Source organism: Patulibacter medicamentivorans (assembly GCF_000240225.1).
Classification (GTDB): domain Bacteria; phylum Actinomycetota; class Thermoleophilia; order Solirubrobacterales; family Solirubrobacteraceae; genus Patulibacter; species Patulibacter medicamentivorans.
Map to the genome: position 1 here is coordinate 1 of NZ_AGUD01000019.1, position 56,612 is coordinate 56,612.

Consider the following 56,612-nt stretch of genomic DNA (forward strand, 5'->3'; position numbering starts at 1 on the left):
GGCGGCTGGCGGTCGCCCGTGCGGTCGCCCGCCACCCGCGGCTGGTGCTCGTCGACGAGCCGACCGCCAACCTCGACCACCTGGCGGCCGAGCAGGTCGTCTCCGCCCTCGGGCAGCTGGTGGTCGGCCGGACGGCGGTGATCGCCACCCACGACCCGCTGCCGCTGCGGCTCGCTGACGACCGGGTGGCGCTGCGCGCCGGTCGGCCGGTTGCCGTCGGCGATCCAGCCACGACCGTCGCCGCCGCGCTGCGGGTCGATGTCGCGGTGAGCGTGACGGGAGCCTCCGCATGAGCGCCGCCGACGCCACCTCCGCTCGCGGAGCCGTCGGCCTGGTCGGCCGCGCGCTGCGGCTGGCCACGCCCGGCGAGCGCCGCCGGATCGCCGTCGCGGCGGGGCTCGGCACGCTCGCCGGGGCCTCCGGCACGGCGCTGCTGGCGCTGTCGGGCTACCTGATCGCCCGCGCCGCCGAGCAGCCGCCGGTGCTGTCGCTGACGGTCGCGATCGTCTGCGTCCGGGCCCTCGGCCTGGTGCGTGCCGTCGCCCGCTACGGCGAGCGGCTGGTCGGCCACGACGCGGTCCTCGGGACGCTGGCGCGGCTGCGGGCCTCGGTCTTCGCGGGGCTCGCCGACCGGGTGCCGGGTGATCGCGGAAGCGCCGAGCTGCTCGACCGGACCGTGGCCGACGTCGACCGCGTCCAGGACGCGTTCCTGCGCTCGATCGCCCCGTTGACGGCGGCGGCCGCGGTCGCCGTCGGGGCGATCGTGGTCGCGCTGCTGCTGCTGCCGAGCGCCGCGCTCGCGCTGATCGCGACGACGCTCGTGGTCGGCGTGCTGCTGCCGGCGCTCGCCCAGTCGATCGGCCGCGACGCCGCCCGTGCCCGCGGCGTCCGGCGCAGCGCGCTGGTGCGTGAGCTGACGGCGACCCTCGACGCGGCCGAGGAGCTCGTGATGGCCGGGGCGGGGGAGCACCACCGCCAGGTCGTCGCCGAGCACGGCGCCGCGCTCTCCCGGGTCGAGGATCGCGAGGCGCGGCTGACCGCGCTGGTCGCCGCCGGCACCTCGCTCGCGTCCGGGCTGGGCGTGGTGGCGGTGCTGGCACTGGCGCTGGCCGCGGCCGCCGACGGCCAGCTGGCGCCGACCGTGACCAGCCTGCTGGCGCTGCTGGCGCTCGGCACCGGCGAGGTGCTCGGCGCCGTCCCGGCCGCCGCCCGCGAGCTGCACGGCACCGCCGACGCGGTCCTGCGCGTCGAGCAGCTGGTCGCCGAGCGCCCGCCCGGGCGCGACGCCAGCGCCCCGTCGGACGCCGCGGTTCGCCTGCGCGACCTGCGGGTCCGGCGCGGCGGACGGGTCGTCCTCGACGGGCTCGACCTCGACCTGGCGGTCGGCGAGCGGGTCGCGCTCGTCGGTCCCAGCGGCGTCGGCAAGAGCACGATCGGCGAGCTGCTCGTGGGCTTCCTGCCCGCCCACGAGATCGACGGCGAGGCGACGATCGGCGGCGTCGACCTGCGCACGGTCGACGGCGGGGCGCTCCGCCGGCTGGTCCTGCACGTGCCCCAGGATCCCTACCTGTTCGACGCCAGCCTGCGCGCCAACCTGGCGCTGGCTCGGCCCGACGCCGACGACCGCGAGCTGCTGGCGGCCCTGTGGGCGGTCGGTGCCGAGCCCTGGTTCCTGGCGCTGCGCGACGGGCTCGACACCCCGCTCGGCGAGCGCGGCGCGCACTGCTCCGGCGGCGAGCGTCAGCGGATCGGCCTGGCCCGTGCGATCCTGGCCCGCGGCCACGGGCTGGTGGTGCTCGACGAGCCCGCCAGCCACCTGCCGGCGGACGAGGCGGCGACGGTGCTGCGGGCGGTGCTCGACGCCGACCCGCGACGCTCGGCGCTGCTGATCGCCCACCGCCCGGAGGAGGCGGCGCTGGCGGCGCGGACGGTGGGCGTGCACGGACCTGCGACGCTGTCGCCCCGATGAGCAGCGACCTCTGGCTGGGCGTTCGCTGGCTGCACCTGATCGCGATGGCGTTCTTCGTCGGCGGGCAGCTGTTCCTGGTCGCCGCCGTGCTGCCGGTCGAACGGCGCGCGCCGGATCGGGAGCGGCTGCGCGCGGTCGCCCGGCGGTTCGGCTACGGGACGCTCGTCGCGATCGCGGTCCTGCTGGCGACCGGGGCGGCGATGGCCGATCGCTACGGCCTCTGGTCCGACGGCACGCTCCAGCTGAAGCTGGCGCTCGTGGCATCGGTCGCGCTGCTCGTGGTCTGGCACATGCGACGCCCGACGATGCACCTGCTCGAGGCGGCGGTCTTCGTCCTCTCGCTGGTGATCGTCTGGCTCGGCCTGAGCCTGGCCCACGGCGGGGCCTGACCCGCCGGTCGATCAGCGGCCGGCGACCGGCAGCCGCGCGACCAGGGTCGTGCCGCCGTCGGGGCCGGGAGTCAGGTCCATCGAGCCGCCCGCCAGCTGGACCCGCTCGCGCATGCCCGTGACCCCGAAGCCGCGGCGGCCGTCGAGGTCGTCCTCCGCGATGCCGACGCCGTCGTCGCGCACGGTCACGACGACGTGGCCGTCGTCGGCCAGGACCTGGACGACGGCGTGGTCGGCCGCCGCGTGCTTGACGACGTTGGTCAGGGCCTCCTGGACGATTCGGTAGATCCCGGTCTCCATCTCGGGGCCGAGGCGCGCCCCGGACGGCGCGGCGACCGCGTCGAGGTCGAGCGCGACGTCGATCGACAGCCCGGTGGTGGTGCCGACGTCGCGCGCGAGGCTCTCGATCGCCGGCGCCAGTCCGAGGTCGTCGAGCGCCGCCGGGCGCAGCTCGGTGATCAGGGTCCGCAGCTTCTGGATCTCGAGCGAGACCTGGTCGACGACCTCGCGGACCGCCGCTTCGAGCCCGCCCTCCTGCTTGCTGCGCAGCGCCGAGGAGAGCCGCACCTGCAGGCTCCCGAGGCCCTGGAGGGTCTCGTCGTGGAGCTCTCGGGCCCAGCGGCGGCGCTCCTGCTCGGAGCTGTCCAGCGCCTCGCGCAGCCGCTGCTGGTCGACCGACTGGGCGGTCGCCACGGCCGTCGCCGCGCTGGCCGCGACCGCGACCAGGGTCGACTCGTCATCGGCGCTGAAGTCGCCCTCGCCGTGACGGTCGAAGGCGACGAGGACGCCGAGCCCGGAGCCGTGGAACGTCATCGGGACCATCAGGACCGACGTCGCGTCGTGGACGCCGAAGCGGTCGGCGGGGACCCGCAGCTCGGCGGCGGGGAGCCGGTGCGGCTGGCCGCGCTCGAGCACCTCGCCGGCGGTCGATTCCTCGATCGAGATCGCGACGCCGAGCCGGTCGCGGTCGATCTCGCCGGCGACGGCGGCCGGGACGAGCATGCCCTCCTCGGCGAGCAGGATCATCATCGCCCGCGCGTCGACGAGCGCCCGGCCGCGCTTGACCACCAGCTCGAGCACGCGGTCGAGGCCGGTCTCGGTCCCGATCGCCCGCGCGATCGCGGTCGCCGTCGCCAGGCTCTGGTTGGCCCGCTCGAGCTCGTCGTGGCGGCGACGGACGCGGTCGTAGAGCTGCGCGTTCTCGACGGCGACGGCGGCCCAGTCGGCCAGGATCACCAGCGCCTCCTCGTCGGCGGCGGTGAACTCGCCCTCGTCCTTCTCCGTCAGGTAGAGGTTGCCCCAGGCCTCGCCGCGGACGACGATCGGCGTCCCCAGGAACGTCGTCATCTCGGGGTGGCCGGCCGGGAAGCCGTAGGAGTGGGGGTGGTGGTGCAGGTTCGGCAGCCGCAGCGGCTCGGGCTCGCGGATCAGCACGCCGAGCAGGCCGCGGCCATGCGGCAGGTCGCCGATCACGCGGCGGGCGTCCTCGTCGATGCCGTGGGTCAGGAAGCGCGCGAGCCGCTCGCGGCCGCCGTCGAGGATCCCGAGCGCGGCGTAGCGGGCGCCGGTCAACTCCTGGGCCGCGGACAGGATCTCGTCCAGCAGCGACTCGGGATCGAGCTCCTGGACGAAGGCACGGCCAACCGAGATCAATCGGCGAAGTCGGGATTCGTCGAGCGTGGGGTCGTCCATCTGCGGGTTCCGGGAGGGGGCTCCGGTGCCCATCTTGGCGACTCCGCGGCTCGCGTGCCACCGCCGATCCAGGCGACCTTGCGGTGTACGGCGGTACGGCAGTCGCCGCCGACTGCGGTGTACGGCAGTTCAGCTGCTGGGCGCCTCGACCAGCGGCACGGGGGCCTTCTCGGGGACGATCACGGTCGCGCAGCGGGTCCGCCGGACGACGCTGCTCGAGACGCTGCCGAGCAGCAGCCGCAGCAGCGGCCCGTTGTCACGGGAGCCGAGCACCAGCAGGTCGACGTCGCGGGCCAGGCTCAGGATCTCGTGGACCGGGTCGCCCTCGTGCAGCTGGCGCCGGATCGACGGCACGCCGTGCACCTGCGCGAGCGCGTCGGTGGTCAGGTCGCGGGCCTGCGACCTGAGGTCCCCGTAGCCGCCATCGGGTCCGAAGGTCGCGTAGACGTGGCGGGTGTCGACGACGGAGAGGACGGTCAGCGCGGCGCCTCGGTCGGCGGCGAGCGCGCCGGCGGCGGCGACCGCGCGGCGGCCGGCGGCGGTGCCGTCGAAGGCGACGCCGATCCTCGAGATCGAGTCGCCCGGCGCCGGCGGCGCCACGGCGACGGCGCACGGGGCTCCGTGGAGCGTGGCCTCGGCGTCGCTGCCGAGCAGCACCCGGCCGACGCCGCGGCGGCGGCTGGCCCCGATCACGATCAGGTCGCAGAGCGTCTCCCTCGCCACGCGGTGGAGGCCGGCGGCGACGCTGGTGGCGACCGGCGCGGTGTACTCGGTGTCCGGCCGCTCGCCGATCAGCGCGCGTGCGGCGTCGAGGGTCGCATCGCCGTCGTCGCGCAGGTAGGGCTCGATGTCGACGGTCGCGGCGCGGCCGACCCCGGGGTCGTAGAGGACGACGCTGGCGACGATCAGGGTCGCGTCGGGGGACGCGAGATGCTGTGCGAGCCGCAGCGCGCCGTGCGATGCGGGGGTCCCGTCGAAGCCGACGAGGATGCGGTGGAACATGGTCGGGCTCTCCTGACGCGAATGTGCTCCCTACGGTAGGCGCGGCCGTCGTGGCCGCCATCGGCGTCGGTCCGCAGGCCGAATCCGTAGCCCGCACGGACGGACCGCCGCATCCGTGGTTTCCCCGGATCGGATCCGCGGAGGTGCCGCTGGTCGACGGCCGCCGGTGGCGGTACCGTCACGCGGATGCCCGGTCCCGAGACCTCATCCAAGCCCGACGGGCCGCCGTCCGTGCGGATCGCCCTCGCCGACGATCACGTGATCGTCCGCAGCGGCCTCCGTCACGTGCTGGAGGCGGAGCCCGGCTTCGAGGTCGTCGCCGAGGCCGGCGACGTCGAGGCGGCGCTGCGCTCGGTCAAGGCCTACAAGCCGGACGTCCTGGTGCTGGACCTCAACATGCCGGGCGAGCCGAGCCTGCCCGCGATCCCGCGGATCCGCGAGCAGGCGCCGGACACCGCGATCGTGGTGCTGACGATGCAGCAGGACCCCGCGTTCGCGCGCGAGGCGCTGCGATCGGGCGCGATCGGCTACGTGCTCAAGGAGGCCGCGGACGACGAGCTGGTGCAGGCGGTCGCGCTGGCCAAGCGCGGCCAGACCTACCTGCACCCGTCGCTCGGCGCGCGGATCGCGGCCGAGCCGCCCCCGAGCGGCCCGCCCGACGACCTGACCCCGCGCGAGATCGAGGTCCTGCGGCTGATCGCCCTCGGGCACACCAACAGCGAGATCGGCGAGCAGCTGTACCTGAGCGTCCGCACGGTCGAGTCGCACCGCGCGCACATCCAGCAGAAGATCCGCCGCTCCACGCGCGCGGAACTGGTCCGCTACGCGCTCGATCACGGGCTCCTCGACACCGGCGCGGCCGACGGCGACTGAGGGGGAGGACCCCGCAGCGCGGCTGCGGGGGACTACCGAGCGACGGGGCGAGCGACTGCCGATGTCGCGCGGCGGCGGTCGCGGGAACGTGGACTGGCACGCATCGAGCCACCGAAGGGTCCCCGCCATGAAGGCCGCCGTCGTCCACAGCTTCACCGAGCCGCTCACGATCGAGGACGTTCCCGTCCCGACGCCCGGCCCGGAGCAGGTCCTCGTCCGGATCGAGGCCTCCGGCCTCTGCCACACCGACATCCACGCGGCCCGTGGCGAGTGGCCGGTCAAGCCCGAGCCGCCGTTCATCCCCGGCCACGAGGCCGTCGGCGTGATCGAGCAGGTCGGCGCCGGCAACGACCACGGCCTGAGCACCGGCATGCGGGTCGCGATCCCCTGGCTGGGATACGCCTGCGGCGACTGCGGCTTCTGCAACAGCGGCCGCGAGACGCTCTGCGAGCACCAGCAGAACACCGGCTACTCGATCAACGGCGGGTTCGCGGAGTACGCGGTCGGCTACGCCCGTCACGTGGTCGTGGTGCCCGACGGCATCGACCCGGCCGACGCCGCGCCGCTGACCTGCGCCGGCGTCACGACCTACAAGGCGGTCAAGGAGTCGGGCGCCCGCTCGGCCGACCTGGTGGCGGTCTTCGGCGCCGGCGGACTCGGCCACATGGCCGTCCAGTACGCGAAGGTCACCGGCGCCGAGGTCGTCGCCGTCGACATCAACCCCGAGCGCCTCGAGACCGCGCGCCGGCTCGGCGTCGACCACGTCGTGCACGCCGGCGAGCAGGATCCGGTCGCGGCGATCCAGCGGCTCGGCGGCGCCCAGGCGGCGATCTCGACGGCCGTCAACCCGATCGCGTTCGAGCAGGCGATGGGCTCGCTGGCCCGCGGCGGGACGCTGGTCTGCGTCGGGCTGCCGGCCGAGAACGCGATGAAGCTGCCGATCTTCGAGACCGTCCTCGGCGGCCTGACCCTGAAGGGCTCGATCGTCGGCACCCACCAGGACCTGGTCGAGGTCTTCGACCTGCACCGGCGCGGCAAGACGCAGGTCGAGCGCGCCGACGCGCGGCTGGAGGACGTCAACGAGTCGATCGCGGCGATCCTCGACGGCAGCGCCGGCGCGGCGCGGACCGTCTTCCGCCTGCAGGAGGCCCCGCTGCCGACCGGCGCGGCGCACCACGCCGTCGTCGCCGGCTGAGCCTCGCCGGACCCACTCGACCACGACCGGCGGCGCCACGCCGCCGGTCACCGACGCGGGAGCCCGCGTCGCCGATCTGCTCGCGGCCCGCCCGGTCCGCGCGGACACCGCTCGCCCGAGTCGCGGCGAGCCTCACGAAGGAGCATCACCATGGCCACCGTCCAGCAGCCCGCCGTCTTCGCGGCGCCGGGCACCCCCGACAGCCCCGTCGCCGTCGCCGAGCGCTACGGCAACTTCATCGGCGGCGCCTTCGTCGCGCCGGCCGACGGGCGCTACCGCGAGAACCGCACCCCGGTCACCGGCGAGGTGATCTGCGAGGTCCCGGTCTCCAGCGCCCACGACGTCGAGTGGGCGCTCGACGCCGCACACGCCGCCAAGGACGGCTGGGCGCGGCGCTCGCCCGCCGAGCGGTCCGCGGTCCTGAACGCCGTCGCCGACGCGATGGAGCGGCACCTCGAGGAGCTGGCGATCGCCGAGAGCTGGGACAACGGCAAGCCGGTCCGCGAGACCCTCGCCGCCGACCTGCCGCTGGCGATCGACCACTTCCGCTACTTCGCCGGCGTGATCCGCGGCGAGGAGGGGCGGATCTCCGAGATCGACGAGACGACCTACGCCTACCACTTCCAGGAGCCGCTGGGCGTGGTCGCCCAGATCATCCCGTTCAACTTCCCGCTGCTGATGGCGGCCTGGAAGATCGCCCCGGCGCTCGCCGCCGGCAACTGCACCGTCGTCAAGCCGGCGAGCCCGACCCCGTGGTCGATCCTCAAGTTCTGCGAGATCGTCGGCGACATCATCCCGCCCGGCGTCCTCAACGTGATCAACGGGCCCGGGGGCGAGATCGGCAAGGCACTGGCCACCAACCCGCGGATCGCCAAGGTCGCCTTCACCGGGTCGACCGAGGTCGGCCGCGAGATCATGCGCTACGCCGCCGACAGCCTGATCCCGTCGACGACCGAGCTCGGCGGCAAGTCGCCGAACGTCTTCTTCGCCGACATCATGGACGCCGACGACGCCCTGCTCGACAAGGCGATCGAGGGCCTGGTCCTCTACGCCTTCAACAAGGGCGAGGTCTGCACCTGCCCCTCGCGGGCGCTGATCCAGGCCTCGATCTACGACGCGTTCATGGAGCGGGTGCTGCCGCGGATCGCCGCGATCCGCCAGGGCCACTCGCTCGACCGGACGGTCCAGGTCGGCCCGCAGGTCTCGCTCGACCAGCGCGCGACGGCCGAGCGCTACGTCGAGATCGGGCTCAACGAGGGCGCCGAGCTGCTGATCGGCGGCCACCGCCCGGACCTGGGGGAGGCGCTCGCCGGCGGCTCCTACTACGCGCCGACGGTGATGCGCGGCGACAACGGGATGCGGATCTTCCAGGAGGAGATCTTCGGCCCGGTGCTGGCCGTCACGACCTTCGAGGACGAGGCCGACGCGATCCGGATCGCCAACGACACGACCTACGGGCTCGGCGCCGGCGTCTGGACCCGCGACGGCAGCCGCGCGTTCCGCGTCGGCCGCGCGATCCAGGCCGGCCGGGTCTGGACCAACTGCTACCACCTGTACCCGGCGCACGCGGCCTTCGGCGGCTACAAGAGCTCGGGCGTCGGCCGCGAGAACCACAAGCAGATGCTCGATCACTACACGCAGACCAAGTGCCTGCTGGTGAGCTACGACCCGGATCCGATGGGCTTCTTCTGATGGGGGCGGCCTGGCACGCTCGGACGCTCGACGACACCCTGGCCGCGCTCGGTACCTCGGCCGGCGGCCTGGCCGCCGCCGAGGCGCGCGCCCGTCGCGAGCGGTACGGCCCCAACGTCGTCGAGCGCCAGGCCGGGCCGTCGGCCGCCGCGATCCTGCTGCGGCAGTTCACCAGCCCGCTGATCTACGCGCTGCTCGCGTCGGCCGCCGTCGCGTTCGCGCTCGGCGAGCTGACCGACGGGGCGGTGGTGCTGGCGGTCGTGCTCGCCAACGCGGCGATCGGCTTCGTGCAGGAGCACCGGGCGGGGCGGGCGATCGAGGCGCTGGCGGCGCTGGTGTCCGATCCGGCGACCGTCCTGCGCGACGGCGGCTGGACCCAGCGGCCGGCCGAGGAGCTGGTGCCGGGCGACGTGGTGTCGGTCGAGGCCGGCGACCGCGTCAGCGCCGACGCGCGGCTGCTGCGAGCCGACGCCCTGCGCGCCGACGAGTCGGCGCTGACCGGCGAGTCGCTGCCGCGCGACAAGACCACCGCGCCGGTCCCGGCGGACGCCCCGCTGGCCGACCGCGACTCGGTCGTGCACGCGGGAACGCTGGTGGTCGCGGGCCGCGCGCGAGCCGTCGTGGTGGAGACCGGGTCGGCGACCGAGCTGGGCCGGATCTCGAAGCTGCTGGCCGCGACCGACCGCACCCAGACGCCGCTGACCCGGGGGATCGCCGGGCTGGCGCAGGTCGTCACCCGCGCGATCGCCGCGATCGCGGTGCTGCTGCTGGCGGTCGCGCTGCTGCGCGGCTACCCGCTGGCGGACGCGCTGATGGCCGCGATCACCCTGGCGGTCGCGGCGATCCCCGAGGGCCTGCCGGCGATCGTCACGATCGCGCTCGCCGTCGGCGTCCAGCGGATGGCGCGGCGGCGGGCGATCGTGCGCGAGCTGCCGGCGGTCGAGACGCTGGGCTCGACGACGGTCGTCTGCAGCGACAAGACCGGCACGCTGACCCGCAACGAGATGCTGCTGCGGCGCGCGTGGAGCCCGGCCGGCGAGCTGGAGCTGGACGGGACCGGCTACGCCGCCCGAGGGACCGTGCGCCGCGACGGACGCGAGGTCACGTCGGTCGAGGGGCCGCTGCGCGAGCTGCTGAAGGCGGCGGCGCTGGCGACCGAGGCCCGGCTCGACGGCGAGGGCGACGAGCGGACCGTGCTCGGGGACCCGACCGACGGCGCGCTGCTGGTCGGGGCCGAGCGCGCGGGACTCGATCCGGCGCGGCTGCGCGAGCGGCATCCGCGGCGGGCGCTGGTGCCGTTCGATGCCGACCGTCGCTGGATGGCCAGCGGCCACGACGAGGCGACGTACCTGAAGGGGGCACCGGAGGAGCTGCTCGGCCGCGTCTCCGACCCCGAGCCGGCGCGGGCGGTGCTCGAGCGCTACGCCGCCGACGGGCTGCGGGTGCTCGCGGTCGCCGCGGCCCCTGCGGGCAGCGACGGCGGCGACGGCGAGCTGCGGCTGCTCGGGCTCGTCGGCCTGCAGGACCCGGCCCGGGAGGGCGCCGCCGACGCGGTCGCCGCCTGCCACGGCGCCGGGATCGACGTCAAGATGATCACCGGCGACCATGCGGCGACCGCGGCGGCGATCGGCCGCGAGCTGGGGATCGTCGGCGAGCGCCCGCCGCTGACCGGTGCCGAGATCGACGAGCTCGACGAGCCCGGCCTGCGCGAGCGGGTGCGGGGGTCCGCCGTCTTCGCCCGGGTCGCGCCGGAGCACAAGCTGCGCCTGGTCCGCGCCCTCCAGGCCGACGGCGGCGTGGTCGCGATGACTGGCGACGGGGTCAACGACGCCCCTGCCCTGCGGCAGGCCGACATCGGCGTGGCGATGGGGCGGGCGGGCACGGCGGCCGCCAAGGAGGCCGCCGACATCGTCCTCGGCGACGACGACTTCTCGACCATCCGCGCGGCGATCGAGGAGGGGCGGCGGGTCTACGACAACCTCGTCAAGGCGCTCGCGTTCGTGCTGCCGACGAACCTCGGCGAGGGGCTGGTGATCCTCGCCGCGGTGCTGGCGTTCCCGATCTACGACGGCCAGCCGCTGCTGCCGATCGCGCCGGTCCAGGTGCTGTGGATCAACCTCGTCGCGACGGTCTCGCTGGCGCTGCCGCTGGCCTTCGAGGCGCGCGAGCACGGCCTGATGGCGCGGCCCCCGCGACCGCCGGACGAGCGCCTGCTGTCGCCGTTCGTCACGGTCCGGACGATCTACGTCGGCGTGCTGCTGGCGGCGGTGGCGATCGCGCTCTTCCTGCTCAGCCTCGACGCGCCGGCCGGCCGCCCCCCGGCGGCGGCCGACCTGGCCCGGGCCCAGACGCTGGCGGTCACGTCGATCGCGTTCTTCCAGATCTTCTACCTGCTGCTCTGCCGCTCGAGCACCGGGGCCGGTCGCGGGCTGCGGGCCAATCCGGCGATCCTGATCGGGATCGCGGCGCTGCTGGTGCTGCACGCCGGCTTCGTGCACCTGCCGGTGATGCACGGCCTGTTCGGCTCGACCGGCCTCGATGCGGGGGAGTGGCTGCTCGCGGCGGCCGCCGGGGCCGTCGTGGTGCCGGTCGTGACGCTCGAGAAGGCCTGGCGCCGCCGGCGCCTCGCCCGCGCCTGACCCGGTGGGCGATCGACGCCGGACCACGGGGTTGTCGCGCGGGCGCGCGCGGCGTACGGTGGGCGGGACCTCGTCACCCGTCCCGGAGGATCCCGTGGAGCTCCACCACGCCGAGCACGTCGCCGCAGATCCGGGCAGGCTCTACGCCGCGCTCGCCGACGTCGACAACCTGCCGCGCTACGTCCCGCAGGTGCGGGCGGCGCACGCCACCGGCGACGGGCACGTGCAGGTGGAGGCGCGCTACGGCGGCCACACCCAGACCGGGCAGGCGTGGTTCCGCGCCGACGAGTCCGCGCGCGCGATCGAGTGGGGGACCGACGGCGGGCCCTACCACGGCCGCCTCGCGGTCGAGCCCGACGGCGACGGCTCGCGGCTGACGCTGAGCCTGACCGCGACCCACGGCGACCCCGACCGCGACGTCGCGGCGACGCTCGACGCGATCCGCCGGTTGGTCGAGGCCGAGGTCTGAGCGGCGACGGCGTCGGCCGCGCTCAGCCGACGCCCTGCAGCAGCACGCCGACGGCGAACGCCAGCGCCGCCGCGGCGCCGCCGACGAAGAGGGTCTCGAGCGCGCCGCGGATCCGGGCCTGGCCGACGACCCGCGCCTTCAGCACGCCGATCACCAGGAAGCCGACGGCGGTCAGGCCGGTGCTCCAGGCGAACGGGGCGGGAATCCGCCCCGGCACGAGCAGATCGGCGACGTAGACCGCCAGCGGCAGGAACCCGACCACGAGGAACGCGGCCATCGTCGCCATCGCCGAGCGCAGCGGATCGGGCGAGTCGCCGGCGTAGCCGAGCTCGTCCTGCATCATCGTGTCGACCCAGACGCGCCGGTCGGCGGTGATCACGTCGACCGCCTCCTCCAGTTGCCGGCCGACGAAGCCCTTGGCGGCGAGGATCTGACGGACCTCCTCGCGCTCGCCCTCGGGCACCAGCTCGATGTGGCGCTCCTCGTCGCGACGGGCCTGCGCGCGCTGCTGGATCGCGGCGCGCGTCCCGAGGAAGTTGCTGACCGCCATGCTGAAGCCGTCGGCGAGCAGGTTCGCGGCGCCGAGGATGATCACCACCCGCTCGGAGAGCTGGGCGCCGGCGACGCCCGCGACGACCGCGAAGGTCGTGACGGTCCCGTCGATCGCCCCGTAGACCGCGTCGCGCAGCAGGCTCGGACGGCGGTCGCCGGCCAGGCGGTCGCGGATCGCGTCGGCGGTGTGCGACCCCTCCAGGGAGGTCTCGGCCGTCGGAGCGGCGGTCACGTGACCCTGCCGGCCACGAGGACCAGGTCTCCGATCGCCTCGGCGAAGCGATCGACGTCGTCCCAGTCGGTCAGGTCGACGTCGTGGGAGGTGTCGGTCGGCAGGCCCTGCTTGCGGGCGATCCGCCGCATGATCCAGCGGATCGCGACGTTGTACTCGCGGTACTGGAGCGCGCCGGCGAAGCGGACGCTCCGCGTCGGCCGGACGCCGCTGTCGGCGAGCAGCGCGTCGAGGTAGCCCTTGGCGGTCTCCTGGCCCTCGTCGCCGGCGTCGCTCTGGGTCAGCGAGACCGAGAAGACGGCGGTCGGCCGGGCGTTCAGCGCCTCGGCGCGCTGGCGCATCCAGCTGACGAGCGGACGCTGGTGGTGGCCGGCGTGGACCGAGCCGCCGATCACGACCAGCCCGTAGTCGGCCAGGTCGATCGAGACCCCGTCGACGACATCGGTCACCACCACGGCGACCTGCGCGTCCCGCAACCGCTGCGCGATCCGCGACGCGATCTTGCGCGTGTGGCCGTGGTTGCTGGCGTAGAGGACGAGGCAGGGCTTCTCGGACATCGTGGTCGGCTCCGGCGGTCGGGGTGCTGCAACCACCCTGCCGCAGCGGTCGAGCGACGCCATCCGGGGCGGTCTCGATGCTGCTCGCGGGGGTTCCGCGACCGCGACCGGGGGTTCTACGGACGACGGCCGCCGCGCCGGGCACGACGATCGGGTCCATGCACCTTCCCGGTCGGTCCGACGACGCGGAGCGGCTGTCGACGCTCGACGCCGCCTTCCTCGAGATGGAGGACGCGGTGCCGGGCGCCCACATGCACCTGGGGGCGGTGCTGCTCCTGGGACCGGTCCCCGGCCGCGGCGGTCCGCCGCGCGTCGAGGAGCTGCGGGAGCTGCTCGCCGCGCGGCTGCCGGACCTGCCCCGCTTCGACCAGCGCCTGTCGTCCCCGCGCGCCGACGGGCTCCGGCGGCCGCACTGGGTCGTCGACCACTTCTTCCGGATCGACCACCACGTCCGTCGCGCGGCGCTGCCCGACCCCGGCGGCCAGGCGGAGCTCGAGGCCTGGTGCGGCGAGTTCTTCTCGCAGCCGCTCGATCGCGCGCATCCGCTGTGGGAGGCGGTGCTGGTCGAGCGCCTGCCCGCCGGACGCTCGGCGCTGGCCGTCAAGATCCACCACTGCCTCGCCGACGGCATGGGCTCGATCGCGCTCGCCGACCTGGTCGCCGACCGTGCTCCGGGCGCGGCCTTCCGGCGCCCGCCGGCGGCTGGCCCCGCGGAGGGCGCGCACCGCCGTCCGACGGCGACCGTCGCCCTCGCCGAGGACGCGGCGCGGCTGGCGCTGCACCCCGACCGGGCGCTCGCCGCCGCCCGCGGCGTCGCCGAGATGCTGCGCGACGGGCTGCTCGGCCCCACGGAGACCGCGATCAGCGGACCGGTCGGGCGGCAGCGGTCCTTCACGACCATCGACGTCCCGCTCGGCGAGCTGCGCGAGATCGAGCGGCAGCTCGGCGGCACGGTCAACGACGCCGTCCTCGCGATCGTCGGCGGCGGCCTGCGACGGCTGCTGCGCCACCGCGGCGACGCGCTCCCCGAGGAGGGGATCTGCGCGATGGTGCCGGTCGACGTGCGCGGCCCGGCCGCCGGGAGCGCCGGCAACCGGATCAGCTCGCTGTTCGTCCCGCTGCCGGTCGCCGTCGACGGCCCCGAGGCCCGCCACGCCGCGATCCGGGCAGCGACCGCGACCCGCAAGCGCGGTGGCCAGTCCTCGGGGGTCGGCGCGCTCGTGGCGCTCAGCGGGCTGGCGCCGCCGGTCCTGCACCAGGCATTGGTGCGGCTGGCGATCACGCCGCGGCTGTTCCGGCTGACCGTCACCAACGTGCGCGGACCGCGAGCGCGGATGACCGTGCTCGGCGCGCCGGTGCGCGCGGTCCAGCCGTTCGTCCCGCTCGGCCCCGACCATCGCGTCGGCGTCGCCCTGATCACCTACGCGGGACGGGCGACCTTCGGGATCGTCGCCGACGCGGACGCGATCCCGGACGTCGACGTGCTGGCGGCCGGGATGCAGGCCGAGCACGTCGCCCTGCGGCGTGCCGCGCGCCGCGTCAGCCGAGCGTCGCGCGCGGCGGCGCGGCGGCGCCGGAGCCGCCGCGGGGACCGAGCTGCGCCGCCCGCAGCGCCCGCCGCACGTCGGTGACCGAGACGACGCCGAGCGCGCGCCGCTCGTCGTCGACCACGGCCGCCCGGCCGACGCGGACGAACGACGGCCGCTGCAGGAGCTCGGTGACGTCGTCGTCGGGACCGACCGTCAGCTGCGGGTCGCGGTCGACGAGGGCGCCGACGTTCTCCTGCGGGCGCAGCTCCCGGTCGACGGCCTCGACCGCGCCGATCGTCAGCAGGCCGGTGACGCGGCCGCGGACGTCGATCACGGGGAAGGCGGTCATCCGTCGCGTGACGAAGAACTCGCCGATCGCCTCGGCGACCGACATCCCGGCGGGCACGGTGACCGCCGGAGACGACATGATCGACGCGACGGTCGCGTGGCCGAGGAGCTGCTCGGTCTCCAGGGCCCGGCGCTGGGCGTCCGCCGCGGCGACGACGAACACGCCGATGAAGGCGAGCCAGAGGCCGCCGACGGCGCCGGCGACCAGCTCGAGCAGCCCGACGGCCATCATCGCGAAGCCGAAGCCACGCCCGATCGCCGTCGCGGTCGCCGTCGCGCGGGCCAGGTCGCCGTGGCGCTGCCAGAGCAGCGCGTGCAGGACCCGACCACCGTCGAGCGGATAGGCGGGCAGCATGTTGAAGCCCAGGATCAGGGCGTTGACGATCAGCTGGTACTCGACCAGCGCCCGCACCACCGCCGGTGCCGACCCGGGGATCGCGAGCGCGGCGACCCCGAGCAGCAGCGTGATCGCCGCGGTGATCGCGGGCCCGGCGATCGCGTAGAGGAGCTCGTCGCGCGGCGCGTGGGCCTCGCCCCGCATCCGCGCCACCCCGCCGAGCAGCCAGAGGTCTATCCCCTCGACCTCGACGCCGTGGCGGCGGGCCACGATCGCGTGGCCCAGCTCGTGGACCAGGATGCTGGCGAACAGCAGCAGCGCGCTGAGCAGCCCGAGGCCGTAGGACGCCGCGGGGGCGATCCCGGGCACCGCGTCGGGGAAGTACGCCGAGCCGAGGCTCCAGCTGATCAGCCAGACGATCGCCAGCCACCAGGGGCTGACGCCGATCGGGATGCCCGCGATGCGGGCGATGCGGAAGCTGCGGCCGGGCATGGTCGTCCTTCGTCGTCAGTCGTTGGGGCAGATCACGGCCCGGCCGGCGATCCGGCCGGCCCGCAGGGCGTCGTAGGCCGCGCCCGCGTCGGCGAGGGCGAAGCGCTCGACGTCGGCCCGGATCCGGCCGGCACGCGCCAGGTCGAGGACCTCGCCGAGCTCGTTGGCGCTGCCCCAGTAGGTCGACGTCAGGCTGCACTCCCAGGGGAGCACGCCCATCGCGGTCCAGCTCAGCGAGCCGCCCGCGAGTCCGAGCACGGTCAGGTGGCCCTCGACGGCGGCGACCGCGCGGGCCAGCTCCATCGTCTCGTCGCTGCCGACGACGTCGAGCGCCAGCTGGGCGCCCCGCCCGCCGGTCAGCTCGACGATCTGGGCGGCGGTGTCCGCGTCGGGGGCGAAGCCGGCGTCGGCGCCGAGCTCGCTCGCCCGCTGCAGGTGGTCGCGGTTCGGGTCGACGGCGACGATCCGGGCCGCGGTCAGCGCGCGCAGCAGCTGGACCGCCATCTGCCCGAGCCCGCCGACGCCGATCACGACCGCCGTCGAGCCGGGCGTCAGCACCGGCAGCGAGCGCTTGATCGCGTGGTAGGGGGTCAGGGCGGCGTCGGACAGCGGCGCCGCGTCGCGCGGGTCGAGGTCGCCGAGCGGGAGCAGCAGGCGCGGCGACGGCACCAGCATGAAGGGCGCCATCCCGCCGTCACGGCCGAGACCGCCGCCGAAGGCGCCGATCTCGCCCTGGCGCTCGCAGAGGTTCTCCTTCGACGCCCGGCAGGCGCGGCAGCGGCCGCAGCCCCAGGGCCCGTAGACGGCGACGGCCTCGCCGACGTCGAGGCCGTCGACGCCGGCGCCGAGCTGCGCGACCCAGCCGGCGTTCTCGTGGCCGAGCGTGAACGGCGGCTCGAACGGCAGCTGACCGGCCGGCCAGTCCATCAGGTGGAGGTCGGAGTGGCAGGCCCCGGCGCCGCCGATCCTCACCAGGACCTGACCGGGGCCGGGCTCGGGCACGTCGACCTCGCGCAACGCCGCGGGCTGCTGCCAGTCGACCAGTTGGTAGGCCTGCACGTCGATCACCTCGTCGGATTGCTCGAACGCATCGTCGCTCCGGACACGCGGCGCTCCATCCGCAGCCCGGGCCGACGCGAGTCCGCAATTCCTACGGAGCGCCGCGGGGCGGATCCACGGCGATCCGTGGTTCTCCGCAACGACGGCGGTAGCGGCTGCGGATGGCGGACGAACCGGGGATGGCGATGCTGCCCGGCATGTCCACCCAGTCCGTACCCGACGCCGCGTACGCCCCGCGCACGATCGGCGCCGACTTGGAGCGGGTGCGCCTGGAGCACCGTGCGCGGCGGATCGACCACGTGCTGACCGCGCTTCGCGAGCGCCAGTACCGCGACGCCGTCGCCGGGCGCCGGCAGTCCGGCGTCCCGCGGCTGATGGAGGACTTCACCGCCGAGTTGCAGCAGGTCCGCGGTCGCCTGATGGCGCTCGACCGGCGCGGCCGCTGAGCGGCCTCCGGCGCGCTCGACGCGGGACCGTTGCCTGTCGCCGACGGCGGGTGTAGCGTCGGTGACGTGGGACCGGACGTCGACAAGCGACGTCACCGCCAGCCGGTGAGTGCTCGGGGCGCGAGCTCCATCGCTTCGCTGCGGCGCCAAGCGCCGGACGGGCCGGCCGATGACGGCCCGGCCGCGTCGGGGTACGAGCCGGAGCGCGAGCAGGACCGGTTCGGCCGTCACCGCGCTGCGATCGACCGCAGCCTCGGATGGGCCGAGGCCGCGGCGGCCCGCGGCGACTACCAGGACGCGCTCGGGTGGCTGGCGGTCGTCGAGGCCGTCGGTCCGCCGCTCACCGAGCAGCAGCTGCGCCTGCGGAGCGCCTGGCTGACGCGGCTGATCGCCGAGGGGCCGGGCGGACCGGGCACGGGGCCGCAGTCGACCTAGCGCGTCGCGGTCCCTCGGACCTGCCGCGTCGCGACCGCGTCGCGGGCGGCGTCCAGCAGCAGCCGCCGCTCGGCCGTGGCGATCAGTCGCCGGGTCCGGTCGACGACGTCGGCGCTGACCGAGATCGCGTCGATCCCCGCCTCGACGAGCATCGCTGCGTACTCGGGGTGCGCGGACGGCGCCTGGCCGCAGATCGAGGTCCGCAGGCCCAGGTCATGGGCGCGGCCGATCAGCTGCCGGACGTAGGCCACGACCGCCGGATCGCGTTCGTCGAAGACCTCGGCCACGAGCTCGGAGTCGCGATCGGCGCCGAGCAGCAGCTGGGTGAGGTCGTTGGATCCGATCGAGATCCCGGCGACGCCGAGCGCCGCCAGCCGCTCGAGGTTGAAGAGCACCGACGGGACCTCGGCCATCACCCACAGCTCGAATCCGCGCTGGTCGAGCAGGCCCGCGGCGCGGACCTGCTCGCGGATCCGCGCCACCTCGCCGGCCGTGCGGACGAACGGCAGCATCACGTGCAGCTGCTCGGCGCCGGCGTCGCGGACCCGGCGGATCGCGTCGAGCTCGCAGCGCAGCAGGTCGGGCTCGTGCAGGTAGCGGAGCGCGCCGCGGTAGCCGATCATCGGGTTGGCCTCGAGCGCCTCGAACCGCTCGCCACCCCGGAGCTGCCGGAACTCGTTGCTGCGGAAGTCGATCGTGCGGTAGGTGATCGGGCGGTCGCCGAAGGCGTTGGCGAAGGTCGTCAGGCCGGCGGCCAGCCGGTCGACCAGCTCGTCGCCGCGACCGGCGCCGAGCAGCGTCCGCGGGTGGGCGCCCTCGAGCGCCTCGAGCACCATCAGCTCGGCGCGCACCAGGCCGACCCCGTCGACCGGCAGCGCGGCGGCGGCGAGCGCCTGGCTCGGCTCGGACAGGTTGACGAGCAGCCGCGTGGCCGTCACCGGAGCGGCCGCCGCCTGGCTCGGGGGCCCGACGACCACCGGACCCGGCTGGACGCTCGCGACGGGAGCGGCGCCGGGCGGCGTGGCGCGGCCCGCGGTCACCTGGCCGGAGCCGGCGTCGACGGTCACCTGCTGCCCGTCGTGGAGGACGCTGGTGGCGGTTCGCGCTCCGACGACGCACGGCACGCCGAGCTCGCGCGAGACGATCGCGGCGTGGCAGGTCGTGCCGCCCGCCTCGGTCACGATCGCGGCGGCGCGGCGCATCAGCGGCACCCAGTCGGGCGCGGTCATCCGCGCGACGAGGACCTCGCCGTCCTGGAACCGGGTCCCGTCGGCGAGCGTGGCGAGCACCCGGACCGGGCCGCTGGCGACGCCGGGCGCGGCCCCGCGGCCCGTGACCAGCGGGGCGCCGCCGTCGGCGGACGCGGTGCCCGCGGCCGAGGCCGGAGCGGGCGCGGGGGCGTGGCCGGTCGCGGTCACCGGTCGCGACTGCAGCATCCAGACGTCGCCGGCCTCGTCGAACGCCCACTCGGTGTCCTGCGGCGTGCCGTAGTGGCGCTCGATCCGCACGCCGAGGTCGGCCAGCGCGAGCAGCGCGGCGTCGTCGAGCGTCGCCGCGGCGCCCTCGTCGGCCGACAGCTCGCGCGATCGCGTGCCGCCGCCGGGCGTCGAGTCGATCGTCCGCTCCTGCTGGTGGATCTCGCGCACGAGCACCTCGCGCGTGGCCTTGTCGACGACGAAGCGGTCGGGCGTGACCTGCCCGGAGACGACCGACTCCCCGAGGCCGAGCGCGGCCTCGATCATCAGCCGGTCCTCGCGACCGGTGACCGGGTCGATCGTGAACATGACGCCGGCGCGGGTGGAGCTGACCTGGCGCTGGACGACCACGGCGATGTCCATGTCGGCCTGGCCGAACCCGCGCTCCTGGCGATAGGCGACCGTCCGCGGAGAGAACAGCGAGGCCCAGCAGCGACGCACCGCGTCGAGCAGCGCGTCGGTGCCCCGGACGTTCAGGCAGGTCTCGTTCATCCCGGCGAACGAGGCCGCCGCGGTGTCCTCGGCGGTCGCCGACGAGCGGACCGCGACGGCCGTGCCCGGCCCGTGCGCGTCGAGCGCGGCGTAGGCATCGCGAATCGCGGTCCCGAGCGCCGCCGGCAGCGGATGGCGGCGAAGGTCGCCTTGGATGGCCTCGCAGGCAGCCTGCAGCGCCGACTGGTCGGCGATGTCGACGTCGGCCAGCCGGGTGGCGATCCGCTCGCGGAGCCCGCCGGCGTCGCAGAACGCGGCGTAGGCGGGCGCCCCGATCACGAACCCGCCGGGGACGGGGAAGCCGGCGCGCGTGAGCTCGCCGAGGTTGGCGCCCTTGCCGCCGGCGAACGCCACGTCGTCGCGGCTCAGGCGGTCGAAGGGCCGGACGCTGTCGGTGGTCGTGGCGGTGGGCATTGCGCGACCGTACGCCGCGACCGGCCGGCGGCCATCCGCCCGCATCGGCGAACCTCGTCCGTGGTTCTCCGCAGTCCGGCGGCGGGCGAAGGCGGATGGCGACAGGGCGCCGAGGCTCGACGGTGTCGGCATGAGCGTGCGCGAAGGCCGGCCCGAGGACGTCCTCGACCTCGTCCGACCGGGCGACGACCTGGTCGTGGCGATGGCCAACGGCGAGCCGGTCGCCGCGATCGACGCGCTCGAGCGCGAGCACCGCGCGCTCGACGGCGTCCGGATCCACCAGATGCACGCGATGCGCCGGCGCCCGCACGTCGACGGCGCGTGCGGCGACCACCTGCGGCACGTCAGCTACTTCCTGACCCCCGCGACCCGGTCGGCGGCGTGGGCCGGGACCTGCGACGTCGTCCCGACCGACTTCTCGCAGCTGCCACGGCTGCTGCGCGAGCGCACGCGCTGCTCGCTGCTGCTGGCGACCGCGAGCCCGCCCGACGACGACGGCTGGTGCACGCTCGGGACCAACGCGGAGTACGTCGCGGCGCTGCTGCGCGACGCGCCGCTGTTCCTCGAGGTCGACGAGCGGATGCCCACCGTCGGGGGCAGCCACCGGGTGCGGATCGACGACGTCGCCGGCTGGTACCGCTCGGCGCGGGAGCTGCAGGCGGTCGAGCCACCCGTTCCCGATGCCCGCGACCACGCGATCGCGGCGGCGGTCGCGGAGCGGGTGCCGAACGGGGCCACGCTCCAGATCGGGGTCGGCAAGGTGCCCGACGCCGTCTGCGTCGCGCTCCGCGGCCACCGCGACCTCGGGCTCCACAGCGAGCTGCTCGGCGATGGCGCGATGGACCTGATCGAGCGGGGCGTCCTGACCGGGGCGCGCAAGCAGCTGCGGCCGGGACAGGCGGTGGCGACGTTCGCGCTCGGCTCGCAGCGGCTGTACCGCTGGCTGGACCGGCGCGAGGGCGTGGCGCTCGAGCCGGTCGACTGGGTCAACGACCCGCGCACGATCGCCCGCGAGCGCCACGTCGTGTCGATCAACGCCACGACCGAGGTCGACCTCTACGGCCAGTGCGCGTCGGAGACGGTCGCGGGGCGGGCGTGGTCCGGCAGCGGCGGCCAGGTCGACTTCGCGACCGGGGCGATCTGGGCGCGATCGGGCGAGGCGTTCGTCGTCCTGCGCGCGACGACGTCCGACGGCCGCAGCCGGATCCGGACCGCGCTGACGCCGGGATCGGTGGTCACGACCTCGCGCAACGCCGTCGACCACGTCGTCACCGAGTGGGGGATCGCGTCGCTCCGCGGCCGCACGACGGCCCAGCGCGCGGCGGCGCTGATCGCGATCGCCGACCCGGCTCATCGCGACGAGCTCGAGCGCGAGGCCCGAGCGGCCGGGATCCTCCCCGGAGCCGCCGGTGAGCGGCAGGTGGCCGCGGAGGCCGGGTGCGGCCGGTGACGCGCTTCCCGCTGGACCGCGTCGGCGCGGTCCTGCTGGACCTCGACGGCGTGGTGACCGACACGGAGTCGACCCACGCCGCCGCCTGGAAGCTCGCCTTCGACGACTTCCTGGAGCATCGCGCGCGGCTGATCGGGGAGCCGTTCGTGCCGTTCGACCGCGACGCCGACTATCGCCGACACGTCGACGGCCGACCGCGCTACGACGGAGCCGCCGCGTTCCTCGCCTCGCGGGGGATCGCGCTGCCCCACGGCGCCCCCGACGACCCGCCCGATCGCCGGTCGGTCTGCGGGATCGCCAATCACAAGGACGCCGTGCTGCGAGACCTGCTCGGGGCGGCGGCCGTCCGGGCGTTCCCGGGGACGGTCGCCTTCGTGCGAGCGCTGCGGGCGCGGGGGCGGCCGGCCGGCGTCTTCTCGGCCAGCCGGCACTGCGACGAGATGCTGCGCGCGGCGGGAGTCCGCGAGCTGTTCGACGTGGTGGTCGGCGGCGCCGAGGCCGATCGCCTGGGCCTGCCGGGCAAGCCGGATCCGGCGGTGCTGCTGGAGGCGGCCCGCCGGCTCGCCGTGCCGCCGGCCCGGGTGGCGGTGATCGAGGACGCGATCGCCGGGGTCAGCGCTGGCCGCCGCGGCGGCTTCGGCCTGGTCGTCGGCGTCGATCGCGGGGGCGACGGCAAGCGCCTGGCGGACGCCGGGGCCGACCTCGTCGTCGCCGACCTCTCGGCGCTCCGGATCGTGGGCGAGCCGTGATCTGGACGCTGCGCTACGACGGCTTCGACCCGGCCGAGGAGGGCCACCGCGAGGCGCTCTGCACGACCGGCAACGGGTACTTCGCGACCCGCGGCGCCGCACCGGAGGCCCGTGCCGACGACGTCCATGGACCGGGCACCTACGTCGCCGGCGTCTTCGACCGCCTGACGTCGCGGGTCGGCGAGCGCGAGCTCGAGCACGAGAGCATCGTCAACGTGCCGAACTGGCTGCCGCTCGGCTTCCGGATCGGCGACGGGCCGTGGTTCGACCTGCGCGACGTCGAGCTGCTCGACTACGAGCAGGTGCTCGACCTGCGCCGCGGCCTGCTGCTGCGGCGGCTGCGCTTCCGCGACGCCGAGGGGCAGACGACCCGCGTGGCGCAGCGGCGGTTCGTGAGCATGGCCGACCCGCACCTGGCGGCGCTCGAGACGACGATCCACGCCGAGGACTGGTCGGGGCAGCTGACGATCAGCTCCGGGATCGACGGCGACGTCGAGAACGGCGGGGTCGACCGCTACCGCGAGCTGGCCGCCGGCCACCTCGACGCGATCGCGTGCGACCGACCCGACGACGAGACGATCGCGCTGTGCGCCCGCACCCGCCAGTCCCGGATCGCGATCGCGCTGGCGGCGCGCACGCGCGTCCACCGTGCCGGCGAGCCGCTCGCCGTGGAGCGGCGGACGATCGCCGAGGAGCGGAGGATCGCGGAGGAGCTCTCGCTCCGGCTGGCGGTCGGCGAGGCCGTCACCGTCGAGAAGGTGGTGGCGCTGCACACCTCGCGCGACGTGGCGATCTCGGAGCCGACGCTCGCCGCCCGCAGGACGCTGATCGGCGCCCCCGGGTTCGACGCGCTGCTGCAGGCCCACGTCCTGCGCTGGGACGGCATCTGGGACGCGCTCCGGGTCGAGGTCGACGGGCCGGCGACGACGGCGGCCCTCAACCTGCACCTGTTCCACCTGCTGCAGACGGTCAACGGCAACGCGGTCGACCTCGACGTCGGGGTGCCGGCCCGCGGGCTCCACGGCGAGGCCTACCGCGGGCACGTGTTCTGGGACGAGATCTTCATCTTCCCGCTGCTGACGCTGAAGCTGCCGGAGCTGACGCGAGCGCTGCTGCGCTACCGCCACCGCCGCCTGCCCGAGGCCCGGGCGGCGGCGCGGGCGGCCGGCTTCTCCGGGGCGATGTTCCCGTGGCAGAGCGGCTCGGACGGGCGCGAGGAGAGCCAGCAGTGGCACCTCAACCCGCTGACGGGCGACTGGCGGCCCGATCGCTCCCACCGCCAGCGCCACATCGGGATCGCGATCGCCTACAACGTCTGGCGCCATTACCAGGCCACCGGCGACCTCGAGTTCCTGGCGCACGAGGGGGCGGAGCTGCTGCTGGAGATCGCTCGCTTCTGGAGCAGCATCGCCAGCTACGACCGGGTTCGCGACCGCTACGTGATCCGGGGGGTGATGGGGCCGGACGAGTACCACGACGGCTACCCCGATCGCGACGAGCCGGGGATCGACAACAACGCCTACACGAACCTGATGGCGGTGTGGGTGCTCGACCGCGCGCGCGAGGCGCTCGACCGCCTGCCGCACCAGCGGCGGCGAGCGCTGCGCGAGCAGCTCGACCTGCACCGCGACGAGCTCGACCGCTGGCGCGACATCAGCCGGCGGATGTTCGTCCCCTTCCACGACGACGGGCGGATCATCAGCCAGTTCGAGGGCTACGAGCAGCTGCAGGAGCTCGACTGGGACGGCTACCGCGACCGCTACGGCGACATCGCCCGGCTCGACCGGATCCTCGACGCCGAGGGCGACAGCCCCAATCGCTACCGGGCGTCGAAGCAGGCGGACGTGCTGATGCTCTTCTACCTGTTGTCGTCCGAGGAGCTGGGCGCGCTGCTGGCCCGCCTCGGCTATCCGTTCGAGTACGCCACGATCCCGCGCAACATCGACTACTACGTCGCGCGAACCTCGCACGGCTCGACGCTCAGCCGCGTGGTCCATTCGTGGGTCCTGGCGCGCGCCAGCCGGCCGGGCTCGTGGCCGCTGTTCCTGCAGGCGCTCGACAGCGACATCGAGAGCGGGCCCGGCAGCACGACGGCGGAGGGGATCCACCTGGGCGCGATGGCGGGCACGGTCGACCTGGTCCACCGCTGCTACGCCGGCATCGAGCTGCGCGAGGACGCGCTGTGGCTCGACCCGCGGCTGCCCGACGAGCTCGGCGAGCTCGAGCTGTCGGTCCGCTACCGCGGCCACTGGGACGTCCGGATACGGATCGGCGGCGGTCGCCTGCGGGTCACGGTGCCGCCGTCGGACCGATCGCCGATCACGGTCGTTCACCGTGGCGCGCGCAGCGTCCTGGGCCCGGGCGAGACGCTCGACGTGCCGCTCCGCGTCCTCGGTTGACCGGCGCCGCGGCGGCCGCTGGCGCTCGACCGGGCGAACTACGGAGTCACGGCGCGGGCTTGGAGCGGATGGATCGGGCGGCTCGCGATGCGACCGTCGACGGGCCCGCAACCAACCGACAGGAGTTGCTCCATGACCACCATCATCCGCCGCCCGTTCACCGACGTCGCCGATGCCCGCGCCCGCCTTGGCTCGCCGGTCGTCGAGATCACCCCGAAGCCGGCCGACGAGGCCTGAGGGCCGGATCCGCGCGATGGGCGCTCCCTCCTCCTCGCCGCCGATCGCGCGCGATCCCACCGAACCGGCCGCCACGCTCCTGCGCGAGCTCGAGACCTCCTCCACGGGGCTGACGAGCAGCGAGGCGCGGCGGCGGCTGGACGCCTACGGGCCGAACGAGCTGGTCCGCCGGCGCGGGGCCGACTGGCCCCGGCAGCTGGCGGCCCAGTTCACGCATCCGCTGGCGCTGCTGCTGGCCGCCGCGGCGGTCCTCGCGCAGCTGGCCGGGATGACCGTCCTGACGATCGCGATCGTCGCGGTGATCGTGCTCAACGCGGCGCTGGCGTTCTGGCAGGAGCGCCAGGCCGTTCACGCGCTCGAGGCGCTTCGCGAGTACCTGCCGCCGCAGGCGACCGTGCTGCGGGACGGGCGCTCGGTCAGCGTCGACGCGACGACCGTGGTGCCGGGCGACGTGCTGCTGCTGCAGGAGGGCGACCGGATCAGCGCCGACGCGCGGCTGCTGAGCGGGGCGTTGGAGTGCGACACCTCGGCCCTCACCGGTGAGTCGCAGACGGTCCTGCGCAGCGCGGACGCGTCGCCGGTCCCCGGATCCCTGACCGCGCAGCCCGACCTGGTCTTCAGCGGCACCAGCGCGACCGGCGGCGACGCGACGGCGGCGGTCTTCGCCACCGGCATGCAGACCGAGATCGGGCGGATCGCGGCGCTGTCGGATCAGGTCAGCACCGAGCAGAGCCCGCTGCAGCTCCAGGTCCGCCGGGTCGCCTGGCTGATCGCGCTGATCGCGGTCGGCGTCGGCATCGCCTTCGTCCCGCTCGGCACCGCGGTCGCCGGCCTGCCGCTGCGCGACGCGGTGATCTTCGCGATCGGCCTGCTGGTGGCCAACGTCCCCGAGGGCCTGCTGCCGACGATCACGCTGGCGCTCGCCGCGGGCGTCCGGCAGCTCGCGCGGCGCGGGGCGCTGGTGAAGCGGCTCGGCGGGGTCGAGACCCTCGGGGCCACCGACGTCATCTGCACCGACAAGACCGGGACGCTGACCCTCAACCGGATGCGGGTCGTCGACCGCTGGACGCCGGATGCGGCGGGGAGCGACGCGGAGCCGAAGCTGCTGCGCGCCGCGGCCACCTGCACGACGGCGGACCTCGACGCCGAAACCGGCGATCCGACCGAGCTCGCGCTGCTGGCGGCGGCCCGCGACGGCGGCGTCGATCTCGCGGTCGCGACCGGCGCCCGCCGGCAGCTCTTCCACTTCGACCCGACGCGACGGCTGATGACGACCGTCGACGCCCGCGCCGACGAGCTGTGGGCGACCACGAAGGGGGCGCCGGAGGAGGTCCTCGACCGCTGCACGCGGATCGGCGATCGGCCGCTCGACGAGCGGCAGCGGGCTCGGGCGCGCGCGGTCGACGAGCAGCTGGCGGCCCGCGGGCTGCGCGTGCTCGGGATCGCCGAGCGGCGGCTCGACCGGCTGCCCGGGCGCAACGACCGCGACGACAGCGAGCGCGGCCTGACCTTCCTCGGGCTGATCGCGATGATCGACCCGCCGCGGCCCGAGGTCGCCGACGCGGTCGCGAAGTGCCACCGGGCCGGCATCAAGATCCACGTCGTGACCGGCGATCAGGGCCTGACCGCGGCGAACGTCGCCGGCCAGGTCGGGATCGGCGGAGCGGGGATCCGGATCGTCGGCGCCGAGGAGTTCGCGGCGCTCGGCGACGCCGAGCTCACGACGCTCCTGCGGGGGCCGGAGGAGCTGGTCTTCGCCCGCAGCAGCCCGGAGGCGAAGCTGCGGATCGCCGACGCGCTGCGCCACGACGGCCACGTCGTCGCGATGACGGGCGACGGGGTCAACGACGCCCCGGCGCTGCGACGGGCCGACATCGGGGTCGCGATGGGCCGCTCGGGCACCGAGGTGGCGCGCGAGGCGGCGACGGTCGTGCTGACCGACGACGACTTCTCGACGATCGTCGCCGCGGTCGAGGAGGGCCGGCGGGTCTACTCGAACATCCGCAAGTTCATCCTCTACATCTTCGCCCACGCCCCGGCCGAGGTGCTGCCGTTCCTGGTCTTCGCCCTCAGCGGCGGCGCGGTGCCGCTGCCCCTGACCGCCGTCCAGATCCTGGCGATCGACCTCGGGACCGAGACCCTGCCGGCGCTGGCGCTCGGCCGCGAGCCGGTCGAGGAGGGGACGATGGAGCGCCCGCCGCGGCGCCACGGCGCGCAGGTCATCGACCGGGCGCTGCTGGTCCGCGCGTGGGGGGTGCTCGGCCTGACCTCCGCGATCCTGGTCCTCGGCGGGTTCTTCTTCGCGCTCTGGCGCGCCGGCTGGACGCCGGGCGCGGCCACCGACGCCGGCTCGGCCCTCCACGACGGCTACCTGCAGGCGACGAGCATGAGCTTCCTGGGGATCGTCGCCTGCCAGCTCGGCACGGCGCTCGCGGCCCGCGCCGAGCGCACGTCGCTGCGCAGCGTCGGGTTGCTGGGCAACCGCCTGCTGCTGTGGGGCATCGCCTTCGAGCTGGTGGTCGCGGCCGCGGTGGTCTGGCTGCCGCCGCTGCAGGAGGTCTTCTCGACCCGGCCGCCGGACCTGTCGACGCTGGCCCTGCTGCCGGCGTTCCCGGTGGTGGTGTGGGGCGTCGACGAGCTCTACCGCTGGAACCTACGACGCCGGGAGGCACGATGACCGAGACGATTTCCAGCTTCGAGCAGGCCCGCCCTGGCGACTGGCTCGAGAGCCCGGTGGCGGGCGGCGGTCCGCCGCGGCGCGGGCTGATCCTCGAAGTCCGCGGCGGGCCGGGGCACCGCCGGTTCCTCGTCCGCTGGGACGAGGAGCACGAGGCGATCCACTACCCCGAGCCGCACGAGCGGCTGCGGCGCGAGTGAACGCGCCGGCGGCCCGGCGCGGCCCGCGGCCGTGGTTCCACCGGCGACGGCGATCAACCCCCGGCGGTCTCGGCCGCGGACGGTCTCGGCGTCCGGCTTCGGCGCAGGACGACGAGCGCCGTCGCCGCGATGCCGGCGAGCAGGGCGAAGCCCAGCGCGTAGCCGCCGGTCGCGCCGTTGACCACGCCCATCAGCAGCGGCGGGAAGAACCCGCCGAGCCCGCCGGCGGCGCTGACGACGCCGGTGACGCCGCCGACCTCGGCCGGGAACCAGATCCCGACCAGCTTGAAGACGGCGCCCGTTCCGAGGCCGAGCGCGACCGCCAGGGTCAGGCACGCGATCGTGAGGGGCAGCATCCGTGTGTAGCCGGCGGCGAGCACGAGCGCCAGGCAGGCGGTGCCGGCGAACGACCAGCGCAGCACCCGCTCGGCACCGACGCGGTCGGCCAGCCACCCGCCGAGCGGTCGCGCCACCACGGCGAGCGCGGCGAAGCCGGCGGCCCGAGCCCCGGCGTCGGTCTTGCTGAGCTCGTGGACCCCGGTCAGCAGCTTGGGCAGGTAGAGGAACATCGAGACGAAGCCGCCGAAGGCCACGAAGTAGAACAGCGTCAGCGCCAGCGCCCGGGGCTCGGCGCGGTAGACGGCCACGATGCTGCGCCGGGCCGGGGGCGAGGCACCAGCCGAGGCCCGCGGCGCGTCCCTCGCGGTCGCCAGCCAGACGGCGAGCGCGACGGCGACGAGCCCGGCGGCGACGAGGAACGGGGCGCTCAGGCCCCACACGTCGGAGATCGCCGGCGCGGTCAGGCCGGCGAGCACCGTCCCGCCCATGCCGGCGCCGTAGACCCCGAGAGCGAAGCCCTGGCGCTGCGCGCCGTACCAGCGCGAAACGAAAGGCACGCCGACCGCGAACGACGAGCCCGCGAAGCCCAGCAGGAATCCGAGCACGAGCAGGACACCGAGCGACGAGTGCCACGCGGCCAGCGCCAGCAGCGGCGCGATTGTCCACGCCAGCAGCAGGGCGAAGATCAGACGCGCACCGTGGCGGTCGCTGAGGATGCCCATCGGGATCCGCATCAGCGACCCGAGCACGACCGGCAGCGCGACCGCCATCGAGAGCTCGAGGTCCGACAGCGCCAGGTGGTCCTGGAGGTCGGGGCCGAGCGGCCCGAGCAGGCTCCAGGCGTAGAAGCAGGCCGTGAACGCGATCGTGCTGACCAGCAGCGCCCGCCGGCTCTCCGGGGACTCGCGGGTCGAGGCGACGGATGTCGGGGTGGGCGAGCTCACGGCGTTCGACGGCGCGCGGCGAGCGCCGTCCGGCGGCGACGCGGGGCGGCGAAGCGTCGTCGGTAGAGGATGTGCGGCCGGCCGATGTACGGCACCGGCAGGCTCCAGAGGTGCACCAAGCGGCTGAACGGGAAGAAGGCCCAGAACGCCCAGGCGCAGACGGCGTGCAGCTGGTACAGGAACGGCGCGCCGGTTACCGCGTCGACGTCCGGCTGCAGCGCGAACAGCGAGCGCCACCAGACGCCGACGCTGTCGCGGTAGTGGTACGGCGAACTGCCGAGCAGGTTCTCGGCGAACGCGATCCAGGTGCCCTGTAGCACCAGGAACGTCAGCAGGAAGTACGTGATCATGTCCGCCGGGGTCGTGGTCCGGCGGACACGGGCGTTCGTCGACCGCCGGTACATCAGGCCGAGGAACCCGACGACCGTCACCAGCCCGGCGAGCGCGCCGGCGATGGCGGCGAACCAGTGGTAGCCGTTCTCGCTGATGCCCAGAGCCTCGGTCAGCGACGCGGGGATCACCAGCCCGATCACGTGTCCTCCGGCGGCGGCCAGGATCCCGAAGTGGAACGCGGGGCTGGCCCAACCGAGGATCTTGCGCTCGAGGATCTGCGTCGATCGGGCTCCCCACCCGAACCGGTCGCTGCGGTAGCGCCACCAGTGCCCGACGACGAACGTCGCCAGCGCCAGGTACGGCAGGATGATCCACAGCAGGACGCGGCCGGCGCTCATCGCCGTGCCTCCGCGCTCGGCATCACGTCCGGCGGGGCGAACGGCTCGAGACCGACCAGCTCCCGCGGCGGGCCGTTGGTCGCGAGCGTCGCCGCGCGGACCCGCTCGCCGGCCGTCGGCTCGCCGAGGACGCCCGCGACGGCCGCCAGCACGTCGGCATAGGGGCTGCCCTGGTCGACCAGCGCCAGACGGAGGAGCTCGAGCGTCGCGCGGTGCTCGCGCAGGATCGCGATGCCACGTCCGCCCGGCGCGTGGGCGGCGAACTCGAGCATCACCGCCAGGTGATCGGGCAGCTCGTCGCTGGCCATCGGCAGGCCCGCGGCGCGGTAGAGCTTGCGCAGCCGCAGCAGCGCCATGCCCCGTCCGCGCTTGTCGCCCTCGGAGTAGTAGGTCAGGTAGAGGCTGCAGCGCTGTCGCAGGTCGAACGTCTCGACGTACTGACGCTCGAGCTCGCCGACGTCGCAGGTCGACCACCAGCGCGCGAATCGCAGCAGCGCCACCACCGGGGGCGCGGGGGCCAGCCCGGCCAGCAGGTCGGGGATCGGCGCGGCTGCCACGCGCAGCTCGTCGTCGGGGTACTCCAGGAGCAGGGCGCAGGCGGCCAGCAGCTGGGACGCCTCGACGGCCTCGTGGCGGGGCGCGCGGCGCATCAACGACCCTCGGCGTCCTCGCGGCGGCGGTCGCCCAGCATCTGCACGATGTCGAGGTCGACCCGGTCCTCGCCGGGGAGCATGAACGCCTCGGCGTCGACGGCCGATTCGTAGCCGGGCGGGCCGGAGACGTCGCGCTCGATCGCCCCGCAGTTGCCGGGACCGTCCTCGAAGTCCAGGCCGCAGGTGCCCTTCTGCTCCATCAGCTGGCCCGCGAGCTCGGTGTGCGCAGGCGGGATCACGTAGCGGTCCTCGTACTTGGCGATCGCGAGCAGCCGGTACAGGTCCTCGACCTCCTGAGACGTCATGCCGACCGCTCGCGGCCGTGAGTCGTCGTGCTCCCCGAGCACCTCGCGCTTGCGCATGTGATGGCGCATCGCGGCCAGGCGGCGCAGGACGCCGCGGATCACCTCGCCGTCGCCGGCGGCCAGCAGGTTGGCCAGGTAGTCGACCGGCACGCGCATCGCGTCGGGGTCGTCGACGGCCGAGAAGACCTCGTCGGGATCGGCTTCGTAGCCGTCGGTCTCGAGCGTGCTCGCGATCGGCGAGAGCGGCGGGACGTACCAGACCATCGGCAGCGTCCGGTACTCCGGGTGCAGCGGCAGCGCGACGCGGTACTTCATCGCCAGCAGGTAGACGGGTGAGCGGATCGCCGCGTCGATCCAGTCCTCGGGCACGCCGTCGGCCAGCGCCTGGGCGCGGACCAGCGGGTCGGACGGGTCGAGGAAGACGCTCCGCTGCGCCTCCAGCAGATCGTGCTCGTCGGGCACGGACGCGGCCGCCTCGACCCGGTCGACGTCGTAGAGCACCAAGCCCAGGTAGCGGATCCGGCCGACGCAGGTCTCGGAGCAGATCGTCGGCTGCCCCTGCTCGATCCGCGGGTAGCAGAGGGTGCACTTCTCCGCCTTCCCGCTCCTGTGGTTGAAGTAGACCTTCTTGTACGGGCAGCCGGACACGCAGAAGCGCCAGCTGCGGCACTTCTGCTGGTCGACCAGCACGATCCCGTCCTCCTCGCGCTTGTACATCGCGCCCGACGGGCACGACGCGACGCAGGAGGGGTTCAGGCAGTGCTCGCAGATCCGCGGCAGGTACATCATGAACGCCTGCTCGTACTGGGCCTTGACCTGGTCCTCGATCCCGACGGTCAGCGGGTCGTGGTGGATCCGCTCCGGCGAGCCCGCGAGGTTGTCCTCCCAGTTCGGCCCCCAGCTGATCTCGTCCAGCTGCTCGCCGGTGATCCGGGAGCGGGCCCGCGCCACCGGGTCGTGGCGCTGGCGCGGCGCGTCGACCAGCTGCTCGAAGTCGTAGGTCCACGGCTCGTAGTAGTCGTCCAGCGTCGGCAGGTCGGGGTTGGCGAAGATCGACAGCAGCTTGCGCAGCTTGCCGCCGGCCTTCAGCCGTAGCCGCCCCTTGCGGTCGAGCTCCCAGCCGCCGCGCCACTGCTCCTGGTCCTCCCAGCGCTTGGGATAGCCAACGCCGGGCTTGGTCTCGACGTCGTTGAACCACATGTACTCGGCGCCGGGACGGTCGGTCCAGACCTGCTTGCAGGTGACGCTGCAGGTGTGGCACCCGATGCACTTGTCGAGGTTCATCACCATCCCGACCTGCGCGCGGATCGTCATTCGTACACCACCTTCGACTCGCGCTTGCGCAACACGGTGACCTCGTCTCGCTGCGACCCGGTCGGGCCGTAGTAGTTGAACCCGAAGGAGAGCTGCGCGTAGCCGCCGATGAAGTGCGTGGGCTTCATCACGATCCGCGTCAGCGAGTTGTCGGTGCCGCCGCGCCGGCCCTGCAGCTCGGTCAGCGGCACGCCGACGTTGCGGTCCTTGGCGTGGTACATCAGGCAGGTGCCCTGCGGGATCCGCTGGGAGACCGTCGCCCGCAGCGCGACCACGCCGTTGCGGTTGTAGCTCTCGACCCAGTCGTTGTCCGCGATCTGCAGCTCGGCGGCGTCCTCGACGCTGATCCACAGCATGCCGCCGCCGCGGAACAGGGTCAGCATGTGGACGTTGTCCTGGTACTCGGAGTGGATCGACCACTTGGAGTGCGGGGTCAGGTACTGGAGCGTCAGCTCCTTGCGCTGCGAACCGTCGCGGGCGCCCTGGTCGCCGAAGATCGCGGTGTAGCGCAAGGGCGGGCGGTAGGCGGGCAGGCCCTCGCCGAGCTCGAGCATCCAGCTGTGGTCGACGTAGAGCTGCTGGCGGCCCGAGAGCGTGTGCCACGGCTTGTCGCACTCGACGTTGATCGTGAACGGCGAGTAGCGCCGGCCGTGCGCCTCGATTCCCGACCACTCGGGCGACGTCATCACGGTGCGCGGCTGGACCTGCGCGTCGGCGAAGCTGATCCGCAGGTCCTCGCTGCCGGTCGCGAGGTGCGCCATCGGCACGCCGCAGGTCTTCTCGAGCGCGCGGAAGCCGGCGACCGACAGCCGGCCGTTGGTCGTTCCCGAGAGGGAGAGGATCGCCTCGCAGGCGTCCTCGACCCGCCGCAGCGAGGGGCGACCGTCGGCGATGCCGCCACGGACCGCCCCGCAGTGCGCCCGCAGGTGCTCGACCTCCTCGGACGCGTCCCACGACGTGCCCTTGATCTGGGTGCCGAGCTGCTCGACCAGCGGTCCGAGCGCGGCCCACTTCGCCGCCACGGCCGGGTAGTCGCGCTCGACGACGATCAGCTTCGGCATCGTGCGACCGGGGATCGGCTCGCACTCGCCGGCCCGCCAGTCGCGGACCTCGCCCAGCGGTTGCGCGATCTCGTCGGGACTGTCGTGGCCGAGCGGCGCGACGACGAGGTCGCGGCGGACCCCGAGGTGGCGCTCGGCCAGCTCGGAGAAGCGGGTCGCGATCCGCTCGAACGCCTGCCAATCGGTCTTGCTCTCCCAGGCCGGCGACACGGCGGGGTTGAAGGTGTGGACGAACGGGTGCAGGTCGGTCGTCGACAGGTCGTGCTTCTCGTACCAGGTCGCGGCCGGCAGGACGACGTCGGAGAAGATCGCCGTGCTCGTCATCCGGAAGTCGATCGTCGTCAGCAGGTCGAGCTTGCCCTCGGCCGCCTCGTCGCGCCAGCGGACGTCCTGCGGGCGCCACTCGGGCGGCGTCTCCTGCGCGCGGACGGCGCTCTCCGACGTGCCGAGCAGGTGCTTGAGGAAGTACTCGTGGCCCTTGCCGGAGGACCCGAGCAGGTTGGCCCGCCAGATCGTCATGACCTTCGGATGGTTGCCGGGCGCACCCGGGTCCTCGCAGGCGAAGTGCAGTCGACCCTCGCGGAGCTCGCGAACCACGTGGTCGGCCACGCTCGCGCCGGACGCCTGCGCCTCGTCGACGAGGTCGAGCGGATTGCGGTCGAACGACGGGTAGGAGGGAAGCCAGCCGAGTCGGGCCGCCAGCGCGTTGACGTCGGCGACGTGCTTGCCGTCGAGCAGCCCGCGGCCGAGCGGCGAAGCGTGGTCGGCGGGACGGATGTGCTCGTAGCGCCACTGCTCGCTGGCGAGGTAGAAGAACGGCGTGGCGGATTGGTGGCGTGGCGGTCGCGACCAGTCGGTGGCGAAGGCCAGCGTCTGGAGGCCGGCGAGTGGACGGACCTTCTCCTGACCGACGTAGTGCGCCCATCCGCCGCCGTTGACGCCCTGGCAGCCGCACATCAGCACCAGCGCCAGGAACGTGCGGTAGGTCTGATCGGAGTGGAACCAGTGGTTGGTGCCGGCGCCCATGCAGATCATCGAGCGACCGTCGGTGCGCTCGGCGTTGCGGGCGAACTCGCGGGCGACGCGGGCGGCGAGGCGACGGTCGACGCCGGTGATCGCCTCCTGCCAGGCAGGGGTGTGCGGCTGCGGGTCGTCGTAGTCCGTCGGCCAGTCGCCGGGGAGCCCGGGCCGACCCACGCCGTACTGGGCGAGCGTCAGGTCCAGGACGGTCGTGACCAGGTGGCCGCCGACCCGACGGGCCGGCACGCCGCGACGCATGATCCCGCCGTGCTCGCCGTCGCCGACGTCGAAGCGCGGCAGGTCGACGGCGACCTGCTCGTCGGCGTGCTCGTGGAGGCTCAGCATCGGCTGGACGCCGTCCAGGCGCAGGTTCCACTCGCCCGGCGCGCCATAGCGGTGACCGACCGAGCCGTTGGGCACGACCGGCTCGCCGCTGCGCTCGTCGATCAGGACCGGCTTCCAGTCGCCGTTCTCGACCTCGCTCGCCGGGTCCAGGTCCGACGCGCGCAGCAGCCGATCGGGGACGTGGACGCCGTCGCGCTCGCGCAGCGTGACCAGCAGCGGCATGTCGGTGTAGCGCCGCGCGTACTGCTGGAAGTAGGGCGTCGACCGGTCGACGTGGAACTCCTTCAGGATCACGTGGCCCATCGCCATCGCGAGCGCGCCGTCGGTGCCCGGTTGGGCGGCGAGCCAGTGGTCGGCGAACTTCGTGTGCTCGGCGTAGTCGGGCGAGACGACGACGACCTTCTGGCCGCGATAGCGGGCCTCGGTCATGAAGTGCGCGTCGGGCGTCCGGGTCGTCGGCAGGTTCGTGCCCCAGACCAGCAGGTAGCCCGCGTTCCACCAGTCGCCGGACTCCGGCACGTCCGTCTGGTCGCCGAAGGTCTGCGGCGAGGAGGGCGGCAGATCGGCGTACCAGTCGTAGAACGACAGCACGACTCCGCCGATCAACGAGTAGAACCGCGCGCCGGCGGCGTAGGACGCCATCGACATCGCGGGGATCGGCGAGAACCCGGCTACGCGGTCGGGGCCGTCGCGCTTGATCGTGTGGACGTGCGCGGCCGCGATCAGGTCGACGGCGTCGTCCCACGACGCGCGCACGAAGCCGCCGCGGCCGCGCTCGCGCTTGTAGGCGCGGGCGACCTCGGGGTCGTCGACGATCGAGGCCCACGCCTCGACCGGGTCGCCGAGCCGCTCGCGCTGCTGCCGGAAGAGCGCCAGCAGCGTGCCGCGGACGTAGGGGCGCTTGAGCCGCAGCGGCGAGTAGATGTACCAGGAGAACGACGCTCCGCGGGGGCAGCCGCGTGGCTCGTACTCCGGCATGTCGGGACCGGTGGAGGGGTAGTCGGTGGCCTGCGTCTCCCACGTCACCAGGCCGTCCTTGACGTAGACCTTCCACGAGCACGACCCGGTGCAGTTGACCCCGTGGGTGGACCGGACGACCTTGTCGTGGGACCAGCGGCCGCGGTAGCTGGCCTCCCAGCGTCGGTCCTTGGCGACGAGCTGGCTCCAGCCCTCCTCGGAGATCGGGCCGCGCCGCAGGTGTCGATGGAGCCCCAGGAGCGGGCCCTTCCGTGGCTTGGGACGCGCCATCGAGCGTTCGGCCTCCTGTATGCCGGGGAACCCCGGAGGGACGGGAGCGAGGAGCCCGGAGGGGTCCTCACGGGGCCACCGTCGCACATGGATCCGCGCCCGGACCACCGGGGAAACTACGGAGACGCTCGTGGAGCGCGGCCGCTCAGGCCGCGTGCCGCTCGCCGCCGGCGAGCAGCGCGTCGAGCTCGCTGACCTGGTCCCGGAGGCCGCCGCAGACCTGCTCGCAGAGCGCGTAGACGGACGCGTCGGCGATCGCGTAGCGGACCGAGGTGCCCTCCTTCGCGCGGGACACGATCCCGGCCTGGTGGAGGACGCCGAGGTGCTTGGAGACGTTCTGCTGGCTGCCGCCGATCGCCGCGGTCAGCTCGCCGACCGTGGCCGAGCCCTCGCGCAGGCGGTCGAGCAGCCGGATCCGGGTCTGGTCGCCGATCACGCGGAAGCGCTGGGCGATCAGCTCGGCGAGCGACTCGGGCAGCGGACTGGGCAACTCCACAGCACAACCATACTGCTGTGCAGCGACGGGCTCGGGGGCGCGCGCGGCCCCGCCCGAGGCCGTCGACGGCGCCCTCATCGCCGGTCGCCGCCAGCCGGTTCGGGGTCGCCGTGGCGCCCGCGCACGACGGGCAGGCGAGCCGCGGACCAGGCGGTCATGCCGCCGGCGACGTTGCGCGCGTCGAGCCCGGCGGCCGCGGCGATCCGCGTGGCGCGGGCGCTGCGGCCGCCGGAGCGGCAGACGAACGCCACCGGGACGTCGCTCGGCAGCTCGCCGATCCGGCTGGCGAGCTGCCCGAGCGGGATGTGCCGGGAGGGCACGCCGGGAGCAAGCTCCCGGCGCTCGGCCGGCTCGCGGACGTCGACCAGGACCAGCCGCCCGGCGCGAGCCTGCTCGGCCGCGTCGTAGGGGCGGATCCCGGCGGTCTTCCCGAAGCGGAGCATCGGCGCTCGCCTACGCGTGGCCGAAGCGGACGTCGGGCAGGATCCGGTCCAGCGGCTTCGGCAGCCACCAGGCCCAGCGGCCGGTCAGCCGCAGCAGCACGGGCAACAGCAGCAGGCGGATCAGGAACGCGTCGAGCAGGACGGCGACGCCCAGGATCACGCCCATCTCCTTCGGCGGCAGCGGGCCCGAGAGGGCGAAGGTGAAGAACACCGCGACCATCACCGCCGCCGCCGCGAAGACGACCCGTCCGGAGTGCGCCAGGCCGCCGACCATCGCCTCGCGCGGGTCGTGCGAGCGCTCCCAGTGCTCCTTCGCCGACGACAGCAGGAAGACCGTGTAGTCCATCGAGATCGCGAAGACCATCGCGAAGAAGAAGACCGGCGCCCAGGCGTCGAGGAAGCCCTGCGGCTCGAACCCGAGGAGCCCGGACCCGTGGCCCTCCTGGAACACCAGCCGGGCGACGCCGAACGCGGCGCCGACGGCGAGCAGGTTGGTGACGGTGCCGATCAAGGCGACCAGCGGGGCGCGCAGCGCGAACAGCAGCAGCAGGAACCCGAGGCCCAGGACCACGCCGATCACCAGCGGGGTCTTCGCCGACAGGGTCGCCTCGAGGTCGTGGTTCTCGGCCACCGAGCCGCCGACGAGCGCGGCCGCCGGCAGCGCGTCGCGGATCCGGTCGATCGCGTCGCCGGTCGTGGCCGCGGACGGATCCTGCTTCAGGGTCGCCTGCAGCAGGACGTGGTCGCCGCTGCCGCGGACGGTCGGCAGCACGCCGGCGACGTCGCGGTCGCGCAGCAGCGCCGCGCGGGTCGCGTCGGCCTGGGCGGACGGGGTGACCACCTGCAGCGGTCCGGTCGCCCCGGGCCCGAAGGCCTGTTGCACGAGGCCGTAGCCGACGCGCGATCCGTCCTGGTCGGGGACGACCTTGATCGACGGCATGCCGGTGCGCAGCCCGAGGACCGGCGCGGCGAGCACCAGCAGCAGGACCAGCGCGACCGAGCCGAAGGCGATCGGGTGCCGCCACAGCCGCTCGGCCCAGGCGGCGAAGCGCGGGGAGCGGTGCTCGCCGCTGTGGGCCCACGGCAGCGCGCCCTTGTCGACCCGCGGGCCGAGCTTCGCCAGCACCGCCGGGAGCAGGGTCAGCGTCGCGGCGAGGATGAAGGCGACGGAGACCATGATCCCCAGCGCCATCGAGCGGAACGCGGGCGAGGGCACCAGCATCACCGCCGTCAGCGAGATCAGCACCGTCAGCCCCGAGAACAGCACCGCCTTGCCGGCGGTGTCCATCGTCTCGGTCGTCGCCGCGACCGGGTCGAGCTTCGACCCGAACAGCGCGGCGCGGTAGCGCATCACGATGAAGAGGGCGTAGTCGATGCCGAGCGCCAGCGCGAACATCAGCGCGAAGTTCATCGCCCAGATCGAGACGTCGAGGATCTGGGTCCCCAGGTAGAGCGTGCCGGCCGAGGCGACGAGTCCGAGGATCGTCAGCATCAGCGGCAGGCCGGCGGCGACCAGCGACCCGAACGCCAGGACGAGGATCACCATCGTCACCGGCCACGAGATCAGCTCGCTCTTCATCATCGCGTCGCGGTTGGCGACGTTGAAGTCCGACCACATCCCGCTGGCGCCGGTCAGCGCCGTCTGCACGCCGTCGACCTGCGGCAGCCGCGTCTTCAGGTCGTCGGCGGCGCGGACCATCTCGTTGCTGCTGGCGGCCGCGGATGCCTGGACGATCGCGGTGTGGCGATCGCGGGAGATCGACACGCCGGGCTGGGGCGCGATCACGCGCCCGACGCGGTGGTCGGCCCGGAGCGTGCGCTCGGTCCGGTCGATCGCGCCGGCGAAGCCGGCGTCGCCGACGGTCTGCCGCTGGCTGTGGAGGACGACCATCAGGGCGCTCGACGAGAGCCCGCCGAACTCGCGGTCCAGCAGGTCGCGGGCCTGCACCGACTCCGAGCCCGTGGACTCCCAGCCGGCGCCGGAGAGCGCGTGCTCGACGCGCGGCGCGAAGAAGCCGAGGCCGATCGCGATCACCGCCCAGGCGATCGCGACGACCCGGAAGTGGGTGGCGGTATAGCGGCCGAGGCGGCCGATCGGTCCGACGGTGCTCATCGGGGGCTCCTTCGACAGGCGGGCTCGAGCCCGAGGACGCGGTGCAGGATCAGCGACGCCGGGCAGGCCCCGACGGCGACGTAGAGCCACTGGTTGAGGCCGACGAACGCGGTCAGCAGCAGGAACCAGGGGGACACGACCGCGACCAGCGCGGCGGACAGCAGCGTGACGCTGCCGGCGAGGGCGAAGAGCGCTCGCTCCAGTGGCCAGCGGGATGCGGGCGCGATCGGGGTGGGGTGGTCGACGGTGCTCATGGGGCGGTCTCCGGGGGCGGTGGTTGGCGGAGCGATGCTTGAGCACTATACCACTGAAAAGTTGCAGAGTTGTATTACGTCGCGGCGACCCGCGTCCCGGCGCGGCCGGCGAGGATCGCCCCGGCGTCCTCGAGCGCGCCGATCGCGGCGAGCCCGCCGGTCGCGGCGAACCGCGCGGCCGCCTCGACCTTCGGGCCCATCGAGCCGGGCGGGAGCGACCCGGGAGCGGCGCCGGCGGGGGAGAGGACCTCGATCGCGCGGGCTCGGGGCGTGCCGAAGTCGGCCATCACCGCCGGCACGTCGGTCAGCAGCAGCAGGGCGTCGGCGCCGAGCCGCGCGGCCAGCAGCGCGCTCGCCCGGTCCTTGTCGACCACCGCCTCGACGCCGTGCAGGATGCCGTCGCCGTCGCGGGCGACGGGGATCCCGCCGCCGCCGGTGCAGATCACGACGACGCCGTCGCCGACCAGCCGCTCGATCACCGGCAGCTCGACGATCTCGCGCGGGGCGGGCGAGCCGACCACGCGCCGCCAGCGGTCGCCGTCGGGCGCGATCACCCAGCCGCGCTCGGCGGCCAGCCGCTCCGCCTCGGCCCGCTCGTAGACGGGGCCGATCGGCTTGGTCGGCCGTGCCAGCGCCGGGTCGTCGGCGGCCACCACGACCTGGGTCAGCAGCGTCACCACCTCGCGGCCGGGCAGGGCGTTGACGAGGGCCTGGTCGAGCAGGTAGCCGATCAGCGCCTCGCTCTCGGCGCCGAGCACGTCGAGCGGATCGCCGTCGGCGGCGGACCGCAGGGCGAGCAGCCCGACCTGCGGTCCGTTGCCGTGGGTCACGACGACGTCGTTGTCGGCGAGCAGCGGGGCCAGCGCGGCGACTGCCTCGGCGACGTTGCGGCGCTGGACCGCCACCGTCGGCGCCTCGTCACGGCGCAGGAGGGCGTTGCCCCCGAGCGCGACGACGACCAGCGGTCGCGGTCGAGTCACCCGATCACCGCCCGCCGCAGAGCGCGTGGAGGACCGCCTGCTCGGTCGGCAGGCGGTTCGCCGCCTGCTGCCAGACGGCGCTCTGCGGCCCGTCGATCACCTCGGCGGCCACCTCCTGGCCGCGGTGGGCCGGCAGGCAGTGGAGGAAGATCGCGTCGCGGCGGGCGTGCGCCATCAGCGCCTCGTCGACCCGATAGGGCTCGAGCGCGGCCAGCCGGTCGCTGCTGTCGAGATCGCCCATCGAGACCCAGACGTCGGTGTAGACGGCGTGGGCGCCCGTGACCGCGGTGATCGGGTGGCGGTGGACCTCGATCGCCCCGCCGGCGTCGCGCGCGAGCGAGATCACGTCGGGGTCCGGCTCGTAGCCGGCCGGGCAGGCCAGGTCGATCGTCACGCCGGCCAGCGTCCCCGCCTCGATCAGCGAGTTCGCGACGTTGTTGCCGTCGCCGACGTAGGCCAGGCGCAGCCCGTCCAGCCGGCCGAAGCGCTCGCGCAGGGTCAGCAGGTCGGCGAGCGCCTGGCAGGGATGGTGCTCGTCGGTCAGCGCGTTGATCACCGGCACCTCGGCCGCGGCGGCGACCTCCTCGACCGTCTCCTGGCCGAAGGTCCGGATCACGATCGCGGCGGCGTAGGCCGACAGCACGCGAGCGGTGTCGGCGATCGGCTCGCCGCGGCCGAGCTGCAGCTCGTCGGGCCGCAGCATGATCGGCAGCATCCCGAGCCGGTGGGCCGCGGCCTCGAACGACACGCGGGTGCGCGTCGAGGGCTTGTCGAAGAGCGCGGCGAGGCTGCGTCCCCGCAGCGACTCGCCCCAGTTCCACGGGTCGGCCTTCATCCCCGCCGCCAGGTCCAGCAGCCGCAGCAGCTGGGAGCGGTCGAGGTCGGAGATCCGCAGCAGGTCGGCGGGCATGGTCAGCAGGACGGTCATCGGATCGCCTCTCGTTCGATCGGGCAGGACATGCAGCGGGCGCCGCCCCGGCCGCGGCCGAGCTCCGCTCCCGCGATCGTGATCACCTCGATCCCGGCCTGCCGCAGCCGGGTGTTGGTGTCGACGTTGCGCTCGTAGCCGACGACCACGCCGGGCGCGATCGCGAGCACGTTGTTGCCGTCGTCCCACTGCTCGCGCTCGGCCTCGTAGCGGTCGCCGCCGGTCTCGATCACGCGCACGTGCTCGAGCGCCAGCTCGACGGCGATCGCGTCGAAGACCTCGCCCTCGCGGGCGACGACGACGCCGCTGTCGCGGCCCGGGGCCAGGGTCGTCGCCTGCATCGAGCAGCGCAGCTCCGGGTAGACCGTGAACGCGTCGCGGTCGACCATCGTCAGGACGGTGTCGAGGTGCATCGCCGAGCGCTGTCGCGGCAGCTCGACGGCGATCACCCGGCGGGCGGCGCCGGCGGCGAACAGCCGCTGGGCGAGCAGCTCGACGGCACCGGGGCGGGTCCGCTCGCCCATCCCGATCATCACGCAGCCGTCGCCGAGGACGAGGACGTCGCCGCCCTCCAGGTGGGCCGGGCCGCCGAGATCGTCGCTCCAGACCTGGTGCTCGACGCCGGCGAACAGCGGATGGTGGCGGTAGATCGCCTCGTAGTGCAGCGACTCGCGGCGGCGGGCCGGCTTCACCATCGCGTTGATCGTCACGCCGCCGAAGACCCAGGCCGAGGTGTCGCGGGTGAACATGTGGTTGGGCAGCGGGTCGAGTAGGAAGCCGTCGTGCCGCGACCGCAGCACCGGCAGCGCGTTGCTGCGGAACGGCAGGTCGGAGACGTCGATGCCGCCGATCAGCCAGTCGACCAGCTCGTCGCCGGGCAGGGCCTCCAGCCACTCGCGGACGGCGGGGCCCAGGCGCGGGCCCAGGTCCGCGGTCCGCAGCGTCCCGTCGAGCACCAGCTGGCGCGCCGCGGGCTGCTCGAGCGTCTCGGCCAGCAGCCCGCCGAGGTACAGCACCTCGATGCCGCGCTCGACGAGGGCGTCGGCGAACGCGTCGTGCTCCTGACGCGCCCGCTTGACCCAGAGGACGTCGTCGAACAGCAGCTCGTCCTTGTTCGACGGCGTCAGCCGCCGCAGCTCGAGGTCGGGCCGGTGGAGGATCACCCGCCGCAGGACGCCGACCTCGGAGTCGACGCCCAGGCGGGCGGCGGTGGCGGGAGCGGTGCTCATGCCGTCACCTCGCCACGGGTCACGGTCGGCTCGACGTCCGCCGCGGCGACGGCCTGCGGGAGGTCGGCGATCACGCCGACCTCGGCCGGGGCGTCGTCGCCCTGGTCCTTGTCGCGCCGCCAGACCAGGAACAGGTAGACCGGGATCCCGGCCATCAGCAGCACGAAGCCCTTGGCGATGATCTCCTGGCCGGAGCCGGCGATCGCCCACACCGAGTAGGCGAAGGCCAGCAGCGCGATGACGCTGTCGCGGGCGAAGCGACGGCCGCGGAACTGGTCGGGCTCCTTGATCGCCAGGTAGACCTGCGCGGCCGCGGAGTAGGCGTAGGGCACCAGCGTCGTCAGGGTCGCCAGCAGGATGATGAAGTTGAACTGGTCGACGAGGCCCTTGGTGTAGTTCATCAGCATCAGGACCGTCACCAGGATCGACGAGACGACCAGGCCGAAGACGGGGGTCCGCCGCTTGCCGTGGACGTTGGCGAAGCGCTTGGGGAAGAGCCCGTCCTCGGCGGCGGCCAGCGGCACGCGGCCCTGGAGCAGGATCCAGCCGTTGAGCGCGCCGAAGCTCGAGACCATCGCGATCGCGGCCACGACCTTGCCCCAGCCGCCGCCGAAGATCGACCCGGCGGCGTCGGCGAACGGGCTGGTCGAGTTGGCCAGCTCGCCCGTCGGCAGGACGCCCATGATCGCGACGGTCGCCAGCAGGTAGAGCATCGCCGTCAGCCCGGTGCCGAGCATCGTGGCGCGCGGGATCGTCTTCTCCGGGTCGCGGACCTCCTCGGCCGGGACGGTCGCCGACTCGAGGCCGATGAACGCCCACAGGGTGAGGGCGGCGGTGGTGGAGAAGAGGCTGAGGCTGTGGCCGTGCGGCGCGAACGGCGTGTAGTTGCCGCCCTTGATGAAGAAGAGGCCGATGATCCCGATGATCGCCAGCGGCACGAACTTCAGGACCGTCGTGGCGACCTGGACCGCACCGCCCTCGCGGGCGCCCAGGATGTTGGCCAGCGTCAGCAGCCAGATCGCGGCGATGCCGACCAGGGCGGCCAGCAGGTTGTGGTCGCCGAGCGCGGGCCAGAAGACGGCGAGGTAGCCGACGAAGGCGACGGCGATCGCGGCGTTGCCGGCCCAGACGGCGATCCAGTATCCCCAGGCGGTCTGGAAGCCGATGAAGTCGCCGAACGCCCGGCGCGCGTAGGCGTACGGGCCGCCGGTGCGTGGGAACGCCCGGCCGAGGTTGGCGAAGACGAGCGCCAGCAGCATCGCTCCGGCGCCGGTGAAGATCCAGGCCAGGATCGACATCGGACCGGCGGTCGCCGCCAGCGACGACGGCAGCAGGAAGACGCCGGAGCCGACCATGTTGCCGACGACCAGGGCGGTCGCCATCCACAGGCCCATCGAGCGCTTGAGCTTCGGTCGGGCGGCCGGCGGCGCTGCGCCGGCGGGCGGCGACGCGCCGTCGGAGGACGGTGAGACGTCGGTGAGCGGGGACATCGGAGGACCTCCAGGTGGACGGCCGGCGTCGGCCGGCGCAACGAACGGTGTCGCCACGGTCGCCGAGTCGCGGCGCGGCGCCATCCGCGCAGCCTGCGACCGCCGTTGCGGATCTCCCGCAGCTCGACGGGGTGGCCTACGGTGTCGGCCGTCGCCGGTCCGCCGGATGATCCGATCCGCCCATGCGCTTCCTCCACGGCCGACGAGCTCGGCAGCACCATCGCCTGCGACGGCGCCTGCACCAACGCCGGGGGACGGTGGGCGTGCTGGCGGTGCTCGGGCCGGGACTGCTGGCCGGCCTCTCCGACGACGACCCGGCGGGGATCACCACCTACTCGATCATGGGCGCCGACCACGGCTACCGGCTGCTGTGGGTGCTGCTGGCTTCGACGCTGCTGCTGATCCTCTTCCACGAGCTGGCCGCGCGACTTGGCGTGATGACCGGCAAGGGGTTGCTGGCCCTGGTCCGCGAGCGACACGGCGAGCGGGCGGCGCTGGCGCTGCTGGCCCCGCTGCTGGTGGCGAACATCGGCACGCTGGTGGCCGAGTTCGCCGGGGTCGCCGCCGCGGCCAGCCTGGCCGGGATCCCGCGCGGGCCCTCGGTGGCGGCCGCGGCGATCGTGGTCTGCGGCCTGGTGCTCGGCTCCAACTTCCACCGCGTCGAGCACGTGCTGCTGGCGCTCAGCGCGGTCTTCGTCGCCTACATCGGCGCCGGGCTGCTGGCGCATCCGGACGCCGGTTCGACGGTCGACGGGCTGCTCGTGCCCGGCTTCGGCAGCGGCGAGGGGGCGCTGCTGGCCGCGGTCGCCTGCGTCGGGACGACGCTCGCCCCGTGGGGCCTGACGTTCATGCAGTCCTACGTGGCCGACAAGCGGCTGAAGCCGGCCGAGCTGCGGTTCGAGCGGATCGACGTGGCGACCGGAGCGATCCTGACCGGCGTGATCGGCGCGTTCATCGTCGTCGCCTGCGCCGCGACGCTGCACCCGATCGGGCGCTCGATCGAGGACGCGTCCGACGCGGCGCTCGCGCTCCAGCCGCTGGCCGGGCGGCTGACGTCGCTGCTGTTCGGCGGCGGCCTGATCGGGGCCGCGCTGCTGGCGGCCGCGGTGGTCCCGCTCGCGACCGCCTACTCGGTCAGCGAGGCGCTCGGCCACGAGGGCCGGCTCGACGACCCGCCCGATCGCGCCCGGATCTTCTACGCCAGCTACGCCGGCTCGGTGGTCGTCGCCGTCGCGATCGTCCTGATCCCGTCGGTGCCGCTGGTGCCGGTGCTGTTCCTGACCCAGGCGCTGAACGCCGTGCTGCTGCTGCCGATCCTGCTCGTGGTCCGGCGGCTGGCGAGCGATCGCACGCTGGTCGGCGAGCACGCTCTCGGCAGGTTCGGGCAGGGCGGGACCCTGGCGGCGACCGCCGCGGTCGCCGCCAGCGTCGTGGTGCTCGGGGCGCAGGCGCTGTAGCCGGCGGCCGCTGCGGAGTCGCGATCCGTAGTCCTCCCCGGGCGGCGGGCGGACCGTCCCGGATGGCGCGGCCGAGCGGTGCTCGTAGCGTCGCGGTCATGTCCACGAGCTTCCGCCAGACCCTCTCCGAGACGCGCGCCCGCGACGTGATGCACTCGCCCGTCGTCGCCTGCGACCCGGCGACCGACCTGCGCGACGTCGCCGCCGCGATGGCCCAGCACCGGATCCACGCGGTGATCGTCGACGGCATCAGCCACGACCCGCCCGGCGACCGGCTGGTGTGGGCCGTCGTGTCGGACCTCGACCTGGTGCGGGCGTCGGTCAACGTCGCCGCCGGCACCGTCGCCGCCGACGTCTCCGCCACCCCGGTCGTCTGCGTCGACGACACCGACGACCTGGTCGTGGTCGCCGCCGCCCTGGCCGAGAACGACTGCACCCACGCGGTGGTGACCGACGGGGTGCGCCCGGTCGGCGTGATCTCGACCCTCGACATCGTCGCGGCGCTCGTCGCCGACGACCGGATCGCGACGGCCTGACGATGGCCACCGCGGACACGCCGACGGCCGACGCGGGCGGGCCCGACGCGTCCGCGGCCCGGCTCGAGATCGACTTCCCCGACCGGCAGCTCGACCCGCTGAGCACCCTCTTGCGGCCGATCTGGGCGCTGCCGATCCTGCTCGTGCTCTGGCTGCTGAGCGGCAGCGGCATCTCCTACGGCGACGAGCACACGGTGCTGGCCAGCGGCGGGCTGCTGGTGCTGCCGACGGCCGCGATGCTGGTCGCCCGCCGCAAGTACCCGCGCTGGTGGTTCGACTTCAACCGCGAGCTGACGCGGTTCGGGGCCCGCGTCGGCGCCTACCTGGCGCTGATGGACGACCACTACCCGTCGACCGACGAGCAGCAGGCCGTCCACCTGGAGCTCGACTACCCCGACGCCGAGCGCGACCTGAACCGCTGGCTGCCGCTGGTCAAGTGGCTGCTCGCGGTGCCGCACTACGTGGTGCTCCTGGTCCTCTGGATCGCGGCCGTGCTCGTCGTCATCTACGCCTGGGTCGCGATCCTCGCCACCGGCCGCTACCCCCGCGGCGCCTTCGACTTCGTCGTCGGCGTCGCACGCTGGCAGCTGCGCGTGGCGGCCTACGCGACCCTCCTGATCACCGATCGCTACCCGCCGTTCTCGCTGCGCTGAGACGCGAGGGAGGACCTTCCGATGAGCACGACCACGACCACGCGGCGCCCGTCCCCGCGCGAGGCCCTCGCGCGGCTGACCGGCCCGCTCGAGGCGGAGCTGGCGACCGTTCGCGCCCAGATCGACCAGCTGCTCGCCGCCGAGCGCCGCCAGCGCCAGGCCCTCGACCAGCTGCGCCAGGCGCTCGACGACCTCCACGCGCGGCCCGCGGCGCCGGCGCTGGCGCGCGTCCCGGTCCGGAGGGGCTGACGATGGCCGACCCGCAGCCGACGGGCGAGCCGAAGGAGCCCGACGCGCAGTCCGCCGGCCGCCGCTGGCCATCGATCTGGATGGTCGTCGTGACCGTCGTCGCCATCAACTGGCTGATCGCGGCGGTCGTCAGCAGCTCCGACCGCACGCCGAGCGTTCCCTACAGCGTCTTCCGCCAGCAGGCCGAGCAGGGCAACGTGCTCAGCGTCCGCTCGCAGGCCGAGACGATCGAGGGCCGGTTCCGGCGGGCGGTGCAGGTCGTCGACGGCGATCGCAAGCGCGAGACCACGACCTTCGAGACCGAGCGCCCGGCGTTCGCCGACGACGCGCTGCTGGGGCTGCTGCTGGGCAAGAAGGTCAAGATCGACGCTCGTCCGCCGGCCAAGGCCTCGCCGCTGCTGTCGATCCTGATCGGCGTCGTGCCGACGCTGCTGATCCTCGGGGTGCTGTTCTACGCGATGCGCCACGCCGGCGGCGGGGGCGGGCTGTTCGGGACGGCCGGCCGATCGAAGGCGCGCCGCTACGAGGCGACGGGCACCGGCACCAGCTTCCGCGACGTCGCCGGGATCGACGAGGCGACCGACGAGCTGGCCGAGGTGGTGGACTTCCTCCGGCACCCGGAGCGCTACCGGCGGCTCGGGGCGACGGTCCCGCGCGGCGTGCTGCTGACCGGACCTCCGGGCACCGGCAAGACGCTGCTCGCCCGCGCGGTCGCGGGCGAGGCGGAGGTCCCGTTCTTCTCGCTGTCGGCCTCGGAGTTCGTCGAGATGTTCGTCGGCGTCGGCGCCAGCCGCGTGCGCGACCTCTTCGCCCAGGCCAAGAGCAGCGCGCCGTCGATCGTCTTCATCGACGAGCTCGACGCGATCGGCCGCTCGCGCGGGTCCGGCGGGCCGACCGGCTCCAACGAGGAGCGCGAGCAGACCCTGAACCAGATCCTGACCGAGATGGACGGCTTCACCGGGACCGAGGGCGTGATCATCCTCGCCGCCACCAACCGGCCCGAGATCCTCGACCCGGCGCTGCTGCGCGCCGGCCGCTTCGATCGCCGGATCGCGGTCAACCCGCCCGACCGGGTCGGCCGCGAGAAGATCCTGCGCGTCCACACCCGCAGCGTGCCGCTGGACGAGCGGGTCGACCTGGCGACGATCGCGGCCCAGACGCCGGGGATGGTCGGCGCCGACCTGCGGACGCTGGTCAACGAGGCGGCGCTCGGCGCGGCGCGGGCCGAGCGCGCCGCGGTCGCCCCGGAGGACTTCGCCGACGCGCTCGAGCGGCTGATGCTGGGCGCCGCGCGACGGATCGTCCTCTCCTACGGGGATCGCCGTCGAACCGCCTATCACGAGTCCGGCCACGCGCTGCTGGGCGTCCTGCAGCCCGGCGCCGATCCGGTCCGCAAGGTCTCGATCATCCCGCGCGGGCATGCGCTCGGCGTGACGTTCCAGAGCCCCAGCGACGACCGCTACGGCTACGGCGAGCCGTACCTGCGCGGCCGCATCACCGGGATGCTCGGCGGGCGCGCCAGCGAGCAGCTGGTGCTCGGCGAGATCACGACCGGCGCCGAGTCCGACCTGGAGCAGGCGACCGCGCTGGCGCGTCAGATGGTGGGGCGCTGGGGGATGTCCGAGAAGCTCGGGCTGCTGACCGCGCTGCCGAACCGCGAGGGTGGGGTGATCGGCTTCGCCGGCCTGCCGGCCGGGACCTCGGAGCGCACGCTGGAGCTGATCGACGTCGAGGCCCGCCGGATCCTCGACGACTGCTACCGCGACGCGGTCCGCACGCTCCGCGAGCATCGCGACGAGCTGGATGCGCTGGCCGCGGCGCTGCTGGTGCACGAGACGCTCGACGAGGAGGCGATCTACGCCACCGTCGGCCGGACCCCGGTCGCCCCGGCCTCGAGCCCGAACCCGGCCTCGACCCCGACCCCGACTCCGGCCCCGACTCCGACCCCGGGGCCGGAGCCGGCCGTGGGCGCGTAGCCCCTTCAGCCGGCGCGGTCGCTGCCGGCGACCGGGACCGCGCCGTCGGGGGTCCGCGGCCCGTCGCCGCGGCCCGCCAGGTACGGGCTCAGGTGATGGCCGACGATCTTGCCCTGCGGCCAGGCGAGGCGACGGACCCGCGGCTCGCGGGGCGCCGGCGGCTGCTCCGCGGCGAGCGCCGAGCGCAGGTACTCCGGCTCCTCGTCGCTGAGCAGGATCCCCCGTAGGACCGGCCGGTAGGGCGCCGGCGCGATCGGGTGGCCGAGGTCGGCCAGGATCGCCTCGGCGGCCGCGTCGGCCTGCTGGCAGGCCAGCCCGCCCTGCTTGACGTCGCCGGAGGTCACGTCGCCGGCCGCGTAGACGCCGGGCGCGCCGAGGACGCGGGCGTGCTCGTCGACGGGCACGAAGCCGGCGTCGTCGGTCGGCAGTCCGGGGACCGTCCGCGGATGCAGCTCGGGCATCGCGACCACGTGATCGGCCGCGATCCGGCGGCCGTCGTCGAGCTCGATCCAGCCGTCCTCGCCGAGGCCGACGACGGCGGCGCCGGCGTGCAGCTCGATCCCGTGGCGGGCGAGCTTGTCGCGGGCGATCGCCTGGGCGTCGTCGCCGAAGAGGGCGAGCGGATCGGCCTCGTGCGTGACGACGAGGACCCGGGCGGGGATCTCGGCCGCCTGCAGGTGGGCCGCGGTCAGCAGCGCCAGCTCGTAGACGGGCAGCGACCACGAGACCGTCGCGGGGGCCACGAAGGCGACCGTGCCGCCGCCGTCCCTCGCCACCCGCTCCAGCAGGTCGGCCACGCGGTCGGCGTCGTGCGCGCCGCGAAAGGGGGTCGCGCCGTCGAGCGATCGGTCGGAGCGGGCCCCGGTCGCGAGCAGCAGCCCGTCGTAGGGCAACGCGACGCCCTCGCTGGTGCGGGCGACGCGGCCGGCGACGTCGACGTCGCCGAGGACGCCGTGTCGCAGCTCGACGCCGACGTCGTCGGCGAACGCCTGCAGCGGCATGCTCCACGCCGCGGCCGCGCCGAACGGCTCCAGCACGGCCAGCGCGGGGTAGCGGAAGCGGTCGTTGGGGGCGAGCACGGTGATCGCCAGGCGGTCGCTGTCGAGGTGGGAGCGCAGGGCGAGCGCGGCCTCGAGGGCCGCGATGCCGGCGCCGGCGATCAGGACCGTCCGGGGGCGATCGCGCGTGGGGGCGGGCGTGTTCGTGACCATGTCGTCACGGTCCCAGCGCCCGCGCGCGCGAGCATCGGTACTTCCCGGTGCCGGTCCAGCGGAGAACCACGGAGCGGCGCCCGGCGGGCGCCGCCGCGCGTTCGCACCGTGACGATCCGCGACGACGCTGCGGGCCCGTACGGATGGCGTCGGGGACGCCGCGCGGCAGGCTGCGACCCATGTCCGCCGTGATCGAGTGCGACCGCCTGACCAAGCGCTACGGCAGCGCCCGCGGCATCGACGAGCTGACGCTGCGGATCGAGCCGGGCGAGGTCTTCGGCTTCCTCGGTCCGAACGGCGCCGGCAAGACGACGACGATCCGGACGCTCCTGGACCTCCAGCGGCCGACCTCGGGCGAGGCGCGGATCTTCGGCCTCGACAGCCGTCGCGACAGCGTCGCGATCCGCTCCCGGATCGGCAACCTGGCCGGCGACTTCGCCCTCGAGCCACAGCTCACCGGACGCCGCGCCCTGGCCCTGTTCGCGGAGGTTCGCGGGATGACCGACCTGGGCCGCGCGAACGAGCTGGCCGAGCGCTTCGAGGCCGACCTCAGCCGGCCGCTCGGCGAGCTCTCGCGCGGCAACCGCCAGAAGATCGGTCTGATCCTGGCGCTCTTCCACGACCCCGAGCTGGTGATCCTCGACGAGCCGACCAGCGGCCTCGACCCGCTGATGCAGGCCGAGTTCCTGGCCGTCGTCGGCGAGCAGCGCGAGCGCGGGGCGACGGTCTTCCTGTCGTCGCACGAGCTCGACGAGGTCCAGCGGATCTGCGACCGGGTCGGGATCATCCGCGACGGTCGCCTGATCGCGACCGACGGCGTCGAGCGGATGCGCGAGCGCGCCTACCGCAACGTCGCCGTGCGCTTCGCCGGCACGCCCGACGGGCAGCGCCTGGGCGCGCTGCCGGGCGTCGAGGGCGTCGAGGTGATCGGCGACCTGGCCCGCTTCCGGATCCGCGGCAGCGTCGACCGCCTGATCAAGACGCTCGCCGGCGACGAGGTCGTCGACCTCGAGCTGACCCGCCCGTCGCTCGACGAGCTGTTCCTGGACTACTACCGCGAGGGCGACGCCCGATGAGCACCACGATCCCCGTCTCGCGATCGCGAGCCGCGCTGACGCTGCCGGCGCCGTCCTGGTGGCGCGCGCTGCTGGCGCTGACCCGTCACGGCCTCCACGAGCAGCGCCGCGCGCCGCTCGTCTGGGGCGGCGCGCTCGGCGCGATGAGCGCCCTGATGGCCGCGATCTGGCCGACGATCGAGGACTCGATGAGCCGGATGATGGACAGCTACCCCGAGCAGCTGAAGCAGGCGTTCGGGATCGTCCGGCTCGACAGCGTCGAGCGCTACGTCGACGCCGAGATGCTGAGCCTGATCGTGCCGCTGACCCTCGCGCTGCTGGCCGTCCGCTGCGTCACCGGGCCGACGGTCGCCGCCGAGGCCCGCGGCTACCTCGACACGATGCTGGCGCTGCCGCTGACCCGCCGGGTGCTCGCGATCTCGAGCTTCATCGTCGCGGCGCTCGTGGTCGCGGCGACGCTGGCCGTGGTCTGGGCGATGACGATGCTCGCCGGCGTCGTCGCCGGCACCGGCATGTCGGCCGCCGTCCTCGGTCGCGGGATCGTCAACGTCTGGCCGCTGGCGATGGTCTTCGCGGGGGTGGCGGTGGTCGCCGGCGGGGCGCTGCGCGGATCGGGCCGGGTGACCGGGATCGCGACCGGCGCGCTGCTGGCGATGTACGTGCTCGACCTGGTCGGCAAGCTGGCCCCCAGCGTCGACGGGCTGCGGACCGTGTCGGCCTTCCGCTACTACGGCTCGGCGGTCCAGAACGGCCTCGACGTCAGCCACGTGCTCGGCCTGACCGCGGTCGCCGTGGCGCTGGCGGCGCTCGGGGCCGAGCTGCTGCAACGACGCGACGTGCGCTGAGCCCTCGAGCCGTCTTTGCCGGACCTTTGCCGGCCTCGCCCTACCGTGCGCGGCCGGCCCACTGGGCCCGCCGCGGTGGCGGGTCGAGACCGACCGACCTCGAGAACTGGAGCATCCGATGGACATCGACCGCATCTTCGGCCTGCCGGCTCATCCGCTGTTCGTGCACGTGCCGGTAGTCCTGATCCCCGTGCTGGCGCTGCTGACGATCGCCCTGGCGGTGCGCCCGGCGTGGCGCGCGCGCTGGGGCGTCCCGCTGGCGATCGCCAACGTCGTGATGCTCGGCTTCATCCTGCTCGTGACCGGCAGCGGCGAGCAGCTCGAGCGGCACATCGGTGCCGAGCCGCTGATCGTCCGCCACCGCGAGCTCGGCGAGCAGCTGCGGATGATCTGGGCGCTGTTCACGGCGGTCACCGTCGGGCTGGCGATCGTCGACCGGCGGGCGCGGTCGGAGCGGGCGGCCGGCTGGATGGCGCCGGTCGCGACGGCGCTGACGGTGCTCTCGGTGGTCGGCGCGATCGCCTCGACCGTCTGGGACGTGCGGACCGGCCACGCCGGTGCGAAGTCCGCCTGGGAGGACACGCCGAGCGGGACGGCCAAGGGCTACGACGGCGGCGACTGAGCGACACGTCCGCACCGCCCGCGGTCGCGATCACAAGAGGTTCATGAGAGTACGCCGTGCCAGAGCTGGCCGGACGTAGGATCGTGCGATGGGTACGACGGCCGACGTCCTCGTGGTCGACGACGAGCCCGCGCTGCTGGCGGCGATCGGGCGCGCGCTGGAGAGCGACGGCTACCGTGTCCGGTTGGTCGCGAGCGCGGAGGAGGCGATCGACCAGTTGGCGGCGGCGCTCCCAGACGCGATGGTTCTCGACGTGCTGCTGCCGCGCCTCTCGGGGCTCGACCTCTGCCGGCAGCTTCGCGCCCGGGGCCAGCGGCTGCCGATCCTGATGCTGACCGCTCGCGACGCGGTGCCGCACCGCGTCGCGGGGCTCGACGCCGGAGCTGACGACTACCTGGTCAAGCCGTTCGATGTCGAAGAGCTGCTCGCGCGGCTGCGGGCGCTGATGCGCCGGATCGCGCCCGAGGCCGAGCATGGGCAACTCCGTGTTGGCCCGCTGGTGCTGGATCTCGGCCAGCGGCGGGTGCGTTGGGCCGACGGTGACGATATCGACCTGACCCACACGGAGTCGGCGCTGCTCGCCGTCCTGATGCGCAACGCAGGCCACGTTGTCAGCCGCTCGGCGCTCTTCGAGCACGCGTGGGGCTACGACTATGGTCCCGAGGGCGGAACGCTGAGCGTCTATGTCGGCTACGTGCGGCGCAAGCTGGCTGCCTGCGGGGCCGATCCGCAGCTGCTACGCAACGTGCGCGGCCTCGGCTACTCGCTGGATCGTCCGTGACGCTGCGCACTCGGCTGGCGATGCTCGTCGGCGTCGCCGTGGCGCTGGTGGTCGCGACGACGTCGGTCACGCTCTACCTCGCCACGGCGGACCGGCTTCGAGGACAGATCGACGCGTCACTGCGGAATCGGATCGACCGCGTTCTGAGCCTGACGCCAGCCGAGCGGCGCACGCTGGAGCGACGGCTTCGCGGAGCCGTGCCCGACGACCTGCTTGGCTCGATCGCGAACGGTGCGCAGTTGGTGCGTGCGGACGGTTCGATCCTCCGGGTCGCGCCGCGCGGCCGACCGCTGCCCGTGACCGCCGAGGTAGCGCGTCTCGCTCGGGCCGGCAGCGAGCGGCGGATTCTCATGGACGTGGAGGCCGACGGGCAGCACCTGCGGATCATGGCCGCGGGCGCCGGGCCGCTCGGCGCGGTCGAGGTGGCCCGCTCGCTTGACGAGGTCGACGATGCGCTGGCCGGCCTGTCGCTGATCTGCGTGATCGTCGGCGTCGTCGGCTGCGTCGTGGCGGCTGGCGTCGGGTTGCTGGTCGCACACCACGGGCTGCGGCCAGTACGCCGATTCACGGCTCGGACGGAGGAGATCTCGCGGACCGGGGACACGTCGGTGCGCCTGCCCGTCCATGGTTCCGACGAGCTCTCGCGCCTGGCCGAGGCGCACAACCGGACCCTGCTCGCGCTCGACGAGTCGGTGGTCGCGCAGCGCCAGCTCGTCGCCGACGCCTCACATGAGCTTCGGACCCCGCTGGCGGCGATTCGGGCCAACGTGCAAGTGCTGCAACGGACGCCGGGCATGCCCGATGTCGACCGGGCGCAACTGCTCGACGAGGTGCTGACCGAGACCGCCGCGTTGACGGCGCTCATCGCGGACGTCGTCGATGTCGCTCGCGATGGCTCGGCGGAGCTGGTGCTCGAGGAGCTGAGGCTCGACTGCGTCGTTGAGGAGGCGCTCGAGCGAGTCCGCCGGCGCTCGACGGACCGGGTCTTCGCGATGTGCGGCGGTCCGGTCGTGATCGTCGGCGACGAGCAGCTGTTGGCGCGGGCGATCGACAACCTCCTGGACAACGCCGCGAAGTGGGCGCCCAGGGGATCGACCGTCGATGTCGCGGTCGAGGGCGGGCGGGTCACGGTTCGCGATCGCGGACCGGGGGTGCCGGAGGTCGAGCTCGGACGGGTCTTCGACCGGTTCTATCGGTCGGCCGCCGCCCGCGGCACGCGGGGCTCCGGACTTGGCCTTGCGATCGTCCGTCAGGTCGCCCGGGCACACGGCGGCCGGGCGCGGGTCGAGAACGCCGAAGGCGGTGGCGCGCGATTCTCGATCGACCTCTCTGCCGCGGTTCGGCGACTGGACTGAGGAACCGGCCGCCGAACCGCCGCAGCGGCTCAGCGGCCGTCCCGCTCGGTCACCCGGTCGGGCGGAAGCCGCCGGCCGCGGCCGAGATCCGCGGCTCGGCCGCTCGCGGGATCGTCAGCGTGATCCGCCCGTGCTCGTCAGTGCGGCCCTGGGTGACCAGCCGCCCGCGGACGCGTCGCCGGCCGGGGACGGTGGCGCGGACCACGGCCTGCTGGACCGGGCGATTCAGGGAGTCTTCCGCGACTCGGGCGTCGACGGCGACGCGCACGCGCATCCGGCGTCCGGCGATCGGCCGTGTCCCGACGATCCGTGCGCGTAGCGCCGGCTGGCGGAGCCCGGGGCACGTCTCCTGGGTGGGGATCCCGCGCAGGCGGCGTCCGGCCACCTCGCTCTCGACGGTGCCGGAGAACCGCTCCTGGGCGGTCACCGTGACGTCTCCCCGCAGGAACCCGGGGCGCGCGCCGCGAGCACGAATGTCGGCACTCCAATGCCCGAGCAGGATCGGACTGGGCACGTCCACCCGCTCCCAGCCGTCCAGGAAGGTGCGGCCGTCGTCGCTGTAGCCGTCGTAGCGCACCGACCACGAACCGGCCAGGTAGGTGCCCAGGAACGTCATTGTCGCGGTGCCGCCGGCCGGTCCAGGCACCGTTCGGGCAAGGACCTGCCGACCGGCCATGCCGGTGTACTCGGAGGCGGGCGTCGTCCAGCGTCGGTAGGCGGTCCGGTCGACGTGGATCGGTGTCGGGGGCGCGGGCGCGGGGGCGACACCGGGCATCCGCACGACGCTGATTCGGGTACGAGCGGCCGGGTCGCTCGGGTCGGGGCGGTTCGGGAGCCGCGTCTCGGTGACCACGGCACGGTCGCCACCGGGCAGCCACTCCCAGCTGCGCAGGTTCCAGTCGTCCTCCAGCAGCGTGGGCTGACCGCCGTAGCCTCCGCGCTGCTGGCCGCTGGCCCGGTCCATCAGCCAGCCCTCGTTCATGCAGCGGCGGTTGTTCCACAGGCTCACGCGCCCCAACTGGCCGAACGCCGAAGCGTCGATCAGCGACGGTCGCTCGAGTTGGGTGAAGACGTCCATCCGGTCAAGCCCCCGCGCCGACGTGTAGTACATCCAGCGCCCGTCGGGGGAGTAGCGCGCGACCTCGTTGTAGTCGAGGTCGGTGGTCATCTGGCGTCGTTGACCGGTGCGCAGGTCCAGCAGGTAGGTGTCGTAGTTGAGGCCGGTCGTGGTCGCCTGGTACTTGAGGTACCGGTTCCCGTCGACGAAGCTCGCTCCCTCGTAGAAGCGCCCGCCATTGATCCAGTCCGCGATCGCGTTCGAGGGCCGGAACTGAGGGGTGACGACGCGCGGGTCGGTTACCACGTACTCGTCGGCGCGCCGCTCGAGCCGGCCGAGCGTGACGCGCGGGCCGTCGTGCATCCGAACTTCGTTCCAGGCCACGAACTCCCCGTAGGCGTCGACCGTCGCCTCGCGATTCTGCGCTCCCTGCAGAAGGCTGTCCAACGGGAAGCGCACCGGAACCACGCGGGACCGTTCGCATCGATAGACGCTCGGAGCACATTCCAGGATCGACCACTGGAAGTCGCCGGTGCCTCCGCTCAGTGGGTTGCCGGTGGTGGCCTGCCCGCTGTTGTCGGCCAGCCACATCCGGCGGCCGTCCTCGAGCAGGTCGGCCTTCTGAGCGGTCGGCACGCGCCCGCAGGTGATGCAGCGGTAGCCGCGGCCGTCGAGATCGGTGACCGCGATCTGGGCCTTGCCGCCCACGGTGACGGAGAAGTAGAGGTGCTTGGCGTCCGGTGCCAGGTGCGCGCCGCCCGTGTCCCCCTTGCCACCCGCGTCCGCCTCGGGCGGCAGTCGCAGCTGGATGCGGCGTTCGACGTCGAGCGACTGGAGCGGCGGCGGGACGGCCTGCGCTGCGGGGCAGCCCACGAGGGCCGGGGCCAGCAGGGCGGTCGTT

47 protein-coding genes and 1 pseudogene (1 of these 48 running past the window's edge) are annotated in these 56,612 nt (G+C 74.2%); 26 read left to right on the forward strand and 22 right to left on the reverse strand.

What is annotated here, in order from left to right; genetic code table 11:
* The 3 genes and pseudogenes from PAI11_RS26750 to PAI11_RS23810 all read left to right on the forward strand — a co-directional run.
* Positions 1 to 293, forward strand: a pseudogene (locus PAI11_RS26750) (molybdenum ABC transporter ATP-binding protein); the annotation flags it as partial.
* Complete coding sequence (gene cydC / locus PAI11_RS02760) at positions 290 to 1,969, forward strand: thiol reductant ABC exporter subunit CydC (protein ID WP_007570599.1); 1,680 nt, start codon at positions 290 to 292, stop codon at positions 1,967 to 1,969. The pseudogene PAI11_RS26750 and the gene cydC, both read left to right, overlap by 4 nt.
* A complete protein-coding gene (locus PAI11_RS23810; protein WP_007570602.1) occupies positions 1,966 to 2,358 on the forward strand; it encodes a hypothetical protein in 393 nt (130 codons plus the stop codon). The genes cydC and PAI11_RS23810 overlap by 4 nt, the downstream gene beginning before the upstream one ends.
* Before the next feature lie 12 nt (positions 2,359 to 2,370).
* On the opposite strand, the gene PAI11_RS02770 is transcribed toward PAI11_RS23810, so the two are convergent.
* Entirely contained in the window at positions 2,371 to 4,050 is a 1,680-nt protein-coding gene (locus PAI11_RS02770; protein ID WP_007570605.1) for a sensor histidine kinase, read from the reverse strand.
* A 129-nt stretch (positions 4,051 to 4,179) separates the two neighbouring features.
* Entirely contained in the window at positions 4,180 to 5,052 is an 873-nt protein-coding gene (locus PAI11_RS02775) for a universal stress protein (protein ID WP_007570607.1), read from the reverse strand.
* A gap of 186 nt (positions 5,053 to 5,238) precedes the next feature.
* On the opposite strand from PAI11_RS02775, the gene PAI11_RS02780 reads away from it, so the two are divergent.
* From PAI11_RS02780 to PAI11_RS23815, 5 genes are all read left to right on the forward strand, one after another.
* Entirely contained in the window at positions 5,239 to 5,925 is a 687-nt protein-coding gene (locus tag PAI11_RS02780; RefSeq protein WP_007570609.1) for a response regulator, read from the forward strand.
* Positions 5,926 to 6,052: 127 nt separating this feature from the next.
* Positions 6,053 to 7,120: a zinc-dependent alcohol dehydrogenase gene (locus PAI11_RS02785; protein WP_007570611.1), complete on the forward strand. Its 1,068-nt coding sequence runs from the start codon at positions 6,053 to 6,055 to the stop codon at positions 7,118 to 7,120.
* Between the two features lie 150 nt (positions 7,121 to 7,270).
* Positions 7,271 to 8,812, forward strand: a complete 1,542-nt coding sequence (locus tag PAI11_RS02790; protein ID WP_007570614.1) for an aldehyde dehydrogenase family protein — start codon at positions 7,271 to 7,273, stop codon at positions 8,810 to 8,812.
* Positions 8,812 to 11,451 carry a cation-translocating P-type ATPase gene (locus PAI11_RS02795; RefSeq protein ID WP_007570617.1) on the forward strand — a complete coding sequence of 880 codons (2,640 nt, stop codon included), beginning with the start codon at positions 8,812 to 8,814 and terminating at the stop codon, positions 11,449 to 11,451. Before PAI11_RS02790 ends, PAI11_RS02795 begins: the two co-directional genes overlap by 1 nt.
* A 94-nt stretch (positions 11,452 to 11,545) precedes the next feature.
* Complete coding sequence (locus tag PAI11_RS23815) at positions 11,546 to 11,920, forward strand: SRPBCC family protein (RefSeq protein WP_007570619.1); 375 nt, start codon at positions 11,546 to 11,548, stop codon at positions 11,918 to 11,920.
* A 22-nt stretch (positions 11,921 to 11,942) separates the two neighbouring features.
* Here PAI11_RS23815 and PAI11_RS02805 read toward each other — a convergent pair whose 3' ends face one another.
* Both PAI11_RS02805 and PAI11_RS02810 read right to left on the reverse strand, forming a co-directional pair.
* Positions 11,943 to 12,704: a VIT1/CCC1 transporter family protein gene (locus tag PAI11_RS02805; RefSeq protein ID WP_007570622.1), complete on the reverse strand. Its 762-nt coding sequence runs from the start codon at positions 12,702 to 12,704 to the stop codon at positions 11,943 to 11,945.
* Positions 12,701 to 13,261, reverse strand: coding sequence for a flavodoxin domain-containing protein (locus PAI11_RS02810; RefSeq protein WP_007570624.1), 561 nt, complete (start codon positions 13,259 to 13,261; stop codon positions 12,701 to 12,703). The genes PAI11_RS02805 and PAI11_RS02810 overlap by 4 nt, the downstream gene beginning before the upstream one ends.
* Positions 13,262 to 13,419: 158 nt before the next feature.
* Between PAI11_RS02810 and PAI11_RS25230 the strand changes: the two genes are divergently transcribed.
* Positions 13,420 to 14,892, forward strand: a complete 1,473-nt coding sequence (locus PAI11_RS25230; protein ID WP_040597916.1) for a wax ester/triacylglycerol synthase family O-acyltransferase — start codon at positions 13,420 to 13,422, stop codon at positions 14,890 to 14,892.
* Here PAI11_RS25230 and PAI11_RS02820 read toward each other — a convergent pair.
* Both PAI11_RS02820 and PAI11_RS02825 read right to left on the reverse strand, forming a co-directional pair.
* Positions 14,801 to 15,967: a site-2 protease family protein gene (locus PAI11_RS02820; protein WP_050897082.1), complete on the reverse strand. Its 1,167-nt coding sequence runs from the start codon at positions 15,965 to 15,967 to the stop codon at positions 14,801 to 14,803. The genes PAI11_RS25230 and PAI11_RS02820 overlap by 92 nt on opposite strands.
* A 15-nt stretch (positions 15,968 to 15,982) precedes the next feature.
* Positions 15,983 to 17,026: an NAD(P)-dependent alcohol dehydrogenase gene (locus tag PAI11_RS02825; protein WP_007570627.1), complete on the reverse strand. Its 1,044-nt coding sequence runs from the start codon at positions 17,024 to 17,026 to the stop codon at positions 15,983 to 15,985.
* A gap of 197 nt (positions 17,027 to 17,223) precedes the next feature.
* Here PAI11_RS02825 and PAI11_RS02830 point away from each other — a divergent pair, with 197 nt between their 5' ends.
* Positions 17,224 to 17,472 carry a hypothetical protein gene (locus PAI11_RS02830; RefSeq protein ID WP_138974065.1) on the forward strand — a complete coding sequence of 83 codons (249 nt, stop codon included), beginning with the start codon at positions 17,224 to 17,226 and terminating at the stop codon, positions 17,470 to 17,472.
* Positions 17,473 to 17,577: 105 nt separating this feature from the next.
* Positions 17,578 to 17,907 (forward strand): hypothetical protein, encoded by a 330-nt coding sequence (locus PAI11_RS02835; protein WP_138974066.1) that lies wholly within the window; start codon positions 17,578 to 17,580, stop codon positions 17,905 to 17,907.
* Here the strand turns inward: PAI11_RS02835 and ppsA are convergent.
* Positions 17,904 to 20,288 (reverse strand): phosphoenolpyruvate synthase, encoded by a 2,385-nt coding sequence (ppsA, locus tag PAI11_RS02840; protein ID WP_007570630.1) that lies wholly within the window; start codon positions 20,286 to 20,288, stop codon positions 17,904 to 17,906. The genes PAI11_RS02835 and ppsA overlap by 4 nt on opposite strands.
* A 130-nt stretch (positions 20,289 to 20,418) precedes the next feature.
* Between ppsA and PAI11_RS02845 the strand changes: the two genes are divergently transcribed.
* From PAI11_RS02845 to PAI11_RS02865, 5 genes are all read left to right on the forward strand, one after another.
* Positions 20,419 to 21,738 carry an acetyl-CoA hydrolase/transferase family protein gene (locus tag PAI11_RS02845; RefSeq protein WP_040597917.1) on the forward strand — a complete coding sequence of 440 codons (1,320 nt, stop codon included), beginning with the start codon at positions 20,419 to 20,421 and terminating at the stop codon, positions 21,736 to 21,738.
* Positions 21,735 to 22,487 (forward strand): HAD family hydrolase, encoded by a 753-nt coding sequence (locus PAI11_RS02850; protein WP_007570632.1) that lies wholly within the window; start codon positions 21,735 to 21,737, stop codon positions 22,485 to 22,487. Before PAI11_RS02845 ends, PAI11_RS02850 begins: the two co-directional genes overlap by 4 nt.
* Positions 22,484 to 24,886 (forward strand): glycoside hydrolase family 65 protein, encoded by a 2,403-nt coding sequence (locus PAI11_RS02855; RefSeq protein WP_007570634.1) that lies wholly within the window; start codon positions 22,484 to 22,486, stop codon positions 24,884 to 24,886. The genes PAI11_RS02850 and PAI11_RS02855 overlap by 4 nt, the downstream gene beginning before the upstream one ends.
* 253 nt (positions 24,887 to 25,139) lie before the next feature.
* Complete coding sequence (locus tag PAI11_RS02860) at positions 25,140 to 27,800, forward strand: cation-translocating P-type ATPase (RefSeq protein WP_007570636.1); 2,661 nt, start codon at positions 25,140 to 25,142, stop codon at positions 27,798 to 27,800.
* Positions 27,797 to 28,000, forward strand: coding sequence for a DUF1918 domain-containing protein (locus PAI11_RS02865; protein ID WP_007570638.1), 204 nt, complete (start codon positions 27,797 to 27,799; stop codon positions 27,998 to 28,000). Before PAI11_RS02860 ends, PAI11_RS02865 begins: the two co-directional genes overlap by 4 nt.
* Before the next feature lie 53 nt (positions 28,001 to 28,053).
* Here the strand turns inward: PAI11_RS02865 and PAI11_RS02870 are convergent, their stop codons facing one another.
* The 13 genes from PAI11_RS02870 to PAI11_RS02930 all read right to left on the reverse strand — a co-directional run bounded on the left by PAI11_RS02870 (position 28,054) and on the right by PAI11_RS02930 (position 43,797).
* Positions 28,054 to 29,283 (reverse strand): MFS transporter, encoded by a 1,230-nt coding sequence (locus tag PAI11_RS02870; RefSeq protein ID WP_007570640.1) that lies wholly within the window; start codon positions 29,281 to 29,283, stop codon positions 28,054 to 28,056.
* The gene (narI, locus tag PAI11_RS02875; protein ID WP_007570643.1) at positions 29,280 to 30,014 is read right to left on the reverse strand and encodes a respiratory nitrate reductase subunit gamma; all 735 of its coding nucleotides are present in this window, start codon (positions 30,012 to 30,014) and stop codon (positions 29,280 to 29,282) included. The genes PAI11_RS02870 and narI overlap by 4 nt, the downstream gene beginning before the upstream one ends.
* Positions 30,011 to 30,664 carry a nitrate reductase molybdenum cofactor assembly chaperone gene (narJ, locus tag PAI11_RS02880; protein ID WP_007570645.1) on the reverse strand — a complete coding sequence of 218 codons (654 nt, stop codon included), beginning with the start codon at positions 30,662 to 30,664 and terminating at the stop codon, positions 30,011 to 30,013. The genes narI and narJ overlap by 4 nt, the downstream gene beginning before the upstream one ends.
* Positions 30,664 to 32,286, reverse strand: a complete 1,623-nt coding sequence (gene narH / locus PAI11_RS02885; protein ID WP_007570647.1) for a nitrate reductase subunit beta — start codon at positions 32,284 to 32,286, stop codon at positions 30,664 to 30,666. The genes narJ and narH overlap by 1 nt, the downstream gene beginning before the upstream one ends.
* Positions 32,283 to 35,960: a nitrate reductase subunit alpha gene (locus PAI11_RS02890; protein ID WP_007570649.1), complete on the reverse strand. Its 3,678-nt coding sequence runs from the start codon at positions 35,958 to 35,960 to the stop codon at positions 32,283 to 32,285. Before PAI11_RS02890 ends, narH begins: the two co-directional genes overlap by 4 nt.
* Before the next feature lie 145 nt (positions 35,961 to 36,105).
* The gene (locus tag PAI11_RS02895; RefSeq protein WP_007570653.1) at positions 36,106 to 36,456 is read right to left on the reverse strand and encodes an ArsR/SmtB family transcription factor; all 351 of its coding nucleotides are present in this window, start codon (positions 36,454 to 36,456) and stop codon (positions 36,106 to 36,108) included.
* Between the two features lie 74 nt (positions 36,457 to 36,530).
* On the reverse strand, positions 36,531 to 36,899 hold the full coding sequence (locus PAI11_RS02900; protein ID WP_007570655.1) for a rhodanese-like domain-containing protein: 369 nt from the start codon (positions 36,897 to 36,899) through the stop codon (positions 36,531 to 36,533).
* A 10-nt stretch (positions 36,900 to 36,909) separates the two neighbouring features.
* Entirely contained in the window at positions 36,910 to 39,012 is a 2,103-nt protein-coding gene (locus PAI11_RS02905) for an MMPL family transporter (protein ID WP_007570657.1), read from the reverse strand.
* Entirely contained in the window at positions 39,009 to 39,266 is a 258-nt protein-coding gene (locus tag PAI11_RS02910) for a DUF2892 domain-containing protein (protein WP_007570658.1), read from the reverse strand. Before PAI11_RS02910 ends, PAI11_RS02905 begins: the two co-directional genes overlap by 4 nt.
* Positions 39,267 to 39,340: 74 nt before the next feature.
* Entirely contained in the window at positions 39,341 to 40,246 is a 906-nt protein-coding gene (locus PAI11_RS02915) for a carbamate kinase (RefSeq protein WP_007570659.1), read from the reverse strand.
* A 4-nt stretch (positions 40,247 to 40,250) separates the two neighbouring features.
* Positions 40,251 to 41,174 carry an ornithine carbamoyltransferase gene (argF, locus tag PAI11_RS02920; protein WP_007570660.1) on the reverse strand — a complete coding sequence of 308 codons (924 nt, stop codon included), beginning with the start codon at positions 41,172 to 41,174 and terminating at the stop codon, positions 40,251 to 40,253.
* Positions 41,171 to 42,403 (reverse strand): arginine deiminase, encoded by a 1,233-nt coding sequence (gene arcA, locus PAI11_RS02925; protein ID WP_007570661.1) that lies wholly within the window; start codon positions 42,401 to 42,403, stop codon positions 41,171 to 41,173. The genes argF and arcA overlap by 4 nt, the downstream gene beginning before the upstream one ends.
* Complete coding sequence (locus tag PAI11_RS02930; protein WP_081488229.1) at positions 42,400 to 43,797, reverse strand: amino acid permease; 1,398 nt, start codon at positions 43,795 to 43,797, stop codon at positions 42,400 to 42,402. Before PAI11_RS02930 ends, arcA begins: the two co-directional genes overlap by 4 nt.
* Before the next feature lie 278 nt (positions 43,798 to 44,075).
* Here PAI11_RS02930 and PAI11_RS02935 point away from each other — a divergent pair, with 278 nt between their 5' ends.
* The 5 genes from PAI11_RS02935 to ftsH all read left to right on the forward strand — a co-directional run bounded on the left by PAI11_RS02935 (position 44,076) and on the right by ftsH (position 48,764).
* Positions 44,076 to 45,350, forward strand: a complete 1,275-nt coding sequence (locus PAI11_RS02935) for an NRAMP family divalent metal transporter (RefSeq protein ID WP_007570663.1) — start codon at positions 44,076 to 44,078, stop codon at positions 45,348 to 45,350.
* Positions 45,351 to 45,448: 98 nt separating this feature from the next.
* Positions 45,449 to 45,886, forward strand: a complete 438-nt coding sequence (locus PAI11_RS02940) for a CBS domain-containing protein (RefSeq protein ID WP_007570664.1) — start codon at positions 45,449 to 45,451, stop codon at positions 45,884 to 45,886.
* A 2-nt stretch (positions 45,887 to 45,888) separates the two neighbouring features.
* Positions 45,889 to 46,539, forward strand: coding sequence for a DUF4389 domain-containing protein (locus PAI11_RS02945; protein WP_007570665.1), 651 nt, complete (start codon positions 45,889 to 45,891; stop codon positions 46,537 to 46,539).
* Between the two features lie 21 nt (positions 46,540 to 46,560).
* Positions 46,561 to 46,788, forward strand: a complete 228-nt coding sequence (locus PAI11_RS02950; protein WP_007570666.1) for a hypothetical protein — start codon at positions 46,561 to 46,563, stop codon at positions 46,786 to 46,788.
* A 2-nt stretch (positions 46,789 to 46,790) separates the two neighbouring features.
* The gene (gene ftsH / locus PAI11_RS02955) at positions 46,791 to 48,764 is read left to right on the forward strand and encodes an ATP-dependent zinc metalloprotease FtsH (RefSeq protein WP_007570667.1); all 1,974 of its coding nucleotides are present in this window, start codon (positions 46,791 to 46,793) and stop codon (positions 48,762 to 48,764) included.
* A 5-nt stretch (positions 48,765 to 48,769) separates the two neighbouring features.
* Here ftsH and PAI11_RS02960 read toward each other — a convergent pair whose 3' ends face one another.
* A complete protein-coding gene (locus PAI11_RS02960; protein ID WP_007570668.1) occupies positions 48,770 to 49,975 on the reverse strand; it encodes an FAD-dependent oxidoreductase in 1,206 nt (401 codons plus the stop codon).
* A gap of 179 nt (positions 49,976 to 50,154) precedes the next feature.
* On the opposite strand from PAI11_RS02960, the gene PAI11_RS02965 reads away from it, so the two are divergent.
* The 5 genes from PAI11_RS02965 (at position 50,155) to PAI11_RS02985 (ending at position 54,654) form a co-directional block, all read left to right on the forward strand.
* The gene (locus PAI11_RS02965; RefSeq protein WP_007570669.1) at positions 50,155 to 51,051 is read left to right on the forward strand and encodes an ABC transporter ATP-binding protein; all 897 of its coding nucleotides are present in this window, start codon (positions 50,155 to 50,157) and stop codon (positions 51,049 to 51,051) included.
* The gene (locus tag PAI11_RS02970) at positions 51,048 to 51,896 is read left to right on the forward strand and encodes a hypothetical protein (protein WP_007570670.1); all 849 of its coding nucleotides are present in this window, start codon (positions 51,048 to 51,050) and stop codon (positions 51,894 to 51,896) included. Before PAI11_RS02965 ends, PAI11_RS02970 begins: the two co-directional genes overlap by 4 nt.
* A 118-nt stretch (positions 51,897 to 52,014) precedes the next feature.
* Positions 52,015 to 52,518, forward strand: a complete 504-nt coding sequence (locus PAI11_RS02975; protein WP_040597919.1) for a DUF2231 domain-containing protein — start codon at positions 52,015 to 52,017, stop codon at positions 52,516 to 52,518.
* An 88-nt stretch (positions 52,519 to 52,606) separates the two neighbouring features.
* Entirely contained in the window at positions 52,607 to 53,299 is a 693-nt protein-coding gene (locus PAI11_RS02980; RefSeq protein WP_007570674.1) for a response regulator transcription factor, read from the forward strand.
* 20 nt (positions 53,300 to 53,319) lie between these two features.
* Positions 53,320 to 54,654 (forward strand): HAMP domain-containing sensor histidine kinase, encoded by a 1,335-nt coding sequence (locus PAI11_RS02985; RefSeq protein ID WP_170320673.1) that lies wholly within the window; start codon positions 53,320 to 53,322, stop codon positions 54,652 to 54,654.
* 49 nt (positions 54,655 to 54,703) lie between these two features.
* Here the strand turns inward: PAI11_RS02985 and PAI11_RS02990 are convergent, their stop codons facing one another.
* A protein-coding gene (locus PAI11_RS02990) for a TolB family protein (RefSeq protein ID WP_040597920.1) crosses the window boundary here: on the reverse strand, positions 54,704 to 56,612 show its 3' portion. Its footprint extends 41 nt past the window's final position; the window shows 1,909 of its 1,950 coding nt (coding positions 42–1,950); its start codon lies off the right edge, out of view — the gene reads right to left on this strand; its stop codon occupies positions 54,704 to 54,706.

What these genes read in the sequence shown, in the direction of transcription:
- cydC (WP_007570599.1), top strand. Translation starts at nt 290, where the DNA reads ATGAGCGCCGCCGACGCCACCTCCGCTCGCGGAGCCGTCGGCCTGGTC.
- PAI11_RS23810 (WP_007570602.1), top strand. Translation starts at nt 1,966, where the DNA reads ATGAGCAGCGACCTCTGGCTGGGCGTTCGCTGGCTGCACCTGATCGCG.
- PAI11_RS02770 (WP_007570605.1), bottom strand. Translation starts at nt 4,050, where the DNA reads ATGGACGACCCCACGCTCGACGAATCCCGACTTCGCCGATTGATCTCG.
- PAI11_RS02775 (WP_007570607.1), bottom strand. Translation starts at nt 5,052, where the DNA reads ATGTTCCACCGCATCCTCGTCGGCTTCGACGGGACCCCCGCATCGCAC.
- PAI11_RS02780 (WP_007570609.1), top strand. Translation starts at nt 5,239, where the DNA reads ATGCCCGGTCCCGAGACCTCATCCAAGCCCGACGGGCCGCCGTCCGTG.
- PAI11_RS02785 (WP_007570611.1), top strand. Translation starts at nt 6,053, where the DNA reads ATGAAGGCCGCCGTCGTCCACAGCTTCACCGAGCCGCTCACGATCGAG.
- PAI11_RS02790 (WP_007570614.1), top strand. Translation starts at nt 7,271, where the DNA reads ATGGCCACCGTCCAGCAGCCCGCCGTCTTCGCGGCGCCGGGCACCCCC.
- PAI11_RS02795 (WP_007570617.1), top strand. Translation starts at nt 8,812, where the DNA reads ATGGGGGCGGCCTGGCACGCTCGGACGCTCGACGACACCCTGGCCGCG.
- PAI11_RS02810 (WP_007570624.1), bottom strand. Translation starts at nt 13,261, where the DNA reads ATGTCCGAGAAGCCCTGCCTCGTCCTCTACGCCAGCAACCACGGCCAC.
- PAI11_RS25230 (WP_040597916.1), top strand. Translation starts at nt 13,420, where the DNA reads ATGCACCTTCCCGGTCGGTCCGACGACGCGGAGCGGCTGTCGACGCTC.
- PAI11_RS02820 (WP_050897082.1), bottom strand. Translation starts at nt 15,967, where the DNA reads ATGCCCGGCCGCAGCTTCCGCATCGCCCGCATCGCGGGCATCCCGATC.
- PAI11_RS02830 (WP_138974065.1), top strand. Translation starts at nt 17,224, where the DNA reads ATGTCCACCCAGTCCGTACCCGACGCCGCGTACGCCCCGCGCACGATC.
- ppsA (WP_007570630.1), bottom strand. Translation starts at nt 20,288, where the DNA reads ATGCCCACCGCCACGACCACCGACAGCGTCCGGCCCTTCGACCGCCTG.
- PAI11_RS02845 (WP_040597917.1), top strand. Translation starts at nt 20,419, where the DNA reads ATGAGCGTGCGCGAAGGCCGGCCCGAGGACGTCCTCGACCTCGTCCGA.
- PAI11_RS02860 (WP_007570636.1), top strand. Translation starts at nt 25,140, where the DNA reads ATGGGCGCTCCCTCCTCCTCGCCGCCGATCGCGCGCGATCCCACCGAA.
- PAI11_RS02865 (WP_007570638.1), top strand. Translation starts at nt 27,797, where the DNA reads ATGACCGAGACGATTTCCAGCTTCGAGCAGGCCCGCCCTGGCGACTGG.
- narI (WP_007570643.1), bottom strand. Translation starts at nt 30,014, where the DNA reads ATGAGCGCCGGCCGCGTCCTGCTGTGGATCATCCTGCCGTACCTGGCG.
- narJ (WP_007570645.1), bottom strand. Translation starts at nt 30,664, where the DNA reads ATGCGCCGCGCGCCCCGCCACGAGGCCGTCGAGGCGTCCCAGCTGCTG.
- narH (WP_007570647.1), bottom strand. Translation starts at nt 32,286, where the DNA reads ATGACGATCCGCGCGCAGGTCGGGATGGTGATGAACCTCGACAAGTGC.
- PAI11_RS02890 (WP_007570649.1), bottom strand. Translation starts at nt 35,960, where the DNA reads ATGGCGCGTCCCAAGCCACGGAAGGGCCCGCTCCTGGGGCTCCATCGA.
- PAI11_RS02900 (WP_007570655.1), bottom strand. Translation starts at nt 36,899, where the DNA reads ATGCTCCGCTTCGGGAAGACCGCCGGGATCCGCCCCTACGACGCGGCC.
- PAI11_RS02905 (WP_007570657.1), bottom strand. Translation starts at nt 39,012, where the DNA reads ATGAGCACCGTCGGACCGATCGGCCGCCTCGGCCGCTATACCGCCACC.
- PAI11_RS02910 (WP_007570658.1), bottom strand. Translation starts at nt 39,266, where the DNA reads ATGAGCACCGTCGACCACCCCACCCCGATCGCGCCCGCATCCCGCTGG.
- argF (WP_007570660.1), bottom strand. Translation starts at nt 41,174, where the DNA reads ATGACCGTCCTGCTGACCATGCCCGCCGACCTGCTGCGGATCTCCGAC.
- arcA (WP_007570661.1), bottom strand. Translation starts at nt 42,403, where the DNA reads ATGAGCACCGCTCCCGCCACCGCCGCCCGCCTGGGCGTCGACTCCGAG.
- PAI11_RS02930 (WP_081488229.1), bottom strand. Translation starts at nt 43,797, where the DNA reads ATGGGCCTGTGGATGGCGACCGCCCTGGTCGTCGGCAACATGGTCGGC.
- PAI11_RS02935 (WP_007570663.1), top strand. Translation starts at nt 44,076, where the DNA reads ATGCGCTTCCTCCACGGCCGACGAGCTCGGCAGCACCATCGCCTGCGA.
- PAI11_RS02940 (WP_007570664.1), top strand. Translation starts at nt 45,449, where the DNA reads ATGTCCACGAGCTTCCGCCAGACCCTCTCCGAGACGCGCGCCCGCGAC.
- PAI11_RS02945 (WP_007570665.1), top strand. Translation starts at nt 45,889, where the DNA reads ATGGCCACCGCGGACACGCCGACGGCCGACGCGGGCGGGCCCGACGCG.
- PAI11_RS02950 (WP_007570666.1), top strand. Translation starts at nt 46,561, where the DNA reads ATGAGCACGACCACGACCACGCGGCGCCCGTCCCCGCGCGAGGCCCTC.
- ftsH (WP_007570667.1), top strand. Translation starts at nt 46,791, where the DNA reads ATGGCCGACCCGCAGCCGACGGGCGAGCCGAAGGAGCCCGACGCGCAG.
- PAI11_RS02960 (WP_007570668.1), bottom strand. Translation starts at nt 49,975, where the DNA reads ATGGTCACGAACACGCCCGCCCCCACGCGCGATCGCCCCCGGACGGTC.
- PAI11_RS02965 (WP_007570669.1), top strand. Translation starts at nt 50,155, where the DNA reads ATGTCCGCCGTGATCGAGTGCGACCGCCTGACCAAGCGCTACGGCAGC.
- PAI11_RS02970 (WP_007570670.1), top strand. Translation starts at nt 51,048, where the DNA reads ATGAGCACCACGATCCCCGTCTCGCGATCGCGAGCCGCGCTGACGCTG.
- PAI11_RS02975 (WP_040597919.1), top strand. Translation starts at nt 52,015, where the DNA reads ATGGACATCGACCGCATCTTCGGCCTGCCGGCTCATCCGCTGTTCGTG.
- PAI11_RS02980 (WP_007570674.1), top strand. Translation starts at nt 52,607, where the DNA reads ATGGGTACGACGGCCGACGTCCTCGTGGTCGACGACGAGCCCGCGCTG.
- PAI11_RS02985 (WP_170320673.1), top strand. Translation starts at nt 53,320, where the DNA reads ATGCTCGTCGGCGTCGCCGTGGCGCTGGTGGTCGCGACGACGTCGGTC.